Raw genomic sequence first — 51,586 nt, 5'->3', positions numbered from 1 at the left:
CGCACAGGGGCCGCCCCCCGGGCCTCACGCTCCTTCCAGCACCTTCCCCAGCACCTCCAGGGCCTCCGGATACACCCGCTCCCGAGGCGTCCCGTACCCCACGACCAGTCCCTGGGGCCGCCCTTCGCCCGGTGTGTGCCAGTGGTCGCCCAGCCGGCCCAGCGCGAGGCCCTCGGCCTCGGCGCGCTCGACGACATCCGCCTCGTCGGCGACCTCCACGAGCGCGTGCAGCCCGGCCGCGATGCCGTGCACCCCGCGCCGCCCGCCCAGCCGGTCCAGCAACTGGTCCCGGCGGCGCCGGTACCGGAGCCGGCACGCGCGCACGTGACGGTCGTAGGCGTGGCTGTCGATGAGCTCGGCGAGCGCCAGCTGTCCGATGGACTCGGTGTGGTGGTCGCTGTGCAGCTTGGCGTCGGCGACCGCGTCGACCAGGTGGGGCGGCAGCACCATCCAGCCGAGTCTGAGCGCGGGCCCGAGCGTCTTGGAGGCCGTACCGAGGTAGACGACCTGGCCCGGCGCCATCCCCTGCAACGCGCCCACCGGCTGCCGGTCGTAGCGGAACTCCCCGTCGTAGTCGTCCTCGACGATCAGCCCGCCCCGCGCGCGGGCCCAGTCCGTCAGCGCCCGGCGCCGCTCCGGGCGCAGCGTCACGCCGGTCGGGTACTGGTGCGCCGGCGTCACGACGACGGCCCGCTCCTCCCCCAACTCCTGCGCGCACGCCCCGCGTTCGTCGACCCGCACCGGCACCACGCGTCCGCCGTTGTGCCGCACCACCTCCCGGTGGAACGGCAGCCCCGGGTCCTCCATGCCGATCTCGGCGCCGTCCAGCACGCGCGTGAGGAGCGCGAGCCCCTGCACGTACCCGGAGGTGATCACGATGCGCTCCGGGGGCGCGATGACGCCCCGCGCGCGTCCCAGGTACCCCGACAGCGCCTGGCGCAGCTCGATCCGCCCGCGCGGGTCGCCGTAGTCGTACGCGAGCAGCGGCGCGGTGGCGATGGCCCGCCGCAGCGCCCGCAACCAGGCGGCGGCCGGAAAGGCCCCCACGTCCGGGCTGCCGGGCCGCAGATCGAAACGCGGGGTACGCGCGCGGGCCGCCGCGCCCGGCGCCTCCGCGTCGACCGACGGCAGCTCGGCGACCTGCGTGCCCGATCCCTGCCGCGCCGTCAGGTAGCCCTCGGCGACGAGCTGGTCGTAGGCGGCCTTGGCGGTGCCGCGCGATATCCCGAGCTCGCTCGCGAGCCGCCGGGTGGCGGGCAACCGCGTCCCCGGCGCCAGCCGCCCGTCCCGCACGGCGTCCCGCAGCGCCCGCTCCAGCCCGACCCGCCGCCCTTCGCCGTCGTCGGTCTCCAGATGCAGATCGACACCGACACCGGACCAGAAGTCGTCCACGACGACCCTCCCCCTAGGTTTCGTGAATCCAGGCACGTCAATGGCCGGGCACCCCACTGGTACCCGGCCATCCGTTCCGTATCAGCTCGTGAGCGAAGCCATCCAGGCCTCGACCTCGTCGGAGCGCCTCGGCAGACCCGCCGACAGGTTCCGGTTGCCGTCCTCGGTGACCAGGATGTCGTCCTCGATCCGCACGCCGATGCCCCGGTACTCCTCCGGCACCGTCAGGTCGTCGGCCTGGAAGTACAGCCCCGGCTCGACGGTGAGGCACATCCCGGGCTCCAGCGTGCCGTCGACGTACGTCTCCACGCGCGCGGCGGCGCAGTCGTGGACGTCCATGCCGAGCATGTGGCCCGTCCCGTGCAGCGTCCAGCGCCGCTGCAGCCCGAGATCCAGCACCCGCTCCACGGGCCCCTCGACCAGCCCCCACTCGACGAGCTTCTCAGTGAGCACGCGCTGCGCCGCGTCGTGGAAGTCCCGGTACTTGGCGCCCGGCTTGACGGCCGCGATACCGGCCTCCTGGGCCTCGTACACCGCGTCGTAGATCTTCTTCTGGATCTCGCTGAACCGCCCGTTGACGGGCAGCGTGCGCGTGACGTCGGCGGTGTAGTACGTGTGCGTCTCGACGCCCGCGTCCAGCAGCAGCAGGTCGCCCGAGCGCACCGGCCCGTCGTTGCGCACCCAGTGCAGCGTGCAGGCGTGCGGGCCGGCGGCACAGATGGAGCCGTAGCCGACGTCGTTGCCCTCGACGCGCGCGCGGAGGAAGAACGTGCCCTCGATGTAGCGCTCGGAGGTCGCCTGCGCCTTGTCGAGGACCTTCACCACGTCCTCGAAGCCGCGCACGGTGGAGTCGACGGCCTTCTGCAGCTCGCCGACCTCGAACTCGTCCTTGATCAGCCGCGCCTCGGAGAGGAAGACCCGCAGCTCCTCGTCGCGCTCGGCGGTGACCTTGTCGGTCAGGGCGGCCTCGATGCCGGCGTCGTAGCCGCGCACGACCCGCACCGGACCGGTCGCCTCGCGCAGCCTGCCGGGCAGCTCGCGCACGTCGGAGGCGGGGATGCCGTACAGCTTCTCCGCCTCGGTCAGGGAGTGCCGGCGGCCCACCCACAGCTCGCCCTGTCCGGAGAGCCAGAACTCGCCGTTCTCCCGGTCGGAGCGGGGCAGGAGGTAGATCGTGGCCTGGTGGCCGTCGGCGACGGGTTCCAGGACCAGGACGCCGTCCTCGGTCTGGTTGCCGGTGAGGTAGGCGTACTCGACCGAGGCGCGGAAGGGGTAGTCCGTGTCGTTCGAGCGGGTCTTGAGGTTGCCCGCGGGGACGACCAGGCGCTCACCCGGGAAGCGCGCGGACAGCGCGGCGCGGCGGGCGGCGGTGCGGTCGGCCTGGGGGATCGGCCGCAGGTCGTGCAGCTCGGTGTCGGCCCAGCCGGACTTCATGTTCTCGGCCAGCTCGTCGGACACGCCCGGGTACAGGCCGTTCTTGCGCTGCTTGATCGGCTCTTCCGACTCTTCCGGGGTCTCCGGGGTGAGCTCGTCGGCCACGGTCATCCTCCTCGATACGGCACTGGACCCCCACCATCGTACGGTCGTACGGAAGGGGGCCCAGGGGCGAAGGACCTGTTACCGCGGGGAGCGGCGCGCGCACGGACGTACGCGCCCCCGGCTCACTCGAAACGCGCCGCGAGCAGGACGACGTCCTCCTCGCCGTCGGCCCGGTCGAGCCCGTCCGGCAGCACCGTGCGCAGCACGTGGTCGGCGATCGCGCCCGGGTCCTCGCGCAGCGCCCTGGGCACCCCGGCCGCCGCCGCGTGCAGGCGGGCGAAGGCGCGGTCGGTGGGGTCGCCGGTGCGGTGCAGCAGGCCGTCGGTGTAGAGCAGCACCGTCTCGCCGGGCTCCACCTGGAACTCCACGCTGGGCGCCTCCCAGCAGGCGAGCATGCCGAGCGGCGCGGACACGGACGTCTCCACGAACTCCGTGCGCCGCTCGCCGATCAGCAGGGGCGGGCTGTGTCCGGCGCCCGCGAGGGTGACCTTGCGCAGGGCGGGCTCGCAGTAGGCGAACAGGGCGGTGGCCGAGCGGGCGGGCTCGGTCAGCCGCAGCAGCAGCTCCAGGTCGGACAGGACGGCGACCGGGTCCTCGCCCTCCATGACGGCGTACGCGCGCAGGGAGGCGCGCAGCCGGCCCATCGCGGCGACGGCGCTCGGTCCGCAGCCGGTGACGGCGCCGACGGCGAGGCCGAGGGCGGCGTCGGGCAGCGGCAGCGCGTCGTACCAGTCGCCGCCGCCGCGCGGGCCGGTGCGGTGGCGGGCGGCGAGCTGGACGCCGGCGACGCGCGGGAGCCGGGACGGCAGCAGCTCCTCGGCCATCGTCGCCATGGACGCGCGCGTGCGCTCCACCTCGACCAGGCGGGCCAGGTGCTCACCGGCGTAGCGGGCGTAGAGGCCCACCAGGTGGCGCTGGCGCTCGACCGGTTCGGCGGGCTCGTCGTACAGCCACACGGCGGCGCCGATGCGGCCCGCGGAGTGGGTGGCCAGGGGCAGGGCGTAGCTCGCGGCGTAGCCGAGGCGGGCGGCCACCTCGCGGTGGCGGGGGTCGAGGCCGTCCTCGGCGAGGAGGTCGGGCTGGGCGATCTCGCCGTCGGCGCCCGGCAGTCCGTCCAGGATGCGGCCGTAGGACATGGCGCTGCGCGGCACGGTCTCGATGTGGCCGAGGTCGGCGCGCGCGAGGCCGAGGCCGATCGTGGTGTCCGGTCCGAGGCCGTCGCCCGGTTCCAGTACGACGAGACCGCGCCGGGCGCCCACGAGGGCGGCTCCGGCGCGCAGCAGTTCGGTCAGGGCCTCGTCGAGTGCGTCCGTGCGGGCCAGGCGTTCGGTGAGTTCGTGGAGTGTCGTCAGGTCCGAGACCCAGCCGGCGAGGCGGTCCTGGAGCAGGGCGCCCGGGGCGTTCGGCGGCGGGACCGCAGGGGTGTCCGGGGCTGCGGGCGCGGGCGCGACAGTGTGTGCGGGCGGGGGAACCGTTGAATCGATTCCAGCCACTTTCGGAGCGTGAGGGGCGGTCATGGCGTCCGGCTTTCCGGCCGGTGCGTACTGCACAAAAGCATCGCAAACCCCCATGTCTTCTGCGCCGCTGGCAGTGTCTCCACATGTACACGCACTCGTGAGGGGATGTCCAGCATTGTCCTGCAGGGATTCCTGGTGTCCGTGAGTCACTGGTGGACTTTCCGACGAAAGGCAAAGTTGGCTTAAAACCGACTCGGGTAACGGGGTATTGCGGTCGACTGGGCTTGCTCCACGGAGCGTCACAGCGGTCGTGATGGGTACCTACTCGGAGAAGGCCAGGGGCGGTTGACAGTCAGCCGGAACCTGCTGACCGACCCGGGCGTCCTATCCACCGACGACCGTGCCCCATCCTCCCGTGGCGGAGGCGAAGAGAAATACGCGGGACGGCAAAACGCCAGACTTCGCCACCCCCACGCCACGGCCATGCTTTTGATAGATGCACCATGGGTCGGGCGGTCGAAGCCGCCGCGGACGCGGCCGATGCCCGGCTCAGAGGGGTTCCCCTTGCCTCCAGCAGGGGTGTGATGCGCCAACAGGTACGCACAGTGAAGTGATCGACACATGGTGTGATGTGGCCCACGGTGTTGCCAGCGGTGCAACGGAAAGGAACGAGCGCTCATGCGCGAGATCCTCGGAAGGCGACGCAGGCTCCTGTCCCAGCGCAGTGACGGGAGGCCTGAGTTGATCAGCGCGGCCCTGACCTTCGCGGCCGAATGGCAGTGGCCCGTACTCCCGGGCGCGGCGGCCGACCCGCAGGGGCGCTCCCGCTGCGGCTGTCCCGATCCGGAGTGCACGGTGCCCGGCGCGCACCCCTTCGACCCCGGCCTCCTCGCGGCCACCACCGACGCCCGCATGGTGCGCTGGTGGTGGAGCAACCGGCCCACCGCCCCCATCATCCTGGCCACCGGCGGCAAGGCCCCCTGCGCGGTCAGCCTGCCCGCCCTCCCGGCCGCGCACGCCCTCGCCGCACTCGACCGCAGGGGCATGCGCCTGGGTCCGGTGATCGCCTCGCCCAGCCGCTGGGCGATCCTGGTGAAGCCGTACTCCATGGAGCAGTTGGGCGAGCTGCTCTACGCCCAGGACTTCGTCCCCGGCTCCCTGCGCTTCCACGGCGAGGGCGGCTACCTCGCCCTGCCGCCGTCCGAGACCGGCGAGGGCGAGATCCGCTGGGAACGCGCCCCGCTGCCCGGCTCCGCCTCCCCCTGGGTGCCCGACGTCGAGGCCGTGGTGGACGCGGTCGTCGAGGCCCTCACTCGTACGGGTGTGAGCGCCCCCGAGTTGTAGGGGTGTCGGGCGCGCACGCGACGGCGCGCCCGCCGGCGGTCGTTATCGTCCGCCTATGAACCTCCGTCTCCTCGCCCTCGGGGGCGTCGTGGCGTGCGCCGTCGCGCTGCCGCTGGCCGTGGCGTCCGCAGGACCCGTGGGCGACGAGGGCCACGCCGTCGTACGAGCCCCCGCGCGCGAGGCCGTACGTCACTCCCCTGCTCCCCTGGCATCCGCTTCCGACCCCGACCCCGAGTCCGCCTCCGGCGGAGACGCCAAGGCGCCGGCCGGTTCGCCGCTGCTGCTCGGCCTGGGGCTGGCCACCGCCGCGCGCTGCGGTCCCGAACTCACCTCTCCCGAAGGCGTCGAGGCGCAGACCTGTGTCCTCACGCAGGGCGCGGACACCTGGGCGCGCACCTACTACCGCAACGGCACCGGGGACGCCCTGGACGCCGTCCTCAGCCTCCTGGGGCCCGCCGGCCACACCGTGCAGACGAGGTGCGCGGTGGGCGCCGAGGACGAGCCGGAGACGTGCGAGACGCCCAGGGAGCGCACATGGGGATCACTGGACGGGTACACGGCGGTCGCGGAGTTCGCGGAGCGGGGGGAGAGCGGGCGGCTGCTGCTGCGGTCGGGCAGCAACTCCGATGTCTCCACGGGCAGTTGACGGACGCCCTCGGTCCGTCAAGGAACGCGCCCCCTGAAAGCGCCCATGAAAAGACCCGGTTGCTGGCGACGGGGGATGCACCAGCAACCGGGCTACTGGAACGGTAACAAGAGATCGGCGGTTCGCAAATTCGATCTGGGGTTTCAAGTCACCGGATTCGCCTGCGGCGGCCGGGACTTGTGATCGGAGTCACCGCCTCCGCTTGATCCTCTTCGGCTGACCGGTCGGTCAGCCGAAGAGGACGCCGTCACGAACTGTCAACTGAGCGTGACCTGGCGGTTGGTGAGTCCACCCCGCGCGCGACGCTCGTCCGCGCTCAGCGGCGCGTCGGTGGCGAGGGCGCCGGCGAGGCGCTCGGCGAACTCGGCGGCCGGCTTCTCGACATCCTCCGCGGTGACCGCGCTCGGCAGGTCCCAGACCGGCACGGTGAGCCCGTGAGCGCGGAAGGAGCCGACCAGGCGGGTGCCCTCGCCGAGGTGGGAGCGGCCCGCCGCGTGCAGGCGCGCGAGGGCGTCCAGAAGCTGCTCCTCGGGGTGCGGCATGACCCAGCGCAGGTGGTTCTTCTCGGGGGTCCGGCACCAGTAGGCGGCGTCCACGCCGGTCAGCCGGACCGTCGGGATGGCCGCGGCGTTGGCCCGCTCCAGGGAGGCGGTCACCTCCGGGGTGGCGTTCTGCGGGTCCGGGACCCAGAACTCGAAGCCGCTGTGCACAACTGGCTCGAACGCGCCTTCGGGGTCGAGCAGATCCTGCAGCCGCGGCCCGTCGGCGGGGGCGCGCCGGCCCTCGACCGGGGTGCCCGGGTCGGCGGTCAGCGCGCGCTGGAGGGTGTCGGCGAGATCGCGGCTGATGTCGCCGGAGGCCGTGTCGTTCTGCAGGCCGAGCAGGACGGCGCCGTCGTCGCGGCGCAGCGCCGGCCAGGCCATCGGCAGCACCGTGGCGAGCGTGACGGAGGGGACGCCCTCGGGCAGGCCGTCCTTCAGGGCCAGCTCGACCGTGGCCGCCGGGACCAGCTCGCGCAGGGCCACCCAGTCGCACTCGCCGGGCAGGCCCTCGAAGGGACGCTGCACCAGCTCGGTCGCGGCCTGGGCGGCGGCGCGGCCGTGGCATGCCTTGTAGCGCCGGCCGCTGCCGCAGGGGCAGGGCTCGCGCGCACCGACGACCGGGAAGTCCCCCTCAGCGCCTCCGGCGCGGGCTCCAGTGCTGGTCTGGCGGCCTTTGGCCTTCGTCTGGACTCGCTTCTTGCCCATCGTGGGTGTCTCCCGGTTACGGCTCGTCTGGTACGGCGGGAGCCTAGCCGTTCACGCCATGGCCGACGGGGACCTGTGGACAACGTACGGCTTCGCGGGCGCTTCGGCGGAACGGCCGCTTCGACCCGGGCCCAGGCTCAGTCCAGGCCGTCGAAGGTGTCGGTGAAGTCCAGGCCGGACATCGCCGTGATCGACGGTGCCGCGACGCGCGTAGCGAAGTCGTCGCGCCGGCGTCCGGCGTCCGGATCATGAACGTCCTCGTGGACCACGACCCAGACCGTGACCTCGCCGCGGGCGTCGTCCCGGACACCCCAGTCGTCGGCCAGGGCGGTGATGATGTTCAGGCCCCGGCCGCCGTGCGCGGTGACCGAGGGCGTGGCCGGCGCGGGACGCGTGGGACCGCCGCCGTCCGTGACCTCGACGGTGAGCCTGCCGCCGGTGTCGACCCGCCAGGCCGCCCGGACGTCCCCGTCACCGGCGAGCGCGTCGCCGAGCGGCCGCCCGTGCTTGCACGCGTTGCTCAGCAGTTCGGAAAGAATCAGTACGGCATCGTCGATGACCGCCTCCGAGACGCCGCCCCTGCGCAGCTGCTCGCGCATGCGGTGTCTCGCCTCCCCCACGCCCGCAGGGCCATGGGGTACGGCCATGCTCGACGACGTGGGCACCTCCTGTGCCACCACCAACGCCACCCCCGAGACCTCCTTTGCCCCACGCCACGGTGTGGATGCCCCATTGGCCTGTACCGGAAACCGGCCAATCCGCGTCCGGTGACGCATTCGCGACGATCGAATACGGTCCGAACGCGCCGGAGCACTCCCTGTAGTCGGGTGGCTGGATTTCGACGGTTTGGCCGAGACTGAAGATGCTTGAGGTGACTCGTGGGGTCAAGGTCTCTTCACAGGTCTTTACCAGCTTGCGAACCAGTGACCATGTGTCACCTTCTTGCGGGTTCGTACGGACTCCGTCACCGGCCGAGCTGGCGCAGCACCGCGCGCGGGCGGTTGGTGATGATGGCGTCGACGCCCAGGCCGACGCAGAGGTCCACGTCCTCGGGCTCGTTCACGGTCCACACGTGCACCTGGTGACCCGCCGCCTTCAGCCGCTGGACGTAGGCCGGGTGGTTGCGCACGATCCGGATGCCGGGGCCCGCGATCCGGACACCCGCCGGCAGCCGTCCGTCGCGCAGGCGGGGCGAGAAGAACTGCATCAGGTAGACCGTCGGCAGCGTCGGCGAGGCGGCACGCACGCGGTGCAGCGACCGCGCCGAGAAGCTCATCACGCGCACCGGCGACTCGGCGGCCGAGGCCGGCGCGTCCAGGCCGAACCGCTTCAGGAGCAGCAGCAGCCGCTCCTCCACCTGTCCCGCCCAGCGCGTGGGGTGCTTGGTCTCGATCGCCAGTTCCACCCGCCGCCCCGCGTCCGCGACCAGCTCCAGCAGCCGCTCCAGGGTCAGGACGGAGGTGTCCTCCCGGTCCTCCGGCCGGAACTCCCAGTCGGGCTCCTCGTCCCGGGTGCGCCAGCCCTCCCGGGTCTTCCAGGAGCCGAAGTCCAGCGCGGCGAGGTCGGCCAGCTCCAGCGCCGAGACCGCGCCGCGGCCGTTGGACGTACGGTTGACGCGACGGTCGTGGACGCAGACGAGATGGCCGTCCGCGGTCAGGCGTACATCGCACTCGAGGGCGTCGGCGCCGTCCTCGATGGCCTTCCTGTACGCGGCCAGGGTGTGCTCGGGGGCCTCTTCGGAGGCTCCGCGGTGGGCGACCACTTGGGTCGTGTGCTGCCGTGCGTGGGTCACCGCGTCATGGTGCCACCGCCAGGGGGTACCCGTGCGGCCGGAGGCGTAGAGATTGCGCCCCTTTTGCGTGTCATGCCCTATATAAGGAAAGGTCCCGGACCCACAGGCGCCGTTTATGGTGCCCTGACGGTCCATGGGAAAAGCTGACGACATACAAAAGGACATGCACAGCTGCAACGCGCCGGACCGTCGACCAACGTGAACGGGCGTGACCGAGTGCGACCGAGAACAACAGCCGTGGATCGAGGAGAGAAGCTGTGAGCACCGAGAACGAGGGCACCGGAGTACCCCCCGCCCCGTCCGCACCGCCCGTGCCGGTGGACGCTCCCACTTCCGCGTCCGCGCAGGGGAGCGCGCCGACGGCCCCGCTCCCGCCCGTGCCTCCGAGCGCCCCCGGCGCCCGGGAGCAGGACGTGCTGCACTCCGGCCACGCACCCGCGTACGCCGCGGCGGAGTCCGGCGGCGCGCAGCAGGGCCACGGCGGCGCACAGCAGGGCCACGGCGGTTCGGCCCCCGACGCCTCCTGGCCGCCCCCGCCGCCCGCGACCCCCTCGTACGCCGACGGCGGCAGCGGCGGCTCGGACTCCGGCTGGGGGTCTTCGTACCAGCCGCAGCCGTCCGCGCCGAAGTCCCGCCGCGGCGGGCTCGTCGCCGCGATCCTGGTGGCCGCGCTGGTCGCCGGCGGGCTGGGCGGCGGCCTCGGCTACACCCTGGCCAAGAACAACGACGACAACACCGGCTCGACGACGGTCTCGTCCTCCACCAGCGGCGGCTCGGTCAAGCGCGACCCGGGCACGGTCGCGGCGGTGGCCGCCAAGGCCCTGCCCAGCACGGTCACCATCGAGGCCGAGTCCACCAGCGGCGAGGGCGGCACCGGCACCGGGTTCGTCTTCGACACCCAGGGCCACATCGTCACCAACAACCACGTCGTCGCCGACGCCCTGGACGGCGGCAAGCTGACGGCGACCTTCCCGGACGGCAAGAAGTACGACGCCGAGGTGGTCGGCCACGCGCAGGGCTACGACGTCGCGGTCATCAAGCTCAAGAACCCCCCGTCTGACCTGAAGCCGCTCACCCTGGGCGACTCCGACAAGGTGGCCGTGGGCGACTCCACGATCGCGATCGGCGCTCCCTTCGGCCTGTCCAACACGGTGACGACGGGCATCATCAGCGCCAAGAACCGCCCCGTGGCCTCCAGCGACGGCACGGGCTCCAACGCCTCCTACATGAGCGCCCTGCAGACGGACGCCTCGATCAACCCGGGCAACTCCGGCGGCCCGCTGCTGGACGCCCAGGGCAACGTCATCGGCATCAACTCCGCGATCCAGTCGACCAGCGGCGGCGGCCTCGGCGGCACCAGCCAGTCCGGCTCGATCGGCCTCGGCTTCGCCATCCCGATCAACCAGGCCAAGTACGTCGCCCAGCAGCTCATCAAGACCGGCAAGCCGGTCTACGCCAAGATCGGCGCCTCCGTCTCCCTGGAGGACTCCTCCAGCGGCGCGAAGATCACCGACCAGGGCAGCGGCGGCTCCTCCGCGGTCGAGTCGGGCGGCCCCGCCGACAAGGCCGGCCTCAAGCCCGGCGACGTCATCACCAAGCTCGACGACACGGTCATCGACTCCGGGCCCACCCTGATCGGCGAGATCTGGACCCACAAGCCCGGCGACAAGGTGACGATCACCTACGAGCGCGACGGCAAGACCCACACCGTGGACCTCACCCTGGGCTCCCGCGTGGGCGACAACTGACACCCACGCGCCTGCGGCGACCCGTTACCCTTGTCCCCGCGCCGCCGATCACCGGCGACGCGGGGAGGCGTGCCCGAGCGGCCGAAGGGAACGGTCTTGAAAACCGTCGTGGCAGCGATGTCACCGTGGGTTCAAATCCCACCGCCTCCGCGCGGCGAGTAGTGCGAACGGCCCCCGGCCCGGTTGTCCGGTCGGGGGCCGTTGCCGTGTCCGGGTGGGCTACGGCGCGTGGTCCCGTGCGAGCTTCTCCCAGTCCACCTCCCGCAGACCCGTCTCCGCGGCGCACTCGGACGGCACGTGCGGTGTCTGCTGGAACCAGACGACCGTGAGGGACGAGTGGTACAGGACCGGGTCGTGGGCCGGGTCGAGGGGCGTGGAGCGCAGGGAGCCGACGCAGGCGACCGGTGGCAGGACCTCGACCGGGCCGAACGCGCCGGCGTACTGGTCGGGGTACTCGCGCGCGGGCTGGACGAGGTGGACCGGGGTGGCGGGGAAGGTGCGCCCGGCGGTGCGCAGCAGGCCGTCGATCCTCCTGTCGTTGACCGGCTTGCAGGGATAGCCCTCCGGCATTCCGCCGTACGTCGACGACAGCCGCAGCTCGGTGAGATCGACGCGGCGGCCGGAGGCGAGGATCACGCGGGTCAGCGACGTGATCCGCACTCTGGGGCGGTCGTGCATGGACGTCCTTTGCTCTGTGGTGCGGCGGCCTCACGGCCGGTGCCCCGTCATCCGTGCCGCCGACGCGATCGTCGCCCGGGCCTCGCATTCGGTCAGGCCGGTGTCGAGCGCGGCGTCGAGCAGGGGAGCGACGAGGGCGGGGCCGATGCCGTTCTCGTAGGCCCGGCAGGCCGCCCAGAACAGGCGGGTGTTGCGCTGCCCCTCGTGCGCGGCGAGCACGAACTGGACCAGGCCCTGCCCGTGGTCGCCGGCCGAGGGGTGCGTCGCCGGGTGGACGGGACGCGGCGGCGGGAGCAGCAGGCGCAGCAGGGCCGCAGGACAGGCGGCGGGGGCGAGGTGGGCGGTGCCGGGGGCCGTCGTGTAGACGCCGTGGCCGGTACGGGAGCCCGGCCCGACCAGGTAGCCGCCCGCGCCGCGGATGTCGATGCCCGGGGCCAGCCGGCCGGCCGAGTTGGGGACGACGACGTCCGGCGGGCCGCTCAGCCAGAGGTGGCGGCCGCCGCTGGGGGTGAGGACGACGACCGTGTCCGGGATGGTGAAGAGGTGGCGTAAGGCCAGCTCGCGCAGGGCGGCCGAGGAGTCCGTGCCGGACTTCGTGTCGAGGTCGACGCCGATCAGGTGGTGGGGCGGCAGCCCGCAGGCGATGCCGTAGCCGGTCGCCCAGGGGGCCGCGGCGAACAGTTCGCGGATGCGGACGGGGTCGGTGGAGGCGTCGTACACACCGTGGCCCAGGCGCCCGCACTCGCCGTGGCAGCGACCGGGCTCGGGGTCGTCGCGGTGCGGGGAGCGCAGGGCCGGGAGCTTGGTCCGGGACAGGGGGATGACGGCCAGTCCGCGCTCGGCGGCTGACAGGGCGTGTGCGAGGGCCAGCGTCGTGGCCTGCCGGTCGGTGGTGGCCATGCCTCCATGTTCGTACGTACGTTCGAAAAAGGGAAGGGGGGCTGTGCGCGACGCGCCGGTCCGGCGAGATTGGCCGGAAATGTGCCGGAACGCTTCATCCCTTGTCCCCCTTGAGCGGAGTCGTCCCCAACGTGCTGACCTGCGGCTTGGAAGTGGTGAAAGGGGTTTATCGACTTGTCGTAGCACTTGAGTGGGAATCGTGCCTTCCGGGCTGGTTCGCCGGGGATTCGGTGGGCAACTCTGATCTCGCGACGTCGTCCACAAGACGCCGAGGCGGTCGGCCAACCGCCTTGGCAGCAGCCGTACTTGACGTACTTCCGGCAAGGAAGCCGGGTTCTGGAGGAAGAACATGGCAAGCATCCGTACCGCCCGCGTCATCGCCGCCGTCTCCGCCCTGCCGCTGGCAGCCGCCCTCTTCGCGGGCGTCGCGGCGGCGGACAACGGCGCGTTCGCGGACGACGGATCGAACGCGGGTGTCGCGAGCATCGTCGGCAGCGGTGTCGGGCACGACAACAACGGCAACTCGTCCACGACCCAGCAGAACGCGGTCGGTTCGGGCGCCTCGAACCAGAGCAACACCGCGCAGGTGAACGGCTCGGCGTTCACGGCCATCCAGCAGGGCAACGAGAACGTCGCCATCCACTTCGGCCATCTGTGGTGAACCGGAAGGCCGGTCGACCGGCGTCCGTGACGCCAGGGGTGTGCTTCGCGGGGTGATGACGCGTCTGCGCGGCGGTGCTTCGGTGCCGCCGCGCAGGCGTGTGCGTAGGGCCCGCGGCCGGCCGTGACCTTGACAGCGCAGGGTATCTGACGGACAGTCAGAAACCCGGTGCGCGGGAGGGGCGACGATGACGGACGAGGACGAGCTGGGCGCGCGGCTGAAGGGCTACGAGGGGCGTTCCGCCACCGTCGCCGGCAGGGGCAAGGACCCCGTCAACCTGCCGATGATCCGGCACTGGTGCGAGGCCATGGGGGACACGAACCCCGCCTACGCGGGCCCGGCGGCCATCGCCCCGCCCACCATGCTCCAGGCCTGGATCATGGGCGGCCTCTCCGGCCACGACGGCCGTTCCCCGGCGTACGACGAACTGCTCGGCCTGCTGGACGAGGCGGGCTGCACCTCGATCGTCGCCACGGACTGCGAGCAGGAGTACGTCAGACCCCTGCGCCCCGGCGACGAGATCACCTTCGACTCGGTGATCGAGTCGGTGTCGGGGCGCAAGAGGACCAGGCTGGGCACGGGGTACTTCGTCACGAGCCGGACCGACATCCGGGTCGGCCCCGAGCTGGTCGGCACCCACCGCTTCCGCGTCCTCAAGTACGCCCCCGCCCGCGGTTCGGGCCAGGAGCCCGGCACGCGCAAGCCCGCCCAGCGCCCCCGCCCCGTCGTCAACCGCGACAACGCCGGCTTCTGGGAGGGCGTCGCCGGCCACCGGTTGCTCCTCCAGCGCTGCGCCGCCTGCGCGACCCTCCGCTTCCCCTGGCTCCCCGGCTGCAACGCCTGCGGCAGCCCCGACTGGGACACCCGCGAGGCGAGCGGCGAGGGCACGGTCTACTCGTACGTCGTCCTGCACCACCCGCCGTTCCCCGCCTTCGACCCCCCGTACGCCGTCGCCCTGATCGAACTCGCGGAGGGCGTGAGGATGATCAGCAACGTCATCGGGGTGCCCTACGACAAGGTCCGCATCGGCATGCCCGTCCGCCTCGTATTCCAGGCGTACGACGACGAGTTGGTGCTGCCCGTGTTCCGTGCCCGGGAGGAGGCCGCATGAGGGCCGGCGAGAAGCTTCCGCCGCTGGAGATCCCGGTCACCCGCACCCTCATCGTCGCCGGGGCGATCGCCTCCCGCGACTACCAGGACGTCCACCACGACCCCGAGTCGGCCCGCCGCAGGGGCTCCCCGGACATCTTCATGAACATCCTGACGACCAACGGCCTGGTCGGCCGCTACATCACCGACCACTTCGGCCCCACGGCCGTCCTGCGCAAGGTGGCCATACGCCTGGGCGCGCCCAACCACCCCGGCGACACGATGGTGCTGACCGGCACGGTCGAGGAGGTCGACGGCGACACGGCGACGGTCCGGGTGGTGGGCGCCAACGGCATCGGCCACCACGTCACCGGCACGGTGACGGTCACGGTCCCGGGAGCCGCGTCATGAGCGTCCGCGGCCGGGACGTCCTCGGCGGCCGCGCGGCGATCGCCGGCATCGGCGCCACGGAGTTCTCCAAGGACTCCGGGCGCAGTGAACTGCGGCTGGCCGCCGAGGCGGTGCGGGCCGCGCTCGACGACGCCGGGCTCACGCCGGACGACGTGGACGGCATGGTCACCTTCACCATGGACACCAGCCCGGAGATCACGGTCGCCCAGGCCTGCGGCATCGGCGAGCTGTCCTTCTTCTCCCGCGTCCACTACGGCGGCGGCGCGGCCTGCGCGACCGTCCAGCAGGCGGCGCTCGCCGTCGCCGCCGGCGTGGCCGAGGTCGTCGTCTGCTACCGGGCGTTCAACGAACGGTCGGGCCGCAGGTTCGGCTCCGGCGTCCAGCACCGGGAGCCCTCCGCCGAGGGGGCGGCCCTGGGCTGGTCGCTGCCGTTCGGGCTGCTCACCCCGGCGTCCTGGGTGGCCATGGCGGCCCAGCGCTATCTGCACACCCACGGCCTCACCCCCGAGGCCTTCGGCCACGTGGCCGTCGTCGACCGCATGTACGCGGCGACGAACCCGGCGGCGTACTTCCACGGCCGCCCGATCACCCTCGCCGACCACGCGGCCTCCCGCTGGATCGTCGAGCCGCTGCGGCTGCTGGACTGCTGCCAGGAGACGGACGGCGGCCAGGCGGTCGTCGTCACCTCCCTGGAGCGCGCCCGCGACCTGCCGCACCCGCCCGCGGTGATCGCGGCGGCCGCCCAGGGCGCGGGACGCGGACAGGAGCAGATGACCAGCTTCTACCGGGACGACCTGACCGGGCTGCCGGAGATGGGCGTGGTGGCCGGACAGCTGTGGCGGACGGCGGGCCTGGGGCCGTCGGACATCGACGTGGCGATCCTGTACGACCACTTCACGCCGTTCGTGCTGATGCAGCTGGAGGAGTTCGGGTTCTGCGGGAAGGGGGAGGCGGCGGACTTCGTGGCCGGGCGGACGCTGCCGCTCAACACCCACGGCGGACAGCTCGGGGAGGCGTACCTCCACGGGATGAACGGCATCGCCGAGGGAGTGCGGCAGGTGCGCGGGACGGCCGTGAACCAGGTGCCGGGGGCGGGCCGGGTCCTGGTCACGGCCGGGACGGGGGTGCCGACGTCGGGCCTGGTCCTCACCCCGCCGGGATGACTCCCTCAGGGGTCGTCCCGCAGTACCCCGGACCCGCTCGTCCACCTTCAGGAGGTGCAGTCGGCACCGCCCCTACAACCTGAGGCGGAGTCCCCTTCGGGACCTGCGGCCGATCCGCCGCGGCCGCCCCCGCTCATAGCGTGGAGCCATGACCACACCCGTCTGCACCAGCGCTTCGACCGCCGCCGAACCGGCGACGCAGACCGCCGCGTACCCGTCGTTCGCGTCGTACGTGAGGGCACGCCAGCCGGTGCTGCTGCGCACCGCCCGCTCGCTGACCGCCAACCCGAGCGACGCCGAGGACCTGCTGCAGACCGCGCTCACCAAGACGTACGTCGCCTGGGAGCGGATCGAGGACCACCGGGCCCTCGACGGCTATGTGCGCCGGGCGCTGCTGAACACGCGCACCTCGCAGTGGCGCAAGCGCAAGGTCGACGAGTTCGTGTGCGAGGAGCTGCCCGAGCCGGAGCCGGTGCCCGGCGACGACGACCCGGCCGAGCAGCAGGCCCTGCACGACGCGATGTGGCGGGCGATCACGAGGCTGCCCGCCCGGCAGCGGGCGATGGTCGTCCTGCGGTACTACGAGGATCTCAGCGAGGTCCAGACGGCCGAGGTGCTCGGCGTGTCGGTGGGCACGGTGAAGTCGGCGGTGTCGCGGGCGCTCGGCAAGCTGCGCGAGGACCCTGAGCTGGGCCTTGTGCGGTAATGCGCCCGCCTGGGGGCAAATGGGGGCGGCTGTGCGGTGATCGATCACCGGCGCCTAGTGACATACCGCGCGGTATGTGAGCAGAATCAGCGCATCCCTTACCGCCGCGTAGGCAATGTCGCCCCGGGAGGACACCGTGCTGAGCACGATGCAGGACGTACCGCTGACCGTGACCCGCATCCTGGTGCACGGGGTGTCGGTGCACGGACGCTCGCAGATCATCACCTGGACCGGCGAGGGTGAGCCGCAGCGGCGCAGCTTCGCCGAGGCGGGCACCCGCGCGGTGCGGCTGGCGAACGCCCTGCGCGACGAGCTCGGCGTCCGGGGCGACGACCGTGTGGCCACCCTGATGTGGAACAACGCCGAGCACGTCGAGGCCTACTTCGCGATCCCCGCCATGGGCGCGGTCCTGCACACCCTCAACCTCCGCCTGCCGGCCGAGCAACTGGTGTGGATCGTCAACCACGCCGCCGACAGGGTCGTCATCGTCAACGGCTCCCTGCTCCCGCTCCTCGCGCCGCTGCTGGACAAGCTGCCGACGATCGAGCACATCGTGGTCTCCGGGCCCGGCGACCGCTCGCTCCTGGACGGCGCCCGCGCGCGGGTGCACGAGTACGAGGAGCTGATCGCGGACCGGCCCACGACCTACGACTGGCCCGAGCTCGACGAGCGGCAGGCCGCCGCCATGTGCTACACCTCCGGCACCACGGGCGACCCCAAGGGCGTCGTCTACAGCCACCGCTCCGTCTACCTGCACTCCATGCAGGTCAACATGACCCAGTCGATGGGCCTGACCGACCAGGACACCTCGCTGATCGTGGTCCCGCAGTTCCACGTCAACGCCTGGGGCCTGCCGCACGCCACCTTCATGACCGGCGTCAACATGCTGATGCCGGACCGCTTCCTCCAGCCCGCCCCGCTCGCCGAGATGATCGAGACGCAGCGCCCGACGCACGCGGCGGCCGTCCCCACCATCTGGCAGGGCCTGCTCGCCGAGCTCACCGCCAAGCCCCGTGACGTCTCCTCGCTCACCCAGGTCACCATCGGCGGCTCCGCCTGCCCGCCCTCCCTCATGGAGGCCTTCGACCGGCTCGGCATGCGGGTCTGCCACGCCTGGGGCATGACGGAGACCTCCCCGCTCGGCACGGTCGCCCGCCCGCCGGCGCACGCGATCGGCACCGAGGAGGAGTTCGCCTACCGCCTTACCCAGGGCCGTTTCCCGGCCGGCGTCGAGGCCCGCCTCACCGGCCCCGGCGGCGAACGCCTGCCCTGGGACGGCGAGTCGGCCGGCGAGCTGGAGGTCCGCGGCCCCTGGATCGCGGGCGCCTACTACAACGGCCCGGACGCCGAACCCCTGCGCCCCGCCGACAAGTTCAGCGAGGACGGCTGGCTGAAGACCGGCGACGTCGGCACCATCTCCCCCGACGGCTTCCTCACCCTCACCGACCGCGCCAAGGACGTCATCAAGTCCGGCGGCGAGTGGATCTCCTCCGTCGACCTCGAAAACGCCCTGATGTCCCACCCGGACGTCGCCGAGGCCGCCGTGGTGGCCGTCCCCGACGAGAAGTGGGGCGAGCGCCCGCTGGCCACCGTCGTGCTCAAGGAGGGCGCCACCGCCGACTTCGAGTCGCTGCGCGCCTTCCTCGCCTCCGACGCCTGCAAGATCGCCAAGTGGCAGCTCCCGGAGCGCTGGACGATCGTCGAGGCGGTGCCGAAGACGAGCGTGGGCAAGTTCGACAAGAAGGTCCTGCGCAGGCGCTACGCCGAGGGCGCGCTGGACGTCACCCGGCTCTGAACACCGGTCCGGCGGCCTCCGTCAGTTGGTGCCGATCCGCGCCAGCAGGTCCACGATCCGGCTCTGCACCTCGGGGCTGGTGGACCGCTCGGCGAGGAACAGCACCGTCTCGCCGGAGGCCAGCCGGGGCAGGTCGGCCTGGTCGACGGCGGCGGTGTAGACGACGAGCGGGGTGCGGTTGAGCTGCCCGTTCGCGCGCAGCCAGTCGAGGATTCCGGCCCGCCGCCGGTGCACCTGCAACAGGTCCATCACGACCAGGTTCGGCCGGAACTGCCCCGCGAGCGTCACCGCGTCCGCGTCGCTCGCGGCCCGCGCCACCTGCATCCCGCGCCGCTCCAGCGTCGAGGTCAGCGCCAGCGCGATCTCCGCGTGCTCCTCGATCAGCAGCACCCGCGGCGGATGCTGCTCGCTGTCGCGCGGGGCCAGCGCCTTCAGCAGCACGGCGGGGTCGGCGCCGTACGCCGCCTCACGCGTCGCCTGCCCCAGCCCGGCCGTCACCATCACCGGCACCTGGGCGGTGACGGCGGCCTCGCGCAGCGACTGCAGCGCGGTCCGCGTGATCGGCCCGGTGAGCGGGTCGACGAACAGCGCGGCCGGGAAGGCGGCGATCTGCGCGTCGACCTCCTCGCGCGAGTGCACGATGACGGGCCGGTAGCCGCGGTCGCTGAGCGCCTGCTGGGTCGTCACGTCCGGCGCGGGCCACACCAGCAGCCGCCGCGGGTTGTCCAGCGGCTCCGGCGGCAGCTCGTCGTCCATGGGCTGCGGGCGAGGCGGATCCGCCACCTCCACGGCCCCGCCCGGACCGTCCAGCGGCTCGGGCCCCTCGGCGGCGTTCTCGTCCGGTGCGCCTATGGCGTACGACCGTCCGGTGCCCTCGGTGGGCTGAGCGAGCCGGGACTGCCCGGCCAGGGACGGCTGGGGCTGCGGCTGGGGCTGTGCGGGAACCTGCTCGGCAGCCGGATGGGGCCGGGCGGTCTGTTCCGTGGGAGCCGCGGCCGTGGCGTCCGCCGCCGCGGCATCGGGGCGCGTGCCCAGCTTGCGGCGCCGTCCGGAGCCGCCGGGCTGGTGCGGGGCGGGGGTGGCCGTCGGCTGCGGCTGCTGCACCTGGGCCGCCTGCCGCGTGAACGGCACGCCCTGCCCCAGCGTCCGCACACTGATCGCCCGGCCCTGCGTCGAGTTCGGATCGACCGGCGCCTCGGCCGGCAGGGGCTGCGCCTGCGCGGCGGCCAGCGGAACCCCGGTACCGGTGGTCTCCCCGGTCGGGGCCCACGGCTGTGCGGCGGGGGCCGGCTGACCGGGCAACGGCTGCGCGGGCAGCGGCTGCGCGGGTACGGCCGCCTGTCCGGCCGCGTCCGGCGCGGTGACCGGCTGCCCCGGGGCCATCTGCACGCTGGACGCGAGGGCGCCCTGCGCGGGCACGGCCCGGGCCGGGTCCTGGGGTGCGGCCTCCTGCGCCGGCACTCCCTGCGCGGGCGTCCCGGCCACCCCGCCCGGCTGCGCCACGGCCCGCCGACGACGCCCCGTCGGCGCGCTGGTCGGATGCGGCTGCGGCGGGGTGTGGTCGTCGGCCTGATCATGCGGAACGGCATCGTGCCGACCGTCGTCACCGACACCACCGGCGGGGATCTCCTGCCCGACGGACGGCACGTGGGCCTGCGGCCGGGCGGCGATCTGCGGCTGGGCGGGGGCTTGCGGCTGCCCGGGAACGTGCGGCTGCGCGGCGGCGGCTTGCGGCGGTACGGCGGCCTGCGGCTGGCCTGGGACCGGCGGCTGGCCCGGCACGGGGGGCTGTCCTTGTCCTGGGACCTGTGGCTGTCCCGGCACAGGGGGCTGTCCCGGCACGGGTGCCTGTCCCTGTGCCGGTACTTGCGGTTGCCCGGCGGCGGGTGCCTGTGCCGGCGTGGCGAGTTGGGGTTGGCCGGGTGCCTGGACCGGCATCGCGGCGGGGAGCTGTACCTGTCCTGGTACCTGCGGTTGCCCGGTGACGGGGGCCTGTGCCGGCGTGGCGAGTTGGGGTTGGCCGGGTGCCTGGACCGGCATCGCGGCCGGGATCTGCACCTGCCCCGGAGCCGGCACCTGAGCGGGCGCCAGCCCCTGCGCGGGAACCGGCCCCTGCCCCGGGAGCTGCGGCTGGCCCGGCACCTGCGCCGCCGGTACGAGGCCGCCCTCGGCCCCCTGCGGCTGCCCGGGGATCTGCGCGGCGCCGGGCACCTGCCCCTGAGCCGCGGCCTGACCCTGCCCCGGAACCGTCCCCGGTACCTGCCCCATTCCGCCCGCACCCGGAGTGGCACCAGGGACCGCACCCGCACCCGCACCCGCAGCCGCACTCGGAGCCGCGCCGGCCGCCGCTGCCGCCTCGCCGCTCTCGCCACCGCGGTCCGCCTCCGCCGGTGGCAGGGCGAAGACGGCGCGCGGGCCGGCCTCCTGCGCGGCCTGCGCGGCGGCGGCACGCTCGTTCGCGGCGGCCAGCGCACGCCGACGGCGCCCGGTCGGCTGCGCGGTCCCGGCGTCGGAGGCGGCCGGGGCGTCGGCGGCCTGCGCGGACGCGGCCGGAAGCGCCGGCGGCAACGCGTGCTGTTCGCCGCCGTCGCGCCGGGCCCGGCGCCCGCTCGGCGCGGGAACGCCCTGCGGCGGCACGGTCCCGCCCAGCCCCGTGCCCACGGCCGCCGTACCCGCGGCATGCTCGGCGGCCGTGACGACGGCGCCCTCGGAGACGTCGGCGCCCTCGGCCGGCCGCCCGCGCCGCCGCCCCGTACCACCGGAGCCGTCACCGGAAGCGGTGGCGGCCGACGCGGACGCCGCCGCCTCCTCGGCCGCACGCCTCCTGCGCCGCCCGGTGGGCGCGCCGGCGTCCTCCTCGGCCGTACCGGACTCGCCCGGGGCGTCGCTCTCCAGGAAGGCGTCGACGGAGGACCGCCGGGCCCGCCGCCGCCCGCCACCGGACGTCTGCTCGGCCGGGACACCGCCCGCCTCCGCGGCGGGCTCCGCGGCCGTGGCCGGAACGACTCCGGCGCCGCCCCCGATCGGCACCTCCAGCACGTACGCGCTGCCGCTCATGCCCGGCACCTCGTGCGTCTGCAGCACCCCGCCGTGGGCCCGCACGATCCCGCGCACGATCGGCTCGTGGACCGGGTCCCCGCCGGCGTACGGCCCGCGCACCTCGATCCGCACGACCTCACCGCGCTGCGCCGCCGCGACGACCACCGTGTTGTCCATGTAACCGCCCGCCGACACGGGCGCGTTGCCGGTCGCGTCGACCCCCGCGACGTCCGCCACGAGATGCGCGAGCGCGGTGGCGAGCCGCTGCGGGTCGACCTCGGCCTCGATGGGCGGCGCGTGCACGGCGAACTGCACCCGGCCGGGCCCGATCAGCTCCACGGCCCCGTCGACACCGGCGGCGACCACCGCGTCGAGCATGACCTTCGTCCGGACGACCGTCTCGCTGCCGGCGTCGAGGCGCTGGTAGCCGAGGACGTTGTCGATGAGGGTGGTGATCCGCGAGTACCCGGCGGACAGGTGGTGCAGCACCTGGTTGGCCTCGGGCCACAGCTGCCCCGCGTCGTCGGCGGCCAGCGCGGCCAGTTCGCGCCGCAGTTCGTCCAGCGGCCCGCGCAGCGACCGCCCGAGCAGCGTCAGCAGTTGCTCGTGCCGCCCGGCGAGGGCCTCGTAGCGGTCCTTCTCGCGTTCCCCGAGAGCCGCGTACCGCTCCTCGCCCGCGGCGAGCTCCTCGTCGTGCCGCTCCTGCAGCTCCTCCAGCTCGGTGACGTGCTTCTGGCGCAGGGCGGTGAGCTCGGAGGCGTGCTCCTCCTCGATCCGCTCCAGCTCCTCGGCGTGCCGCTTCTCGACCTCGGCCTTCTCCTTGGCGAGCGTGTCGTAGGGCCGCCGGTCGGTGAAGGTCATCACGGCGCCGACGAGCTGGTCGCCGTCGCGCACGGGCGCGGTGGTGAGGTCGACGGAGACCTTGTCGCCGTTCTTGGCGAACAGCACCTGCCCGCGCACCCGGTGCTTGCGCCCGGAGCGCAGGGTGTCGGCGAGCGGGGACTCGTCGTAGGGGAAGGGGGAGCCGTCGGCGCGCGAGTGCAGGACGAGCGTGTGCAGCTCGCGTCCGCCGAGGTCGCTGGCGCGATAGCCCAGTATCTGGGCGGCGGCCGGGTTGACGAGGACGATCCGCCCCGAGGTGTCCGTCCCGACGACGCCCTCGGCCGCGGCGCGCAGGATCATCTCGGTCTGCCGCTGGGAGCGGGCGAGTTCGGCCTCGGTGTCGACGGTGCCGGTGAGATCCCGTACGACGAGCATCAGCAGCTCGTCGCCGCTGTAGCCGTAACCGTCGTAGGCCTGCTGGCCGTTCTCCAGGTTGGCGCTGGTGACCTCGACGGGGAACTCGGTCCCGTCCGTCCGCCTGGCCACCATCCGGGTCGGCTTGGTCCGCCCGCGCGGGTCCATGTGGTCGGGGCGGCGCATGGAGCCCGGGATCAGCTTGGAGTCGAACTCCGGCAGCAGGTCGAGCAGCCCGCGCCCGACGAGCGCGGTGCCGGGAGCCTCGAAGGCTTCGAGCGCGATGGTGTTCGCGTTGACGACGGTTCCGTTGGCGTTGACCAGGACCAACGCATCGGGAAGCGCGTCGAGTATGGCTGCGAGGCGAGCAGCGCCTCGGGATGGCCTGCTGCTCACGAGACGCTTCCTCCCTGTTACCGCACCTTGCCGACCGCTCGGGCCATCTTGCCAACCTGCCCGCGACGTGTCACGCGAGGGAGTCTAAGGGCACGGGTTGCGCTCGCGACGCCGGATGAGAGGGAGGTCGCACGACGAAGTGAAGCAGAACATGTGACCGCCTCCCATGGCCTGCGCCGGGCCTGCATAAGGGCTCCGTAAGTCCTGCCCGGGACATTTACGGCCCCGGTGCGCACGCCAGGAGAACGCTGCTACGACCGCCCGACGGGACGCAGATCCGGCAGCAGGGGAACCATCCGGTCCCAGCGGGCGATCTCGCATCCGTCCCGCCGGTCGTAGGTGGCGTTGACGGGCCGCCCGGCCCAGGTCCCGGTGACGTGCGCGGTGGCGGGGCCGCCGTACTGCATGGTGCACATGCTGCCCTCCGGCACGGGCGCGAACAGGTCCCGCCCCCACCGCGTCTGCCGGTCGAGTCCCTGACAGGCGCCGGCGACGTCGGGATGACTCCCGCCCCCCGGATGACAGAACACCTCGTACGTCCCGTCCCTCCCGCCCCCGGCGTCCCGCACCCGGACGAGGAGGTGGTCGCCGTGATCCCTGCCGACGCCGCCGGCCCGGTCCTCGTCCCGGGCGGGCGGGGGTGCGGCGACGGCGTGCGGGGCGAGGGGGACGAGAACGGACACGGCGGCGCTGACGGCGACGACGGCCATCCGGCCGGGCCGGCGTCCGGAGGGGGAGACGACGTGTGACATGCCCTGACTAACGCGGGGGCCGCCCGGACGTTGCGCCGGCCCCCGCCGCCGCGGCCGACAAGGGCTTTGCCCTGCGCCCTTGTCGCCTAGTACCGTGGAGGCCGATTGGTGACAGGGCGCTCGCCTGTGTCATCATCTGCACGCACCACTCGCGCTCGCGCGGGCGGCTGTGCTGGAGGCGTCGCCTAGTCCGGTCTATGGCGCCGCACTGCTAATGCGGTTTGGGCCTTAAAGCCCATCGAGGGTTCAAATCCCTCCGCCTCCGCCACCTGACCAGGGAGTTCGGCTCAAGAGAGCTGGGCTCCCTGAGTCGCGTTCAGGGGCGGTTTCAGCCCCCAGATGGCACCGTGATGGCACCAACCGCTGAAAGGCGATTCTGGCGGGGAATGAACGCCGCGATCCGGCGCGTAGCGTCGGCCGCCATCTCCTCCGCGACGACCGCGTACACGTCCTTCGTGAAGGACACCGACGCGTGGCCGAGCACCTCCGACACGAACTTGTCGTCCACGCCGGCCGCGAGCAGCATCGTGGCCGCACCGTGACGCAGATCATGGAAGCGGATCGGGGGCAGCGGCAGCAGGAGGGCCACCTCGACGGCCGCCTCGGTCGTCCGGTACTTGCGGGCGATCCGCTCGACTGGCCACTTCTCGGCCGCCCTCGCGCGGATGTTGCCGTGCCGCTCAATCAGGATGTTGAAGCGGCTGGAGAGGTACTCAGGCTTCAACTCCCTGCCGTCCTCGTAGCAGTAGACGCGCCCCGAGTCCTCGTACAGCTCACCCCACCGGAGACGTTCCTCCAGCTTCCGCTTGTGCCACGCCCGGTGAACGCGCACCGTCTCCGGGTCGAGGGGTACCTGACGCCAGCCAGCCTCGCTCTTGGTGTCGTCCAGCTCGTCATCCGACTGCGACTGGAGGATGTGCAGCCGGGCCCGGTCAAGGCTCAGGTGCTGCTCCTCGGCGGCGACCAACTCGCCGCGGCGCGGGCCGTAGTACGAGGTGAGGTGGAGCGCTGGATACAGCCGCTCCTCGGCGGCGTCGGCGAAGTCGAGGAAGTTGCCTGTCTGCGCGGCCGTCCACACCATCACCTTCGCCGGGACGACGTTGGTCTTCAGCCACTGCTCGACGCGCTCGTCGGTCCACAGCAGCGGCTTGATGCGGCCCTTCTTCTTCTTGCCGCCCTTCGACCGCCACACCCCGTCCGCCGGGTTGTCCGGCCGGATCTTGGACAGCTTCACCGCGTCGGTCAGTGCGCCGTGCAGGACTGCGTGCACCCGTCGGATGCGGGACTCGGAGATCGGCCGGGTGTGCAGCCGCTTGCCGTGCCGGACGGCCCGCACTTCCTTCAGCCGGCGCAGCATCTCCGTGCGGTCGCCCTGCTCCTCGGGCCGGTTGATCTTTCGCATGGCTGCGTACAGCTCACGGAAGTGCTCGTCGGTGAGGTCGACGACCTTGATGTGTCCGAGTCCCGGCTGTCCGTAGAGGTCGATGGCCTCGCGCTCGGCCTCCAGCGTCGACTTCGCCAGGCCCTCGCCAGTCTCCGCCTCGGACACGCGCCAGGCGTAACGGCGTTCGAGGTAGGCGCCGAACGTTGTGTTCCGCTCGTCGTGTGCTTTCGGGCTGGCCGCGGTGCCGAGCACCTTCGCCAGCTCCTTCTTGCACTCCGTCTCGGTGGTGTACGGACCGATGCGCGGCTGGCGGCGCTTCCCCTCCCCGGACTTCGGGGCTTCGTAGCGGGCGTACCAGCCACCGTGCCCCTTCTTGCTGAGGTGCGGGCATTTCTTGCCCAGGAGCCGTTTCGTTTCCGGGTCCCTGCACGAACAGGCTTTGTACGGCTTCACTCGTTATCCCCCTCCTTGTGATCTGGTGACTCTTCCGCCTTGGGTTCCGTCGTCTCAGGGGACAGCGGTTCCATAGGAATGGAGGCGACCTGGAACTCGGGTGCGCTGGGCGACGGCAAATCGGCCAGGAACGAGGTCGCCGGAGTGAGTGCCGGCGGCGTCAGACCCCTGTCGGTCATCTCGCGGCGGAGCATGCGCATCTCATCCTCGATCGCATGCAGCCGGTCGGCAGCGAGCCGCAGCATGTGATCGTCGACGGCGCCGGGGTCCGGCTCGGTGCGGTACCGGTGCAGGGCCTCAGACCGTGTTGCCGAGATGGTGGCCAGTCGGTCGCGCTGGGTCCACCACTCATCAGTCAGCCGATCGTGCCTCCGGAACAGCTCCACAATCTCGTTGTCCTGGCGCTTGGCCTCGTTGTCGTAGGGCGATTGCGGAATCATCTCCGTCTCACCCGTGAACCACCGCACCGCAGACCAGGTGTCGACAACCTCGTCGGGGAAGACCTCGGTGTTCTCCTGGCGCCCGATGGGGAACAGCAGCTCGACGGGCGGAATCTGTAGGGCGCGAGCAAGAACGATCACCTCCCCGACGGTGATGGTCTGCCGCGTCCCCTTCTCCAGCTTGGCGATGACCGTCCGGTCCATGGGAAGGCCGAGGGCGGCGCAGCGGTCGGCCAGGGCCTGCGCCGTGAGTTTGCGCCCCTGGACGTCCCTGGCTTGCAGCCGGTAGTGCGCGATCCCTTGGCCGACCTGCCTGGCGATCTGCGCCGCCCACTCATTCGCGGAAAGTGCCATGACGGCACATTAATCCGTCACGGCGCGACTTGACCACCCACAACGCGACACCCATACTGAGCCTCAGCGATCGACCATGACGGACGATCGGAAGGGGTTTGTCGACCGTGACAGCACAATTTCTGACCAGGGCCCAGACCGCGGAGCTCGTGGGCGTCAGCGTGCGGACCCTGGAGCGGTGGGCGCGCGCAGGCATCGGCCCCACCCCTCGCAAGCACGGGCCCAGGCTCGTGCGCTACGACCGGGATGAGGCGTTGGCCTATCTCCAGATCGGCGAGCGACGGGAGTCGGCCTGATGGCGGCATGGACCCGCGAGGCGATCGAGGCCCTCGGCCCGACAACTGACGTCCCTACGGTGGCATCGATCTTCGGCGTCAACCGGGACACCGTGTACGCGCAGATTCGGCGCGGCGAGTGGACGGCGACCCGCACCCTCACTCTCGGCCGGAAGATCAAGATTCCGACGCGGGACCTGATCAACCTGCTGTACCCGGCGGAGTCCGCGGCCGCTTCCTCGCACGACGAGGGCGAGCAGCAATGTGCATCGACCCCGCATATCTCCAGCTCAGACGCCTTGCCATCGCATACCCAATGCGGTTGCAGGGTTGGGGAATCGGCGGTCATCCGCCCTCTCCGGGGGGCATGAAACGACCCCTCGCGTATGCGCCGGTGTTAGCCGCACCGACGACCGCGAGGGGCCTCGACGCAGAAACCGTTCAACGACGAACCCCGGGTCATCGCTCGCCAGCAATCCCGGGGTCACGTCCACACAGAAGGGCACCACGCCTGTGGACAGCTTCGCATATCAGTCCCAGCGGAAGAAGCGCGGCGGCCCGCACCACGGCCACCGCCCCCGCAGCGCCCGTATGCGGCGCGGCTCGCGGAAGTCCGGCGCACAACTGCGCGCTCTCAACGTCCCGGCCCGCAACGGCGTCCGCGCCGAGCTGCGCGCGGCCCGTCTGCCGAGGGCCGTGTGACCGGCCGTCCCGCCCTCGGAACCCTGGCTGCCACCGCGGCCGGGGACTCCGACATGCACGAGCGCGAGCAGCTGCTCGCGCAGTACCGCCGCGAACGCGCACGGCGGGTGCTTGTCCTCGACAGCATCCATGCACATCTCGACGAGCAGCCCTCCCCGCGCGCCGTCCGCGCCTGCGCCCGCCACTGGATCGCAGACCTGCTCGCCCTCGCCGAGACGGTCGCAAAGAGCAAGGCCGAGGACACCATCAACACCGACACCTTCGGCGGTGGGGCATGACGACCGTCGCCTACACCGCTATCGCCAGGCTCCGTGACGATCTCCGCGACCTCGGCGAGTCGATCTGCATGGACCGCGGCGACAGCTTCCGCGTCCGCGGGCTGTGCCATGGCGGCGACTCGCCTGACACCGTGTCCGTGCGCCGCCTGGACGACAAGGTCGACATCCACTGCCACAAGTGCGGCGGAGACGACGACTTCCTGATCGCGATCGGGTGGACTGTGGCAGATCTGTATGACGAGCCTCGCGAGCGCGGCCAAAGGGGGCCCACCGCACCGCCTCGACCCCGGCCGCAACCTTCGCCGCCGAAGACTCCCAGAGTCCGAACCAAGGCGAAAAGGCCCCTTCGTGGCGAAGCTGCCAGCTACCCGTACTGCGATGAGACCGGTGCGCTCCTGTTCGAGGTCGTACGGATCGAGATCCCTGGCCAGAAGAAGACCTTCCAGCAGATCAGTGGGGACGGCTACTTCGGCACGTCCGGTATCCGCCGCGTCCTGTACCGGCTGCCCGATGTCGTCCAGGCCGCGCAGGCTGGCGGGATCGTCGCCATCACCGAGGGGGAGAAGGACACCGAGACCCTCGCATCCATGGGCGTCACGGCTACCACCATGCCCGGCGGCGTCGGCATGGGGTGGAGCGACGACTACACCCAGTCGCTGAAGGGCGCGGGTGAAGTCATTGTGATCGCCGACAACGACGATGCCGGGTTGACGCACGCCGAGACCGTCGCGGCTTCCCTTGATCGTCACGGGATCGGGTACCGCGTTCTCGTCTCCGACCGGGCGAAAGACTTCACCGACCATGTAGCGGCCGGCGGCACCCTTGAGGACCTAGTGCCGGTGGACGCCCCTGCAAGGTGCGCGGACGAGCAGGCGGAGATCCCGCCGACCCAGCTACCCCTGGAGTTCTGGAACTCTCGCGAGTCTCTGGCCGGCATCAGGCGCCTGGCTCACTCGAAGCTACTGCCCGCGGACACGGCACTCGGCGCGATCATGGCCCGCGTATCGGGTGCCATCCCTCACCGATTCACCGCAGAGAGCCCTATGGGCCGCGCCTCCCTGAACCTTCCGGTCGCAATGGTCGGCGGCCCGTCTGCCGGGAAGAGTCAGTCCGCCAGGGCCGCGCGGGAGGCATTCCCCACGCCGGACCGGTTGATGGACCGCGACGCCCTCCCGATCGGCTCCGGCGAAGGTCTCACCGAGATCTTCATGGGCACAGTCGAAGAACCCACCGGCGAAATCCACCAGAAGGGCCCCCACAAGGGCGACCCCGTCATGGTCGCGATCCGCAGGCAGATCCACCACAACGCGTTCGTCTACGTCGACGAGGGAAAGTCCATCGGCGACATTGAGGAACGCGGCGGTTCCACCCTTGGCGAGACGATCCGGCGGGCCGCCATGGGCGAGGCGTTGGGGCAGACGAACGCGACGCAGGAGCGGAAGCGATACGTGGCGCCCATGTCGTACGCCATGGGTGTCCTCGTCGGCCTCCAGCCGTCCATCGCCTCAACCCTGCTGAAGGACGCTGGCACGGGCACGCCGCAGCGCTTCCTGTGGATGTGGGCCCGAGACGTAACGATCCCGGACGAGGTGGTCAAACACCCCGGCACGATCACTCTCCCCGGCCTTGACGACTCTCACGACGACGCTGGCCCGGTCGTGTTCCGGGTGCCGGATGCGGTGGCGGCAGAGATGCGGCAGAAGCGACTGCGCGCGGTTCGTACGGGCGGCATCGACGATGACGAACTGAACGGCCACGAGCCGGTCATGAAGATGAAGTTCGCGGCCCTGCTCGCGATCCTCGACGGCCGGTTTCACATGACGATGGATGACTGGCGTCTCGCCGGGATGCTGTGGGCAACGTCGTGCGCTGTCCGGGACGATCTGGTCGGTTTGGCGGAGCGGGAAGCTGCCGCCGCTCGCAGGGCCGCGGCAGACGCGGAGATCGAGCTTGCTACCCGCAAGGACGAGGCCTTGGACGCGGCCGCGATGAAGCGGGAGGCCCGCCTGAAGAAGGTTCTCGACCATCTTGCGAGTGCTGGCGGTCGGATGAGCCGGACCGACTTGGTTCAGAGGTTCCACTCTCGGTACCGCGGCGAACTCCCGAGCGTGATCGAACGAGGCGTCGCGAAGGGCGTATTGCGCACCGCCGAAGAAGACGGTGACTGGTGGGTCTATGCAGTCGCCTAGGCCTCTGCTGGGGGGTCCAGGACACCTAGGACACCTGTCCTGGACCCCCTGTGTGGCTTCAAAACTGCACCTCTCTCTATATGTACGAACTAAGAGAAAAGGGACATCAAGTCTCTTTCGCGTGACGCGCGAGAGGGGGTCCAGGACAGGTGTCCTTTCCTGTCCTGCGCAGGTCAGCGGATGTCCTGGGTGTCCTGGCCGCGAGAAGTGTCCTCAGAGATAACCCACACCACAGCCTGAACGGGAGTCCCCCATGGCAGACCTCATTCCCGCCGGCGACTACGTCGCCGTCTTTACCGGGCTCGACCCGGATGGCCAAACCACCTACCACCAACGCCCACTGATTGCGTGGACCGTCGGCGAGGACGGCCAGCTCCTCGGCCAGTACGTCAACGGGCAGGGCAGGACCGCCGTCGCGAGCAACGTCCCCAACTTCCATCGGTACATGACGGAGGAGGAGTGGCCGGCCTTCAGCGTCCGCCACTACCGCATCGCGCAGACGGACGGGTCGGAGGCGTCATGACTACAGCGTTCATGGGTTCGGCGGAGGACGGGCCTTCCATGGGTCCGCGTTGCTCCGCTCACCGGTCGGATGGCGGCCCGTGCGGGAATCGTCCGATGCGTGGACAGTCCGTGTGCCGTAAGCACGGTGGTGCGGCGCCTCAGGCTCGTGCGGCTGCGGAGCGGCGGACGTTGGAGGTGGAGGCGCGCGCGTTGCTGGCTGAGTTGGATGTTGAACCGGCTGGTGATCCGCTGGCGGGTCTGTTGAAGCTGGCGGGTCAGGTGTTGGCGTGGCAGGAGTCGACGGCGGCTCTGGTGAACGCTCTGGATTCGCCGCGGTATCGGGGGGCGAACGGGACGGAGCAGCTGCGGGCCGAGGTCGTCCTGTACGAGAGGGCGATGGACCGGGCTGCGAACGTGCTCGGCGCTATTGCGCGGCTGAACATCGAGGAGCGGCTGGCCCGGGTCACCGAGCAGCAGGCGGAGGCGGTGATCGGCGCGATCGAGGCTGGTCTCGCGGCGGCTGGCGTCCCGAGTGACCGGATGGTCGACGCTCGCCGTGCTGTGGCCCGGCACCTGCGCCTCGTGGAGGGGGTGGGCGCGTGAGAGGGTTCCTCGGGCGGGCGGCTGACTGGTTGGAGTTCGGCCGGCTGGAGAGCGAAGGGCCGGTGTGCGCCCATCACGGTCCGGCGTGCGCCATGGGCACGGAGCCGCTGTTTGAGCTGTATCGGCTGGTGATTGAGGCGAAGCGGCGGGTGGGCGTGGACGTGCCTCCGCTGGATGAGCACCGGGCCGCGACGCTGGCGGAGCGGGCCCAGTATCAGCGGGAGTTCGATATGGCGCTCGCCGAGGCCAAGGCGCGGAACGCGGCCATTGAAGCGGAGTTGGGGCGTGAGCGGCCGTGACCGAACCGACCTCGCACGTTGAGCAGCAGGTACAGGCCCGTATCGAGGCCGCCCGCAGGAAGGCCGCGGAGGACAAGCGGCGGCGCGAGGAACTCGCTGCGGCCCGCACCAAGGGTCTTGGCTACCGGCATGCCCGGAAGTTGCGGGCGCTCGTGGAGCGGGGATTTGAGGTGGCCCCGCTCTTCGACTCAAACAGCAATGCGACGCCGGCGGCCTCCGGCTGCTGATGCCCAAGACGTTCTTTCGGGATCCCGAAAGAACCATCGTCACCAAGGAGAAACCCATGTCCATCGACTTCAACGGCGTGATCGTGTCGGCGTGCGTGCCCGGAGACCGTACGCACGAGTTCCGCCTTCCGCGTGACCGTTCGCGCGTTCCGGCCAAGACGCTGGAGGTGCTGAACGCCATGGAGGCGGCGGCGGAGAAGGAGCGTCAGGCCAAGACGCCGGCGGCCCGGCGGGACGCGGCCGAGGCGCTGCGGGGTGCGGTGCACGACGTGTACGACCGGGCGTCGTCGACGACCCGGGCGGACCGTGAGACGCACCTTGAGGGCTACGCCTACGGAGCGGCGAAGCTGGCCCGTGCGCTCGGCGAGGCCGAGGCGGCGCTGCAGCTGATGGCCGACCATGCCCAGCAGTTCGACAACCCGGTGGGCGTCGGGTTCCCGGCCGATCGGCGGCGATCGAAGGCCGTGATGCAGCTGCAGCTGATCGCCGAGACGCTGAAGGGTGTGGCGAGCCCGCTGGCCCTGGACGGCGGGGAGGGCTGATGGAGCGCAAGACCCGCACCAGGAAGGCCACGTCGGCCGAGCGGCATGCGGCCCGCGCGTTGGGGCAGCCCGATCCGGAGGAGATCGAGGTGAACACGACGCCGACGGCGGAGCTTCACGCTGCCCGGCTGACGGAGCCGAAGCAGTCGGCGAAGCCCGCGGGGATGGCGACGGCCGAGTGGTACGGCCGCAGCTCGCAGGACGGAGACGACGCGGCCTGATATTCAGCCCCCCGCAGAATTGCGCCCGGTCACCGCGATGGTGGCCGGGCGCAGTCGCGTCCGGCAGTCTTCAGCCGCCCTGGCGCAGACGGATGTACGGCGCGGCCAGGCGCAGGATGTTGTTGGCGGCGATCCTCAGCCGCTCAAGGTCCTCGGGGCTGGCGGCCCGCGGGTCGATGTTCGCCAGCGGCTCGGCCTGGTCGATGATGCGGTTGAGTAGCTGCCGCAGTTCGAGCGCCTCTGAGTCTCGCCAGTCTTCATCCTCGCGCTGTGTGCGCCTGCCCTCGCGCAGCCGGTCGATCTCGCGCTGCTGGTCGACGATCAGCTGCATGTTGCCGGCCGCGTTGAGCAGGCTGGTACGCAGGCAGCGTTCGGAGCAGTAGACGGTCTCGTCGTCGGTGGACAGGTTGGCGCCTGGCGCCTTGACGGTCCCCTGCTCGTGTACGCGCAGCCATCCGCGGCGGCATCTTTGGCCGCACCGTCGGCACTTCCGTTCAACGCTGGGCATCCGGCACCTTTCGTTGGTCCTGCCGGGCAAGGGTAGGAGGTGGCACTGACAACGGGGGTTGGGCGACGGCGGCACGGCTGACGGATGACGCCCACCACTGGCCCCGCTCTGCAGTCGGCACGCCGTCGGTGTTGAGCCCGCGGGCGATGGCCGCCCAACTGCGGCCGGCGGCCCGCTCGGCGGTGATCCGTTCCCGGACGGCGAGCGGTGGCGGTGTGCCCCGCCGGTTGACGTGGCGTACACCGCGGCGCGTCCTCAGCTGTGCCGTGTCGACCGCGGACGCCAAGAGGACAGCGGAGCGCCATGCGTCCAGCGAGAGCGCCGTACAAAGCCTCTCGGCGACTTCCTCGGAGGGCGGGCGGCGCTCCCGTTCGAGGCAGCCCACGGTGTGGGCGGATGCGCCGATGGCGTGGGCGAGAGCGTCGCGGGAGAGGCCTGCGTCGAGGCGGGCTGTGTGGAGCATGGCGCCGAGTCCGGACGGCAGGACAGCCCAGCGCGGCGAAGGGGTGGATGCCATGCCGCACACGATCGCGGCGATATCGATTCGAAGGCAAGAGTCAATCTCTGTCTTCGAATCGTAGGTCGTCTGGAGTATGGTTCCAGTTGGACGACCGAGAACACCGCAGCCGTAGTCCACGACCGTGATGGTCGCCCCGGACGGATGTCCACGGACGAGGTGCTGCGGAGCCAGGCGACGGCCAGCGGGTGATGGGACCGCGCGGCCAGCAGACCGTGATGGGAACGCCAGGGCAGGACGGGCGGGTCACTCGGGCCCGCGCGCGGTTCGTCTGTTCCCGCCAGCCCTCACGCCCGCCAGGGGTCCCCACGATGCGTTCCTTCTCCGGTCCCCGCCTGCGCGCCGAACGCGCCCGCCGTGGCCTGTCTGCCGCACAACTCGCCGCCCGTGTCGGGAAGTCCGAGTGGTCCGTGTACCGCTGGGAGCAGGGCCGCGTGCAGCCGCCCATCCCGGTCGCAGACGCCGTCGCCGACGCGCTCGGCGTCAGCCTCGATGCGCTACTCGCCGATGACCGGCCGAAGGCGGTGGCTGTCTGATGGCTGGCTCATTTCGCATCGCGGAGGGTTACGTCGAGGTCACGGCCGACGAGTCGAACTACGACCGTGCCATGGACCGCCTGAAGAGCAGGCGGAACACGGTCAGGGTCGGGCTCGACCTCGACGACCGCGACGCCACCGCGAAGCTGGACCGGTTCCTGCGCGAGCGTACCCTCGGCGTCCGCCTCAACCTCGACGAAACAGCCCTGGCCCGGCTGCGGCTGAAGGACGTTGAGGTCTCCATCGTCCCCAAGATCAGCGAAGCCGCGTACCGGATCGCGATGGCGAAGCTGGACCGGCTGACCGCGGACCGGGTCGTGAACATCCGCGCGAGCGTCGACACCCGCGTAGCAGCGAACGAGATCAGCAACCTGATCCGGCGGCGGCAGGTCCGCATCGACGCCGACGTCGATACCCGGGTGGGGGCCGCAAGCCTGGCCAACCTCACCCGACGCCGCTCGGTAACCATCCAGGCCGACGCAGACACCACGGCCGCGGCGGCCCGCCTCGCTCTCCTCACCCGCGACCGCACCATGCACATCCGCGCCAACCTGTCGGGCTTCGCCGGCAGCGGAGGCGGAGGCGGTGACGGCATCGTCGGATGGTTCACCAACCTGATCAAGCTCGGTGCGAAGTGGGCCGCCATCGCCGGCTCGGCCCTCCCCACGACCGTGTCCCTCGCCCAGTCCATCGCCGCCATGGGCCCGGCCGCCGCTGTCGCCGTACCCGCGGTACTCAGCCTCGGCGCCGCATTCGCCGCCATCAAACTCGGCACCTCCGGCATCGGTAACGCCTTCAAGGCCGCGTTCGCGCCCGCCGTGTCGTCGGGCAACGCAGCCACCTCCGCCACCCGCCGTGTCGAGGACGCGCAGCGCTCCCTCGCCAAGGCCCAGCAGAGCGTGAAGGACGCCGAGGAGAGGGCCGCCGAGGCGCGCGTACAGGCCGCCCGGCAGATCGAGGACGCGCAGCGGTCGCTGAAGAGCACGGTGCAGGACGTTGCGGACTCCAACCGGCGCGCGGCGGAGGAAGTCGAACAGGCGGAACGCGACCTCGCCGACGCCCAGCGCGATGCACGACAGGCGCAACTCGACCTCAACGACGCCCGCAAGCAGGCAGCAGAGGACCTGCAGGACCTCAACAACCGGCTCGCCGACGCACAACTCGACCAGCGGCAGGCCGTGCTGGACCTGCAGGACGCGCAGCAAAACCTCGACGCGGTGAAAGCGAAGGGGTCGGCTGCCTCGCAGGAGGAGATCGACAAGGCGCAACTCCAGTACGACAAGGCCAAGCAGAACCTTCAGGAACAGCAGACAGAGACGGAGCGTCTCCAGCAGCAGACCACCGACGCCAACAAGGCGGGCGTCGAAGGATCGAAGACCGTCATCGACGCCAAGCAGAAGATCAGCGACGCGAACGAGCAGGTCGCCGACAAAACACGCGCGCTGAAGGACGCCGAGACCGAGCAGGCCCGCACCGCTCAGGACGGCGCCCAGAGGGTTGCCGACGCCCAGCGGGCCGTCGCCGACGCGCAGGCCGCCGCAGCGAAAGCAGCCCGGGACGGGGCACGGGACATCGCCGACGCGCAGCAGGGCGTAGCCGACGCCGCCCGGGCCCTGACCGACGCGCAGACAGCGGGCGCCGCGGCCACCAGCAAGACCGCCGACGCGCTCGCCAAGCTCGCTCCCAACGCCCGTGAGTTCGTGAACGCGGTCATCGCTCAGGCAGCCGCCTGGCGGGCCTTGAAGCTCGACGTCCAAAACACGCTGTTCCAGGGCCTCGGGCAGAAGTTCACGACCATGAGCACGGCCATCCTGCCGTCGCTCAGGGCCGGCCTGACTGGCACGGCCGGAGTGCTCAACACCATGGCCAAGAACGCGGCGGACGCGGTCACCAACCTCGGCCGCACAGGTCTGCTGCGGCAGATGTTCGACGGGCTCAACGCCGGCCTGCAGCCGCTGGCCCGGATCCCCGGCCAGTTCATCACTGGCCTCACGCAGTTGTCCATCGCCGCATCGCCCGCGTTCACGCGACTGACCACCGCGGCGGCCGGGGCAGCGGACAGCATCTCGCAGAAGCTCTCCGACGCCTTCACCTCGGGGGCCTTGCAGGACGCCATCGATGGCGCGCTGGACATCGCCAAGCAGTTCGGCCACCTGATCGGCGATATCGCGGGCACGATCGGCAACATCTTCAAGGCCGCGGGCGCGGCGGGCGGTGACGCCCTCGGCATGCTCGGCTCGGTCTTCTCCGAGCTGCGCCGCATCACTGCCATGCCCGGCGTGCAGCAGGCACTGACCTCGATCTTCCAAGCGCTGTCGGAGATCGGGAAGCTGATTGCGGGTGCGGTCGGCCAGGCGATTCAGGCGGTGCTGCCGCTGCTGGCGCAATTGGCGCCGTTCGTCACCCAGCTCGCCGAGCGGCTCGGCCCGGTGGTCGGTCAGCTCTTGGACGGCCTCGGCAAGGCGCTGGGCCCGATCATCACCGCGCTGATGCCGGTCCTGGCCGACGTCGGGGACCTGCTCATCAACCTGGTCCAGGCGGTCATGCCGCTACTGAAGCCGATCGGTGACCTGCTCGGCGCGATCGTCACGGCCCTCTCGCCGTTCATCAAGCTCTTCGCCGACAACCTGAAGGTCCTGGTCACGGCGCTGGTGCAGTTCCTCACGCCAGTGATCACAGCGCTCGTGCCGGTGGTGCAGCAGTTCGCCGGCCTGTTCGCGCAGATCGCGCCGATGTTCGCGCAGTTGTATCCGGCACTGCTGCCGCTGATCCCCCCGCTGGCACAACTGGCCACGGCACTGCTCGACCTGGCCCTACAGGTGATCACCCCGCTGATGCCGCTCATCGTCGGCCTCGCGGGCATCCTCACCACCGTCCTGACCGGGGCAATCAACATCCTCGTCCCGGCGGTTACGACGGTGATCGGGTGGTTGACGACGTTCACGGATGCCGTGACGAAGGTCGTGCATTGGATCGTCGACGGGTTCCAGTGGCTGTACGACACGCTCGTGGGACATTCGATCATCCCCGACCTGGTCAAGGCGATCATCTCGTGGTTCACGCAGTTGTGGACGAAGACGAAAGAGATCTTCAACTCGCTGAAGACGTGGGTCGTCGACACCTGGAACAAGCTGTGGAATGCGGCCCGCTCGAAGTGGGACGGCTTCTGGTCCGGATTGTGGAAGGCGCTCACCGGCGCGAAGACATCGGTCGTGAACTGGGTGTCCGGGCTGAAGACGTCGTTCACCAACACGTGGTCGTCGCTATGGAGCGCCGCCACGTCGAAACTGTCGTCCGGCCTGTCGACCCTCCGCAGCAAGCTGGGCGAGTTCAAGACGTGGATGCTGAACGCGGTCAAGGCCCTGCGTGACGGCACCGGCACCCTGTTCTCCGGCATCACCAGCAAGATGGCCACCCCCGTGAAATGGGTCATCTCCCACGTCTACAACCAGGGCCTGCGGAAGATGTGGAACACCATCGCAGGCAAGATCTCCTCGAAGATCACCCTTCCGGCGATCTCCCTCGGCTTCAACAAGGGCGGCGTCGTACCCGGCTCCGGCAACAGCGACACCGTGCCCGCCATGCTCACCCCCGGCGAACGTATCCTGTCCAAGCAGCAGGTCGCCCGCCTCGGCGGCCACCGCGGCATCGATGCCATGCTCGGCCGCGACCACCCCACGAAGACCGGCGGGAACCCCTCACGGCAGGAAGAACGCCGCCGCTACCAAGGCGCGACACAGCACTTCGCGTCGGGCGGCATCGTCGGCACCGTCACCTCCGCGATCGGCAACGCCGTCGGTGGAGTCGCCGACTGGGCGAAAGACCTCGTCATCGGCGGACTGAAGACGGCCGCGCAGAAGGCCCTGTCCGCGCTGGTGCGGCCCCTCATCGACCAGATCCCTGGCGGCGGCGTGGGCGGCCTCCTCAAGGGCATGGCGAACAAGGCCGTCGACGGGATGCTCGCCTGGTTCGGCAACGAGGACAAGAAGGCCGTCGGTGGCCCGGCAGTGCAGAAGGCGCTGGCGTGGGCGAAGACGCAAGCCGGACTGCCCTACCAGTGGGCGGGCAACGGCAACCCGAGCTGGGACTGCTCCGGGTTCATGAGCGCGATCGAGTCGGTGATCCGCGGGGAGAAGCCGCACCGCCGGTGGGCAACTGGTTCATTCGTCGGGAACTCGGGCCCGTCCGGGTGGGTACGCAACCTCAACTCCCCCTTCATGATCGGCATCACCAATGCCGGGGTGGGCCACACCGCGGGCACGATCGCCGGGGTGAACGTCGAATCGCGCGGCGGTGCCGGCGTCGTCGTCGGCAAGGGTGCCCGCGGCTACAACGACCCGCTGTTCACCAGCCGGTGGGGCTTCGCGCCGGCCGCAAAGTACGACTCCGGGGGACTGCTGGCGGACGGCGCCACGATGGTGGTCAAGCAGACCAGGAAGCCCGAGCGCGTGCTGTCGCCGGAGCAGACCGCGACGTTCGATCGCCTGATGCAGCAGGGCGGCGGTAGCTCCGGCTCGGTGACCATCGAGCACTTCGAGGTCAACGTCACCGGGAACATGGACCTGACCAACCCGCAGGCCATGAAGCGCCTGGCCAACGCCCTGCCGGGCTACATGAACGAAGCCCTGCGGAAGTGGAACAGGGAGCGTGCCTGATGAGTGCCACACCCGTCCTGCGCTGGCCGATGCCCGGCCCGTTCGTCGACCACACCTCGGGCTGCGTCATCGAGTGCCCCACCTGCCGGGAGACGGAGCGCCTGGTCGTTGCGATGGACCTCGGCGACCACAGCGGCGAACCGTCGTACATCACGTGCCCGGGCGGTCACACGTGGCCCGAGGCGGGGCTGCCGCGGCGTCTTGCGGCGCTGCTGCTGGCGGAGGTCTTCGAGGCCGAGCCGGGGCTACTCGCCGACCTTGAGGCCCTGCAGCGCGTGCACGGGAGCAGCCTGTGAACGTCATCGCCGAACTGGTCATGCCGCCCCTGTACAAGGGCGGCGTACCGATCGTGTGTCCGGTCTGCGCGCAGCATGAGGACTTGACGTTGGTCATCGACACTCAGGACTTCAGCGACGCTCCGTCGGTCTTGAAGTGCGATGACATGCACCAGTGGTCGGAGCCGCGCGTGCCTCGCCGTATCGGCGCTGAACTGGCGGCCATCAAGGAACGCGACCAGCCGGAGATGATCCGCTGGCCCGACGGACACCCGACCCCTCCGGTACCGCCGCGGCGGTTCAGGCGTCGACGTCGGCGAGGGTAAGACCGGCTCCCCGCGCGGTCAGGGGTCCGCACCAGTGCGGACCCTTTGTCGGGGACAGGTCGGGACTGACGCGTACCTTCTTCGCGGCGCCGCGGAAAAGGCAGGCCAGCGGGGATGGACCGCCACCATGGCGGTGAGTCTCCCCGTCCGGTTGCGACCGTCACGGTGACGGTCGCAAGGCCGAGCGGGATGAGAACACGTGCCGCAGGGACATGACCGTCTCTGAGCGGCTCGCCATCGCAGCTCGGATTGAGGAGATGAAGCGGCCTGAGGCGGCCGCCCGGCTCGCTGAAGGCCAGATTGCAGGCGGCCACGCCCGACACGGACAGCTCTCCTCCAGGGCTGGAGGAGAGCAGAGCACCTCGTCCAAACGGGATCGGAAGCAGGAGACCGCAGCGCTGGCCAGCCCAGCGCCTTCGCCGCCTGCCGCACCAGCAGGTCACCCTCCTGCGCCGCCAACAGCATGTCGTGGACCAGAGCCTTCGGCTCCAACTCCTTGATCCGGGCATCCGCCTCCACGAGCTGCTCCGCCGTCTGCTTGAACTGCTCCGCCAACGCCAGCACACCCTGCGGCGTCGTCAGATCCGGAAGCGCCGGCGCGGGCGCACCGAACGAGCCGGTGCGGCGGATCGAAGGGATGACCTCCTCGGCGAGCCAGTCCTGGAACCGCTCGGCGGACGGGAGGTTGCTACGCATGATCAGGCGGTAGACGCCGAACTCGGAGACGATCGCGCGATTGGGGTTGCCCCGGTTTCCGTCGGGGATGGCGACGGTATTCCGCATCCGCTCGGGAAGGCTGGCGAGCGCGTCGCGCCCGTTGGCGTAGCCGAGGACTGCGGTCACGTCCGTCGTCGCGGGGGCGTCGCGGGGGCGTCCTCCCTGCTCAGAGGGGTTTTTCTGGGATCGCAGAAAAACCTCGTCCACGTCGAGTCCCTGGTTGCGTGCGCTGGCGACTGCCCGATTCAGTGCGGGTGTGAGGTTGCTCCAGCGGGCGTAGCCCATGAGTTCTTGCAGGTCGCGGGCAGACCAGCCGGAGACGACTGCGGCCCGCCACCAGGAGGGCGGGCCGAGGGGCGGCCGGAGCACGGGCCGCTGTGAGGGTTGCCAGAAGTGTACGGCGCCGGGACCCGGCGTGGTGTTGCTCGTCGCGGTCGGCGCGCTTCCCAACGGTCGACCGCGACGAGCGTCCTTGGGCCCGCCCGTCCACTGTTGCATGGGGTGCTGTGGACGGGCGGGCGTTTCATGCAGTGGCCCACCCCTGCGGGGGAGCAAGGGCGGGCCACCCGTCCCGCGTCCGGCCAGGGTCTGGGACTGCCGGCCGCGGGGGTCTACGGGAGCGCGATGCGGTCGTTGCCCGCGAGCGAGACGATGGCGCGTTGCAGGATCAGCAGATGCCTCTCGTCGAGGTCTTCCACGGCGGTCAGCGGGGTGTGGCCGATGCCGACCATGGACAGCACCAGGCCGAGGAAGGCACGCTGCTGGTCGTCCAGGGCCAGGGTGTATTGGCGCCCCATCAGTCCCTCGAAGCGGGCCACCATGCGGCCGTCGCGTTTCGTGACGAGGGCGGCGCGGATTCCCGGGTGGGTGAGGAGGGTGCCCTCGTCGGCGAGGGCCTGCGCGGCGGCGCGTCCGCGGTTGCTGGTGGCGGACTGCACGAGGAGTTCGCCGAGGTCTGGCTCGTCGACGTCGGCCGGTGCTCTGGGTGGGGTGGTCGTCATGGGGTCTCCGTACGGTGTCGGCGCCCGCCGGGGCCGAACGCGGCGGCGAGCACAGCAGGATCAGTGAGGTGGCCCGACCCGTCGGGGCGGCTCAGCCAGAACCGGCCGTCGATCTGCCAGCCCGTCGGCGGGCAGCGCAGTACCCAGTCCGCGGGCCGGACGGTGAGCTGGCGGACGTCGGCGAGTTCCTCGGCGGCGGCGGGCGGTACGAGCCACCACGCCTTGTCGTCTGGTGCGTCGGCGACGACCGGGCCGCGCTTGCGAGCTGGGATGCGGTCGAGGGCGTACACCGTGGTGACGAGGCGGGCCTCGACCGCAAGCCAGTCCCGGCCGGTGACGATCGGGGCAAGGAGCTCGGAGTCCCACGCCGCGTGGGCGAGGTCCGGGTGCGCGGAGCAGTCGGCGAGCCACGCGTCCCCGGCCTCGAAGAGCGCGGCGAACCGCATCGGCGGGTGCAGGCTCACGAGGCCGTCTCCTGTCGAAGCGCATGCGCGAGCCGCAGCGCGACGTCCGGGCGGACGCGGCCGAGTTCCACCAGGCGCAGTCGCGGGGTGGACTGCGGATCGACGCCGAGGGACGGCAGGACGATGCCGACTCGGTCGAGAGCCGCCCGGAGGGACTCCGCCGCCGTGAACGGGTCGACGTTGGATGCGTCGTGCATCTCGGGTGCCGAGGTCATGAACGGGACCGTACGGAGGGCGTGTTGACACCTGCGAGGCCGTGGTCTCGAATGTTCTCGTTGGCTGCTGGAATGTTCTCGGATGGTCGCAAACAGGGGTGAGCAGGTGGTAGATCGGCCTGGTCGCTGCGGTGATGCTGATGGGGACCAGTCCCACACCGAGGGAGGCACCGTGGCACGACGGCTCATCTTCAACGGCACGGACAGCAAGAACGGCGGCTGCCCAGCGCTCCACACCGACGTCGACTCCGGCGAGGTCATCGTCCAGGGGCGGCCGCTCACCGACCCCGACGACCTCGCCCGCCTCAAGCACTTCGGCCCCGGCGACACGGCCGTGGTCGTGCCGGCCGAACTCCTCGTCAACCACGGCCCCAAGGAGCTGCACCGCGTGCCGAAGATCATCGACTTGGACGAGTTCGGCCGGCTCTTCCACACCTTCGAGCACACCGCCTGGAGGCTGGAGACCCGCCGCGGCTACGCCTCCGACCGCGAGGACCCCACCTACGCGGAGTTCGTCGAGACTGGCAGCATCACCCTCGACTACGACGACGACTGGTCACGGAACATCCGCGCGCAGACCCTCGCCGGGAAGACGATCGGCCGCGTCCGCATCGTCGACGAGCCGCCGACCGAAGGACAGCTGTTCCTCCTCGCCGACTCGCCCCGCAACACCGCGGCTGGCGAGGACATCCGCTGCCTGCCCCGCAGTGAAGCGGACGCGCGGCTGCTGCCTGCGGAAGACTTCTGGATCTTCGACAGTCGGATGGTCGCCCGCCTCAACTTCGACGACCAGGACGTGTTCCACGACGTCGAGATCATCACCGACCCGGCCGAAGTGCTGCGGTACTGCCAGCTCCGCGACGTCGCCATGCACGACGCCATCCCCTGCGGCGAGTTCGCCGCTGGCCTGCGCACGTCCTGACAAGCCGCCGGTGAGCACGGACTACCAGCAGGCCCGGGAAGCCCTCGGAGCGCGCTTGCGTGACCTTCGGCTGACCGGGCCCGCCGGACGGCTCACCGGCCCCCAGCTCGCCGCACGCCTCGGCTGGCCCCACTCAAAGATCTACAAGCTGGAGAACGGCCGCCAGACCGCCACCTCCGACGACCTACGGGCATGGGCCGCAGCCGTCGGCCAGCCCGACGTCTTCGCCGAACTGAACGCCCGCCTCAAGGGCTTCGAGTCCCACATCCGATCCTGGCGCCGCCAGCTCGCCGCCGGCCACCGCCCGGTACAGGACGTGTGGAACCTGGAAGTCGACCGCTCCCGCACCATCTACGCGTGGGAAGAGTCCGTCATCCCCGGCATGCTCCAGACCGCCGACTACGCCCGCGCCGTGTTCGTGCGGTACGCCGACCTGTACGGCTCCGTGCGGGACACCGAAGAGGCCGTCCGTACCCGCATCCTGCGCCAGCAGTGGCTGCACCAGGGCGGCCGCATCTTCCACGCCCTGGTGTGGGAGGCGGCTCTCCATGCTCTGATCTGCGCGCCCTCGGTCCTGGCCGCGCAGCTTGACCGCCTCGCGGGCCTGGTCGGGATGGACACAGTGGAGTTGGGCATCATCCCGCTCGGCGCTTCGCTGAAGATCCCGACGGCGAACGGGTTCTGGGTCCTGGACGACCGGCTCGTCATCGCCGAGGACTGGCATGCGGAGATCTGGCTCGACGACGCCGACAGCGTAGCCACCTACCAGCGGGTGTGGAACACGCTCAGGGAATCGGCGGTGTACGGCGCCGACGCACAGAACGTGATCAGCCGGGTGCAGCGGACGGTGCGCCCGCGGCCCTGACGGGCATCGCGGCCGGGCATGCAAGAGGCCCCCGTCCTCGACGTCCGAGGCGGGGGCCTTTGTCGTTGCTGTCCTACTCGAACACGATGCGCGAGACACCGTCGATCTCAACGGTTTCACCAGTCCGGCGGTAGCGCTCGGTCTTCCCAGTGCCTGCGTTCGGTGCCGCCGGAGCGGCTCAGCTTGCCGCGTTGGACGAGCTTGCGGACGGCGGGCAGGCCGATGCCGAGGGCTTTGGCGGTCTGGTGGGCGGTGAGGGGGCCGGGCCGGATCATCTGCGACTCCATGGCCCCATCATGTGTCAGGGAGGGAGGCACGAGGGGCGTGGCGGAAGCGCCTGTTTCCCGTTTCCCTCAGCAGGTTCCTCCCTGCCCTCCCTCGCCTCCCTGAGCGCACTATCCGCAGGTCAACACAGGGAGGCAGGGCAGGGAGGCAGTCAGGGAGAACTCCCTCAGTTCTCGTCGCCTCCCTGATCGTCGGAGTCGTCGTTGGCGGCTTCGAGACGCGCCAGGATGGCGTCCTCGACACGGTCCCGGGCGACCACCATGACACCGTCGCTCTTGTACGACTCGGCACCCCAGGGCTCCAACTGGGCCTTCAGGTCGGCGAACGTCCAGTCGGCGTAGACGGCGTCGTTGCGCGTGCGCAGCCGGTGCAGCACCTCCTGCGTGCGTACCCGGGCCTCTTGGCCCAGGACGGCGCAGATGTCGGTGAGGTAGTCGACGGGCCGCTCGACGTTGAGCTTCTGCACGGTGGTGACGCCGTGCCTGCGCTCCTTGGCCCGGTCTGTGAGGGTCACGGCGTCCGTGCCGGAGATGAAGTAGGTGCGCACGGTCACGGACACCTGGCCGGGCTCCATCTTCACGCCGCCGGCGACGACCAGGGTTCCGCGGTCGATGTCGCGGCGCAGCTTGTGCGGGGCGGCGCCGGCCTCGACCGGGGCCTCGCCGAGCGCCATCTTCGCCTGCGACTCCGTGCCCAGGACGAGCGAGCCGCGGATGTGGTTGCCCTCGCGGGACCGCTTGGGCAGGTTTTCGTCCGTCGGGTCCTGCGTGCCCTCCCAGATGGTGACGTTCACGGCACGGCCCTGGTCGTGGATCTTCTTGACGGCCTGGAAGTAGCGGCTGGTCGCCTTGCTGCCGCCATACGGGCGACCGTCAGGGCTCTTCGCCCCGCAGCCGTAGGCGACCTGGGCCTCGTCGACGATGAGCACGATCGGCCTAAAGCGCGGGTCGGAGCGCGCCATGTCGCGGGTGACGCCGTCGGTGGCGCCGGACTCTTCCAGCAGGGCGATGCGCTTTTGCATCTCCTCGACGCCCCACTCGACCATGTCGGTGGCCTGCGCGACGTGCTCGTCGGTGGGGCCCTGGATGAGGACCTGGGCCAGGCCGAGGAAGCCACGCCAGTCGCCGACGCCCTTGAGGTCGGCGATGTAGAAGTCGACGGTCTCGTCGAACATCAGCCACAGCGCCAGCGCGCGCAAGGCGGCGGTCTTGCCCTGGTTGGACAGGCCGGTGAGCAGGATGTGCCGTTGGAAGACGCTGACGTCGACCAGGTCGCCGCGCAGGTTCTGTCCCCACGGTGCAGAGCCCGTGTAGTAGTCGGCCTGCACGTCGTCGGTGAGCATCAGCGGCGAGACGCCGATGGGTTCGTCGAGGGCGCCGCTGTCGGCGATCCACAGGCGCACGGTGCGCGGCGCGGGCGGGATGGTGATGAATACCTCGTGCTCGTGCCGGTTGAGGTTCTCGGCGAGCTTGCGGCGCCGGTTTTGGATCTCTTCCGTGGACACCCCGGACGGCAGGGTGACGTCGACCTCGACACCGCACCCGGCGATACGGATGGGGGAAAGCATGGCGGCGCCGACGTCGCCCATGCCCTCGATCGCCTTGCGCAGGGCGGCGATGCCCAGGTCACGGAAGGCGGTGACCACGATGGAGGGGGTGATGGGGCCGCCCATGTCGCGGTCCTTGACGGGGAGCGCCCACTGGGGTGCGGTGTGCTGGTGTCGGCCGACGGCCCAGACGGCGGCGAGGCCGATCCACGGGGCGGCGAACAGCATGGGATCCCAGACGATGCCGCCGATGAACGCGCACCACCGGACCAGGTCGATGACGGTCGCGATGGGGGTGAGGACGTCGTGGACGTCGTGGTTGGCCCAGGCGAGGAGGATGCCGAGCATGAGCAGGACGCCCGTGCCGGTGGCGGTGGCGTAGCCGATGGCCTTGGGGGCGTAGATCATGGTGCGGATCATGTCCATGCGGCGGCGGTGCCGGGCGGCCCGGTAGGTCTGCGCGCGGGCTTCCCACTCCTTGACCTCGTCCATGAGGCCGGCGGCTTCGGCGGCGCGGATCATGCGCTCGTATCGGGACGCGGTGCGGCTGTCCCAGACGCGGCGTCCTACGACGCGGCTTCCGCCGGCGATGTAGGACGCGTGGCGGACGGCGACGCGGCTTGTCGTGCGGACGCGCTCGTCGGCGAGGGCGGCGCGGGCGAGGCGGAGGTAGCGGGCGCGGCGGCGGGCGGGACGACTGGAGGACGCGTCGTCGGTGGGCGCGTCCGTGGTGTCCTTGGCGGGTTCGGTGGCGTCGGGTGACGCCTTGACGAGGTCGACTGTCATGCTGGCTCTTCCTGCTCCTTGCTGGGTTGCGGGAGGCCCGGGGCGGCCGGTCGCTTGGCCGTGGACGGCCGCCCCGGGGCGTGGTCACTTCTTGGTCTTGCGGCGCAGCGCGTCCTTCTCGATGCGCTTCACGCGGCGCTGCAGGTCGCTGAGGTCGACCGTGGGCCCGGCGACGCCCCTCTTGAGCATCCGGGCGTGCAGGGCGACCAGGCGGGCCTTCTCGCCGCCAGTGAAGTCGGACCAGCTGAGGTCGTCGGCCATCGGTCAGGCCTCCTGCGTGTCGTCGTCGGCCTCGGCCGGTTCGGGCAGGGCCTGGGCGAGAGTGGCGTAGGCGCGGGCAGTGTCGGCCCACAAGGCGCCGGCCGCGGCGAGCCGCTCAGTCCGGGCGTAGTGGTTGGGGTCGCCGCTCTGCGCGGCGCTCTCCGTGTATGCGGCGAGGTTCTTGGCGCGGGCGGCAGCCATGCGGGCCTCGCCGATGGCCTGGTTGCGGGTCATGTCCACGGGGTTCCTCCTGGTCAGTGGCGGTTGCTGTCGCAGACGGGGACCCTGCGGCCACCGAAGAAGCCGACGGTGATGAAGCGGGTGGCGGGCCGCCCGCAGCGGAAGCAGGCGTGGCCGTTCGACTGCGGCTTGGGGCGCTTGCGGATCTCGAAGGACATGGGGGTACTCCCTGGTCAGATGGGGCGGATCTCGTGTGAGTGGCACAGGACGGTGCCGATCCAGAAGGCATCGACCTTCACCGTGTAGCGGCCGGCGGTGAGCTTGCCGGGCGTGGCCTCGTCGATGACGGTGCCGGTCTTCCCGGCCGCGCGCGGGTCGTCCTCGCACGCGACGATGCGGACCTTGCCGGTGGTGGCCATGGCGCTCCCTCAGTCGCGGCGGGGGTAGCCGTGTCCGGCGGGCGGGTACGGGTCGGCGGCGACGTCGGAGCCGAGGCCGTTCATCACGACGCGGGAGAAGTCGGACTCCTCGTCATCGAAGGCGGTGTCACCTGCGTCCATGAGGCGGCGGGTGCGCTGGTCGTCGTCGTCCGGGGTCTCGGTGCGGCGGAAGAGGCCCATGTCAGCGGCCCTTCTGGTAGTCGCGCCACATCGAGCGCAGGACGAGGGCGAGGATCGCGACGGAGATCCCGCCGATGGCGATCGCGATCGAGGCGAAGGCGATGCCGACGCCACCGACGCACACGGCGCAGCCGATGGCCAGCCACTCGCCGGTGCTGCGGCCAGGCCGGCGCTCGTGCTGGTGCTGGCAGGCAGGCGCGGCGGGCTGCTGACCCTGCATGGCCTGCTGGGCGGCGAGGACGGCGGCGACGATGCGGACGACGTCGGTGTCCGCGGACGCCTCCCTCACCGCGGCTTCCGCCTTGTCGAGCGGGGTGGGCTCGGTCATCGCGCCCACCCCCGGACCTTGCGGGTGATAACCGGGCGGAGGGCGAAGCCGAGGATGAAGGCGACGACGAGCGAGTTCGCGGCGGCGGCGAGCAGCAGCTCGGGGCAGAGGACCAGGAGCAGCCCGAGCAGCACGCCGGCGAGGATCCATTTCATGACCGGGCCTCCTGGGGGAGCTCGTCGGGGTGGAAGAGGTTGTGGCCGCGGGGCGTCTTGTCGTGGACCTTGAGCGTCCCGTTGGCGACCCAGGAGCGGACGGTGGAGGGATCGACGCCGTACCGGTCGGCGACGTCCTTGGACGTGAGCAGGACGGGCGGGGGCGTGGGAGCGTCCTCGGTGTCCTGGCCCGTCCCGGGGCCGAGTGCGAGCGTCTCACCGGTGTCCTGCTGCTCGTTCCGGTCGAGGGTGTACTCGATGTCCTGCTGGACGTCCGGCGGAGTCTCGGGGACGGGCGGGACGGTGGCGGGCGGGGTGGCGTCCCGTGGCGTCTGCCTGGCGAGCGCGTGCGTCCGCCACAGGCTGATCGGGACGAGCAGGGAGACGACGGTGACGAGGTCGAGGCTGACCTTGATGACGCCCGCTTCAAGGGCGTGGGCGGCGACCTGCGCGGCGCCCATGAGGGCGAGGGACAGGGCGATGTCGAAGGCCCGGAACCAGCGCAGTGCGGCGATCACGTAGCAGTCGAGGGCGAGCGGCAGCATGACTGCGATCGGCGGCTGGGCGCCGAGGCGGCGGGCGAGCTCGTACTCGGCGGTCGCGGTGAAGGCGATGCCGGCGGCGAGCGAGCCGCGGCGGACCCAGGTGCCGACCTGGTTGAGGTTGCTCACGCCGTGCCTCCGGCGAGGATCTCGGCGAGCTGCCGGCCGAGGGCGCGTAGCTGGTCGGCTGTCTCGACGAGGGCGTCAGCGAGTTGGTCGACCTCGTTGGGGGCGTAGGAGCCGGTGAGGTTGCCCTCTTCGATGTACAGGACGGGGCCGGGGGAGTGCTGGGAGAACGGCGATGAGGCGAGCATCGCCTTGAGCGTCTCGATCCCGTTGACCTGGATGGTGTGCTCGGGCCCGTAGTGGGTGATGTCGACCTTGTACTGGGCGAGGGCGTCGGTCGGGTGGCCGGTGCACCAGTCGGGTTCGTCGATCTCCAGGGGCCTGGTGACGAACACGTTGACGACGGCGGTGCGGGGTTCGCTGCTCACGGGCGCTCACCCCGCTCGGTAGCGAGGAACGCGGCGACCACGGGGAACTGGGCGTCGACGGAGCGGCGGACGGCCTTGGCTTCGGCGTCGGCCTCCTCGGCGCGCAGCTTCCCGCGAAGCCAGTCGGCGTTCCATCCGATCCGATCCGCCTCGTCGAGGCCGTCACGCAGGACGATCTTCGCGAGGCCGGCGCGCACTTTGAGCCGCTCGCCGTAGTCGTCGACGCCGTAGTCGAGGGTGAGGGCGTCAAGAACAGCGGCCAGGAGGTCACGAAGGTCGCGGGCCTCGCTGCCGGGGACGGGCGTCATGCCGTCACCCCCTGCTCGATGACGGGCCGCCGCCGCTCCAACTCGGCGATCATGTGCGCGGCGAACTCGTCGGCCAGCTCGGGGCTGTACCGGTCGGGCAGGGCTGCTTGCATGGCCTCATGCGAGGCGCCCGGGATGGCGGCGATGAGCTCGTCGAGGCGGTAGGTGTTCATGCCTGCCCCCCGCGGATGCGGCGCAGCGCCTCGTCGGCCTGGCTACGGATCGGGATAGGCCTGTCGTCGGGGAGGGCCTGCGCCAGACGGCGGACGTCGGCGGCGAACGCGACCAGCTGGTCCGCCATCGCCAGCGCCGCCGTACGCCCGTACGTCTCGACCTCGCTGTCGAGGTCGACCGCCAGGAGCGGACGCTCTTCGCCCTTGCCGTTGGAGGGCCACCACGACAGGTACACCTCCAGCGGCGCCCACGCCGGGTGCTGGCCGGTGAGGGTCAGCGCCGTGCGCTGCCCGTCGTGGCTGATGTCCTCGGCGAACGCGACACGCTTCGTGTGGTCGACGGTGCACCACGCGGGGCATTCGACGTAGATGGTCTGCTCGCTGCCGGCCTTACCGACCGTGGCGGGAACGATGCGGTGACCCGACCTCGCCCCGGGCAGCGGGTAACTGGTGTTCTTGGTGATGGCGTTCACGCGGCACCCCCGGCGAACGCGGCGATCAGGGCGACTGCGGCGCGGTACTCCGGCTTACGGGGCCGGTAGGCGGCGGTGAGTCGGGCGACCTGCCGGAGGGTGTACCGGCCGACGGTGTGCGTGCGGTGCGTGCGGCCGCCGGCGATGGTGCGGCGGGTGCGGGCCGTCTGGGCCGGGGTGACGCCGAGGCGCTTGGCCACGGTGCGCAGGCCGTTCGCACAGCCGGTGGCGGTGGTCTTCTCGACGCCGGCCGCGATGGCGACAGTGGCGAGGGAGCGGGGGCGGCGGTGGCAGCTGGCGGCGAGACGAGTCGCGGCCGAGCGGTCCCGGACGATGGCGCGAAGAGCACGGCGGTGCGTGCGGCGCTCGGTACGGATGGCAGCATGTGCCATAGCGGGCTCCTTGGTGAGATCAAGGTGTTCCGTCAGGCCCTCGGCCGGTGTTGACGCACCGCCGGGGGCCGCTTGCGTTGTCGTCCGGTTTCCCTTCCGACAACTCCACTCTAGGGAACATCGTGTTCCCTGTCAAAGGGTTCTGGCCTAGTAATCTCCACGGATCATGAGTAACGTCATGTTCCATGATGGCGAATGGAACACTGAGTGTCATGGACAAGCGATCTCTGGAGCACATCGCGCGCCGGTTCAGGGAAGCCGAGACGCGGGCGGACATCCTCCGCAAAGAGCTGGCCGCAGCCATCCGGCAGGCGGACGCCGACGAGCTCCCCCAGAAAGACATCTGCGAGGTGACCGGCTACACCCGTCAGCAGGTGCGGCGCATCGTCCTGGCCGGCCCCGACGAGGGCGACGAAGCCGCAGGCCCGGACCCCTCGAAGTAGCGCGCGGTGCCGCGCTGTTGATGGCACGGCGTTGGCACCAAGAGGCCCGGACGCCGTCCGACGGGGGTCAACCACGTCGGATGGCATTCCGGGCCCTACCTGCGGCGGAGCGCCTAGGCAGGTCGGGGTCCGTCATAACCAGACGAACCCCAACACACTGCTAATGCGGTTTGGGCCTTAAAGCCCATCGAGGGTTCAAATCCCTCCGCCTCCGCGCAACGATCACCGAAGCCCCGGTCCACCCGACCGGGGCTTCGTCGTTCGTCGCCGCCGTTGAAGGCGTTTTCCCAGCTCACAAGGGGTGGACCAAACGGATTTCACATGGCGGCGGCAGTCATGTAATGTTCTTCCTGTCGCCGCGAACGGCCCGAAAGGACCAGGACCGGCAGAAAACAGAACAAGCACTCGTAGCTTAACGGATAGAGCATCTGACTACGGATCAGAAGGTTGCAGGTTCGAATCCTGCCGAGTGCGCACAGATCAGAGGCCCCGGAGTGATCCGGGGCCTTTGTCGTTTGGCGTGGCGTCAGGTTCGTGTGAGGCGCGTCATGGGGACGGCGTCGCCACCGGTTTCGGCCAGGCGGTGGAACGCCTCGGTGGTGCGCGGGTGGGCGAGTTCGTCCAGGAGGTGGCGCCACTCGGGGTCGGCGGGGTCCGGGTGGGCCAGGTCCCAGGCGGTGAGCAGCGGGGTGAGGTCACCCTCGCCGGACGCCTGCGGGGAAAGCGGTGACTTCATGGCCGGGTTCCTTTCGGAGGGGGCCGGAGCCTGAGTGGTCCGTCGGGTTCCACGATGCCGTGGCCCGTATGCCGCGGCCATGAAGCCGCCTCCCGGAGCCGGGGTGTGGCGGACCCCACCTCCGGCGGGTTGCTCACCCCCGGTGCCTCAACCGCAGTGCTCCTCCAGGTAGGCCGCGGCCAGCGCGCTCGCGCGCCGGAACCAGTCCGTCAGGACCGCGATCTCGGCGGGGGAGTAGTCGGCGAACAGCTCCGTCAGGCGGGCGTAGTACGGCTCGTAGACCTCGCGGACCCGTGCCTCCGCCTCCGGCCGCGCGGCCACGCGGACGCGGCGGCGGTCGGCCGGGTCGGGGCGGCGGGTGACGTAGCCGGCGCGTTCGAGGCGATTGAGGATGCCGGTCA

General features: G+C 71.2%; 62 protein-coding genes and 3 tRNA genes (1 of these 65 running past the window's edge). 30 read left to right on the top strand and 35 right to left on the bottom strand.

Annotation, left to right across the window (positions count from 1 at the left end):
• Nucleotides 1–24: 24 nt before the first annotated feature.
• The 3 genes from pdxR to ACYF6T_RS21495 form a co-directional block, all read right to left on the bottom strand.
• Nucleotides 25–1,392, bottom strand: a complete 1,368-nt coding sequence (pdxR, locus tag ACYF6T_RS21505) for a MocR-like pyridoxine biosynthesis transcription factor PdxR (protein WP_461698409.1) — start codon at nucleotides 1,390–1,392, stop codon at nucleotides 25–27.
• An 81-nt stretch (nucleotides 1,393–1,473) separates the two neighbouring features.
• A complete protein-coding gene (locus ACYF6T_RS21500; RefSeq protein WP_461698408.1) occupies nucleotides 1,474–2,937 on the bottom strand; it encodes an aminopeptidase P family protein in 1,464 nt (487 codons plus the stop codon).
• Between the two features lie 116 nt (nucleotides 2,938–3,053).
• Nucleotides 3,054–4,448 carry a PP2C family protein-serine/threonine phosphatase gene (locus tag ACYF6T_RS21495; RefSeq protein ID WP_461698407.1) on the bottom strand — a complete coding sequence of 465 codons (1,395 nt, stop codon included), beginning with the start codon at nucleotides 4,446–4,448 and terminating at the stop codon, nucleotides 3,054–3,056.
• Between the two features lie 618 nt (nucleotides 4,449–5,066).
• Between ACYF6T_RS21495 and ACYF6T_RS21490 the strand changes: the two genes are divergently transcribed.
• Nucleotides 5,067–5,732, top strand: a complete 666-nt coding sequence (locus tag ACYF6T_RS21490) for a bifunctional DNA primase/polymerase (RefSeq protein ID WP_461698406.1) — start codon at nucleotides 5,067–5,069, stop codon at nucleotides 5,730–5,732.
• 55 nt (nucleotides 5,733–5,787) lie between these two features.
• Nucleotides 5,788–6,378, top strand: coding sequence for a hypothetical protein (locus ACYF6T_RS21485; protein WP_461698405.1), 591 nt, complete (start codon nucleotides 5,788–5,790; stop codon nucleotides 6,376–6,378).
• A 257-nt stretch (nucleotides 6,379–6,635) separates the two neighbouring features.
• Here ACYF6T_RS21485 and ACYF6T_RS21480 read toward each other — a convergent pair whose 3' ends face one another.
• The 3 genes from ACYF6T_RS21480 to ACYF6T_RS21470 all read right to left on the bottom strand — a co-directional run bounded on the left by ACYF6T_RS21480 (nucleotide 6,636) and on the right by ACYF6T_RS21470 (nucleotide 9,417).
• A complete protein-coding gene (locus tag ACYF6T_RS21480; RefSeq protein WP_461698404.1) occupies nucleotides 6,636–7,625 on the bottom strand; it encodes a DUF5926 family protein in 990 nt (329 codons plus the stop codon).
• A gap of 137 nt (nucleotides 7,626–7,762) precedes the next feature.
• Nucleotides 7,763–8,401, bottom strand: a complete 639-nt coding sequence (locus ACYF6T_RS21475) for an ATP-binding protein (protein ID WP_461698403.1) — start codon at nucleotides 8,399–8,401, stop codon at nucleotides 7,763–7,765.
• Nucleotides 8,402–8,589: 188 nt separating this feature from the next.
• Complete coding sequence (locus tag ACYF6T_RS21470) at nucleotides 8,590–9,417, bottom strand: glycerophosphodiester phosphodiesterase (protein ID WP_461698402.1); 828 nt, start codon at nucleotides 9,415–9,417, stop codon at nucleotides 8,590–8,592.
• Between the two features lie 257 nt (nucleotides 9,418–9,674).
• On the opposite strand from ACYF6T_RS21470, the gene ACYF6T_RS21465 reads away from it, so the two are divergent.
• Together ACYF6T_RS21465 and ACYF6T_RS21460 are read left to right on the top strand one after the other, a co-directional pair.
• Nucleotides 9,675–11,165 (top strand): S1C family serine protease, encoded by a 1,491-nt coding sequence (locus tag ACYF6T_RS21465; protein ID WP_461698401.1) that lies wholly within the window; start codon nucleotides 9,675–9,677, stop codon nucleotides 11,163–11,165.
• Between the two features lie 63 nt (nucleotides 11,166–11,228).
• A tRNA-Ser gene (locus ACYF6T_RS21460) sits at nucleotides 11,229–11,315 on the top strand.
• A 69-nt stretch (nucleotides 11,316–11,384) separates the two neighbouring features.
• Here the strand turns inward: ACYF6T_RS21460 and ACYF6T_RS21455 are convergent.
• Nucleotides 11,385–11,843, bottom strand: coding sequence for a hypothetical protein (locus ACYF6T_RS21455; RefSeq protein WP_461698400.1), 459 nt, complete (start codon nucleotides 11,841–11,843; stop codon nucleotides 11,385–11,387).
• A 30-nt stretch (nucleotides 11,844–11,873) separates the two neighbouring features.
• The gene (locus tag ACYF6T_RS21450) at nucleotides 11,874–12,743 is read right to left on the bottom strand and encodes a bifunctional DNA primase/polymerase (protein ID WP_461698399.1); all 870 of its coding nucleotides are present in this window, start codon (nucleotides 12,741–12,743) and stop codon (nucleotides 11,874–11,876) included.
• Nucleotides 12,744–13,092: 349 nt separating this feature from the next.
• Here ACYF6T_RS21450 and ACYF6T_RS21445 point away from each other — a divergent pair, with 349 nt between their 5' ends.
• From ACYF6T_RS21445 to ACYF6T_RS21420, 6 genes are all read left to right on the top strand, one after another.
• Nucleotides 13,093–13,404, top strand: coding sequence for a hypothetical protein (locus tag ACYF6T_RS21445; protein WP_461698398.1), 312 nt, complete (start codon nucleotides 13,093–13,095; stop codon nucleotides 13,402–13,404).
• 187 nt (nucleotides 13,405–13,591) lie between these two features.
• A complete protein-coding gene (locus ACYF6T_RS21440; RefSeq protein WP_461698397.1) occupies nucleotides 13,592–14,515 on the top strand; it encodes a bifunctional MaoC family dehydratase N-terminal/OB-fold nucleic acid binding domain-containing protein in 924 nt (307 codons plus the stop codon).
• Complete coding sequence (locus ACYF6T_RS21435) at nucleotides 14,512–14,904, top strand: MaoC/PaaZ C-terminal domain-containing protein (RefSeq protein WP_461698396.1); 393 nt, start codon at nucleotides 14,512–14,514, stop codon at nucleotides 14,902–14,904. Before ACYF6T_RS21440 ends, ACYF6T_RS21435 begins: the two co-directional genes overlap by 4 nt.
• Nucleotides 14,901–16,067: a lipid-transfer protein gene (locus ACYF6T_RS21430; RefSeq protein WP_461698395.1), complete on the top strand. Its 1,167-nt coding sequence runs from the start codon at nucleotides 14,901–14,903 to the stop codon at nucleotides 16,065–16,067. Before ACYF6T_RS21435 ends, ACYF6T_RS21430 begins: the two co-directional genes overlap by 4 nt.
• 148 nt (nucleotides 16,068–16,215) lie before the next feature.
• On the top strand, nucleotides 16,216–16,773 hold the full coding sequence (locus tag ACYF6T_RS21425) for a SigE family RNA polymerase sigma factor (protein ID WP_461698394.1): 558 nt from the start codon (nucleotides 16,216–16,218) through the stop codon (nucleotides 16,771–16,773).
• Nucleotides 16,774–16,909: 136 nt separating this feature from the next.
• Nucleotides 16,910–18,568 carry a long-chain fatty acid--CoA ligase gene (locus ACYF6T_RS21420; RefSeq protein ID WP_461698393.1) on the top strand — a complete coding sequence of 553 codons (1,659 nt, stop codon included), beginning with the start codon at nucleotides 16,910–16,912 and terminating at the stop codon, nucleotides 18,566–18,568.
• Between the two features lie 21 nt (nucleotides 18,569–18,589).
• On the opposite strand, the gene ACYF6T_RS21415 is transcribed toward ACYF6T_RS21420, so the two are convergent.
• Together ACYF6T_RS21415 and ACYF6T_RS21410 are read right to left on the bottom strand one after the other, a co-directional pair.
• Nucleotides 18,590–23,239 (bottom strand): PAS domain-containing protein, encoded by a 4,650-nt coding sequence (locus ACYF6T_RS21415; RefSeq protein WP_461698392.1) that lies wholly within the window; start codon nucleotides 23,237–23,239, stop codon nucleotides 18,590–18,592.
• Nucleotides 23,240–23,490: 251 nt separating this feature from the next.
• Nucleotides 23,491–23,991, bottom strand: a complete 501-nt coding sequence (locus ACYF6T_RS21410; protein ID WP_461698391.1) for an SSI family serine proteinase inhibitor — start codon at nucleotides 23,989–23,991, stop codon at nucleotides 23,491–23,493.
• A gap of 174 nt (nucleotides 23,992–24,165) precedes the next feature.
• Between ACYF6T_RS21410 and ACYF6T_RS21405 the strand changes: the two genes are divergently transcribed.
• A tRNA-Ser gene (locus ACYF6T_RS21405) sits at nucleotides 24,166–24,259 on the top strand.
• 60 nt (nucleotides 24,260–24,319) lie between these two features.
• On the opposite strand, the gene ACYF6T_RS21400 is transcribed toward ACYF6T_RS21405, so the two are convergent.
• Entirely contained in the window at nucleotides 24,320–25,828 is a 1,509-nt protein-coding gene (locus ACYF6T_RS21400) for a tyrosine-type recombinase/integrase (protein ID WP_461698390.1), read from the bottom strand.
• Nucleotides 25,825–26,622, bottom strand: a complete 798-nt coding sequence (locus ACYF6T_RS21395) for a helix-turn-helix domain-containing protein (protein ID WP_461698389.1) — start codon at nucleotides 26,620–26,622, stop codon at nucleotides 25,825–25,827. Before ACYF6T_RS21395 ends, ACYF6T_RS21400 begins: the two co-directional genes overlap by 4 nt.
• 107 nt (nucleotides 26,623–26,729) lie before the next feature.
• On the opposite strand from ACYF6T_RS21395, the gene ACYF6T_RS21390 reads away from it, so the two are divergent.
• From ACYF6T_RS21390 to ACYF6T_RS21340, 11 genes are all read left to right on the top strand, one after another.
• Nucleotides 26,730–26,918, top strand: coding sequence for a helix-turn-helix transcriptional regulator (locus tag ACYF6T_RS21390; RefSeq protein WP_361517347.1), 189 nt, complete (start codon nucleotides 26,730–26,732; stop codon nucleotides 26,916–26,918).
• The gene (locus ACYF6T_RS21385) at nucleotides 26,918–27,268 is read left to right on the top strand and encodes a helix-turn-helix domain-containing protein (protein ID WP_461698388.1); all 351 of its coding nucleotides are present in this window, start codon (nucleotides 26,918–26,920) and stop codon (nucleotides 27,266–27,268) included. Before ACYF6T_RS21390 ends, ACYF6T_RS21385 begins: the two co-directional genes overlap by 1 nt.
• 142 nt (nucleotides 27,269–27,410) lie before the next feature.
• The gene (locus ACYF6T_RS21380; protein WP_461698387.1) at nucleotides 27,411–27,599 is read left to right on the top strand and encodes a hypothetical protein; all 189 of its coding nucleotides are present in this window, start codon (nucleotides 27,411–27,413) and stop codon (nucleotides 27,597–27,599) included.
• A 53-nt stretch (nucleotides 27,600–27,652) separates the two neighbouring features.
• Nucleotides 27,653–27,877 carry a hypothetical protein gene (locus ACYF6T_RS21375; RefSeq protein ID WP_461698386.1) on the top strand — a complete coding sequence of 75 codons (225 nt, stop codon included), beginning with the start codon at nucleotides 27,653–27,655 and terminating at the stop codon, nucleotides 27,875–27,877.
• Complete coding sequence (locus ACYF6T_RS21370; RefSeq protein WP_461698385.1) at nucleotides 27,874–30,066, top strand: hypothetical protein; 2,193 nt, start codon at nucleotides 27,874–27,876, stop codon at nucleotides 30,064–30,066. The genes ACYF6T_RS21375 and ACYF6T_RS21370 overlap by 4 nt, the downstream gene beginning before the upstream one ends.
• Before the next feature lie 253 nt (nucleotides 30,067–30,319).
• Nucleotides 30,320–30,589, top strand: coding sequence for a DUF6253 family protein (locus ACYF6T_RS21365; RefSeq protein WP_461698384.1), 270 nt, complete (start codon nucleotides 30,320–30,322; stop codon nucleotides 30,587–30,589).
• Nucleotides 30,590–30,759: 170 nt separating this feature from the next.
• Nucleotides 30,760–31,173: a hypothetical protein gene (locus ACYF6T_RS21360; RefSeq protein WP_461698383.1), complete on the top strand. Its 414-nt coding sequence runs from the start codon at nucleotides 30,760–30,762 to the stop codon at nucleotides 31,171–31,173.
• Nucleotides 31,170–31,472 (top strand): hypothetical protein, encoded by a 303-nt coding sequence (locus ACYF6T_RS21355; protein WP_461698382.1) that lies wholly within the window; start codon nucleotides 31,170–31,172, stop codon nucleotides 31,470–31,472. Before ACYF6T_RS21360 ends, ACYF6T_RS21355 begins: the two co-directional genes overlap by 4 nt.
• Nucleotides 31,469–31,699 (top strand): hypothetical protein, encoded by a 231-nt coding sequence (locus ACYF6T_RS21350; RefSeq protein WP_461698381.1) that lies wholly within the window; start codon nucleotides 31,469–31,471, stop codon nucleotides 31,697–31,699. The genes ACYF6T_RS21355 and ACYF6T_RS21350 overlap by 4 nt, the downstream gene beginning before the upstream one ends.
• Before the next feature lie 56 nt (nucleotides 31,700–31,755).
• Nucleotides 31,756–32,241, top strand: coding sequence for a hypothetical protein (locus ACYF6T_RS21345; protein WP_461698380.1), 486 nt, complete (start codon nucleotides 31,756–31,758; stop codon nucleotides 32,239–32,241).
• A complete protein-coding gene (locus tag ACYF6T_RS21340; protein ID WP_461698379.1) occupies nucleotides 32,241–32,462 on the top strand; it encodes a hypothetical protein in 222 nt (73 codons plus the stop codon). Before ACYF6T_RS21345 ends, ACYF6T_RS21340 begins: the two co-directional genes overlap by 1 nt.
• A 70-nt stretch (nucleotides 32,463–32,532) precedes the next feature.
• On the opposite strand, the gene ACYF6T_RS21335 is transcribed toward ACYF6T_RS21340, so the two are convergent.
• Together ACYF6T_RS21335 and ACYF6T_RS21330 are read right to left on the bottom strand one after the other, a co-directional pair.
• The gene (locus ACYF6T_RS21335; protein WP_461698378.1) at nucleotides 32,533–32,970 is read right to left on the bottom strand and encodes a hypothetical protein; all 438 of its coding nucleotides are present in this window, start codon (nucleotides 32,968–32,970) and stop codon (nucleotides 32,533–32,535) included.
• Nucleotides 32,957–33,433 carry a helix-turn-helix domain-containing protein gene (locus ACYF6T_RS21330; protein ID WP_461698461.1) on the bottom strand — a complete coding sequence of 159 codons (477 nt, stop codon included), beginning with the start codon at nucleotides 33,431–33,433 and terminating at the stop codon, nucleotides 32,957–32,959. The genes ACYF6T_RS21335 and ACYF6T_RS21330 overlap by 14 nt, the downstream gene beginning before the upstream one ends.
• A 365-nt stretch (nucleotides 33,434–33,798) precedes the next feature.
• On the opposite strand from ACYF6T_RS21330, the gene ACYF6T_RS21325 reads away from it, so the two are divergent.
• From ACYF6T_RS21325 to ACYF6T_RS21310, 4 genes are all read left to right on the top strand, one after another.
• Nucleotides 33,799–34,023, top strand: coding sequence for a helix-turn-helix transcriptional regulator (locus tag ACYF6T_RS21325; RefSeq protein ID WP_461698377.1), 225 nt, complete (start codon nucleotides 33,799–33,801; stop codon nucleotides 34,021–34,023).
• A 71-nt stretch (nucleotides 34,024–34,094) separates the two neighbouring features.
• Nucleotides 34,095–38,678, top strand: coding sequence for a hypothetical protein (locus tag ACYF6T_RS21320; RefSeq protein WP_461698376.1), 4,584 nt, complete (start codon nucleotides 34,095–34,097; stop codon nucleotides 38,676–38,678).
• Complete coding sequence (locus ACYF6T_RS21315; protein WP_461698375.1) at nucleotides 38,678–38,974, top strand: hypothetical protein; 297 nt, start codon at nucleotides 38,678–38,680, stop codon at nucleotides 38,972–38,974. Before ACYF6T_RS21320 ends, ACYF6T_RS21315 begins: the two co-directional genes overlap by 1 nt.
• On the top strand, nucleotides 38,971–39,279 hold the full coding sequence (locus tag ACYF6T_RS21310) for a hypothetical protein (protein WP_461698374.1): 309 nt from the start codon (nucleotides 38,971–38,973) through the stop codon (nucleotides 39,277–39,279). The genes ACYF6T_RS21315 and ACYF6T_RS21310 overlap by 4 nt, the downstream gene beginning before the upstream one ends.
• 18 nt (nucleotides 39,280–39,297) lie before the next feature.
• On the opposite strand, the gene ACYF6T_RS21305 is transcribed toward ACYF6T_RS21310, so the two are convergent.
• From ACYF6T_RS21305 to ACYF6T_RS21290, 4 genes are all read right to left on the bottom strand, one after another.
• On the bottom strand, nucleotides 39,298–40,281 hold the full coding sequence (locus ACYF6T_RS21305) for a BRO-N domain-containing protein (protein ID WP_461698373.1): 984 nt from the start codon (nucleotides 40,279–40,281) through the stop codon (nucleotides 39,298–39,300).
• 326 nt (nucleotides 40,282–40,607) lie between these two features.
• Nucleotides 40,608–40,997: a hypothetical protein gene (locus ACYF6T_RS21300; RefSeq protein WP_461698372.1), complete on the bottom strand. Its 390-nt coding sequence runs from the start codon at nucleotides 40,995–40,997 to the stop codon at nucleotides 40,608–40,610.
• On the bottom strand, nucleotides 40,994–41,443 hold the full coding sequence (locus tag ACYF6T_RS21295) for a hypothetical protein (RefSeq protein WP_461698460.1): 450 nt from the start codon (nucleotides 41,441–41,443) through the stop codon (nucleotides 40,994–40,996). The genes ACYF6T_RS21300 and ACYF6T_RS21295 overlap by 4 nt, the downstream gene beginning before the upstream one ends.
• A gap of 14 nt (nucleotides 41,444–41,457) precedes the next feature.
• Nucleotides 41,458–41,676 (bottom strand): hypothetical protein, encoded by a 219-nt coding sequence (locus ACYF6T_RS21290; protein ID WP_461698371.1) that lies wholly within the window; start codon nucleotides 41,674–41,676, stop codon nucleotides 41,458–41,460.
• 172 nt (nucleotides 41,677–41,848) lie between these two features.
• Between ACYF6T_RS21290 and ACYF6T_RS21285 the strand changes: the two genes are divergently transcribed.
• Nucleotides 41,849–42,598: a DUF6879 family protein gene (locus tag ACYF6T_RS21285; RefSeq protein WP_461698370.1), complete on the top strand. Its 750-nt coding sequence runs from the start codon at nucleotides 41,849–41,851 to the stop codon at nucleotides 42,596–42,598.
• A 10-nt stretch (nucleotides 42,599–42,608) separates the two neighbouring features.
• Complete coding sequence (locus tag ACYF6T_RS21280; protein ID WP_461698369.1) at nucleotides 42,609–43,463, top strand: helix-turn-helix domain-containing protein; 855 nt, start codon at nucleotides 42,609–42,611, stop codon at nucleotides 43,461–43,463.
• A 116-nt stretch (nucleotides 43,464–43,579) separates the two neighbouring features.
• On the opposite strand, the gene ACYF6T_RS21275 is transcribed toward ACYF6T_RS21280, so the two are convergent.
• The 15 genes from ACYF6T_RS21275 to ACYF6T_RS21205 form a co-directional block, all read right to left on the bottom strand.
• Nucleotides 43,580–43,750, bottom strand: coding sequence for a hypothetical protein (locus ACYF6T_RS21275; RefSeq protein WP_461698368.1), 171 nt, complete (start codon nucleotides 43,748–43,750; stop codon nucleotides 43,580–43,582).
• A gap of 164 nt (nucleotides 43,751–43,914) precedes the next feature.
• Nucleotides 43,915–46,080 (bottom strand): FtsK/SpoIIIE domain-containing protein, encoded by a 2,166-nt coding sequence (locus tag ACYF6T_RS21270; protein WP_461698367.1) that lies wholly within the window; start codon nucleotides 46,078–46,080, stop codon nucleotides 43,915–43,917.
• Between the two features lie 84 nt (nucleotides 46,081–46,164).
• Complete coding sequence (locus ACYF6T_RS21265; RefSeq protein WP_461698366.1) at nucleotides 46,165–46,341, bottom strand: DUF6257 family protein; 177 nt, start codon at nucleotides 46,339–46,341, stop codon at nucleotides 46,165–46,167.
• Nucleotides 46,342–46,344: 3 nt separating this feature from the next.
• Nucleotides 46,345–46,575: a hypothetical protein gene (locus ACYF6T_RS21260; RefSeq protein WP_461698365.1), complete on the bottom strand. Its 231-nt coding sequence runs from the start codon at nucleotides 46,573–46,575 to the stop codon at nucleotides 46,345–46,347.
• A gap of 20 nt (nucleotides 46,576–46,595) precedes the next feature.
• Nucleotides 46,596–46,739 (bottom strand): hypothetical protein, encoded by a 144-nt coding sequence (locus ACYF6T_RS21255; protein ID WP_461698364.1) that lies wholly within the window; start codon nucleotides 46,737–46,739, stop codon nucleotides 46,596–46,598.
• Between the two features lie 15 nt (nucleotides 46,740–46,754).
• A complete protein-coding gene (locus ACYF6T_RS21250; RefSeq protein ID WP_461698363.1) occupies nucleotides 46,755–46,940 on the bottom strand; it encodes a hypothetical protein in 186 nt (61 codons plus the stop codon).
• Nucleotides 46,941–46,949: 9 nt separating this feature from the next.
• The gene (locus tag ACYF6T_RS21245) at nucleotides 46,950–47,141 is read right to left on the bottom strand and encodes a hypothetical protein (protein ID WP_461698362.1); all 192 of its coding nucleotides are present in this window, start codon (nucleotides 47,139–47,141) and stop codon (nucleotides 46,950–46,952) included.
• Nucleotide 47,142: 1 nt separating this feature from the next.
• The gene (locus ACYF6T_RS21240; protein WP_461698361.1) at nucleotides 47,143–47,469 is read right to left on the bottom strand and encodes a hypothetical protein; all 327 of its coding nucleotides are present in this window, start codon (nucleotides 47,467–47,469) and stop codon (nucleotides 47,143–47,145) included.
• Nucleotides 47,466–47,624 (bottom strand): hypothetical protein, encoded by a 159-nt coding sequence (locus tag ACYF6T_RS21235; protein ID WP_461698360.1) that lies wholly within the window; start codon nucleotides 47,622–47,624, stop codon nucleotides 47,466–47,468. Before ACYF6T_RS21235 ends, ACYF6T_RS21240 begins: the two co-directional genes overlap by 4 nt.
• The gene (locus tag ACYF6T_RS21230; protein WP_461698359.1) at nucleotides 47,621–48,295 is read right to left on the bottom strand and encodes a helix-turn-helix domain-containing protein; all 675 of its coding nucleotides are present in this window, start codon (nucleotides 48,293–48,295) and stop codon (nucleotides 47,621–47,623) included. Before ACYF6T_RS21230 ends, ACYF6T_RS21235 begins: the two co-directional genes overlap by 4 nt.
• Complete coding sequence (locus ACYF6T_RS21225; RefSeq protein WP_461698358.1) at nucleotides 48,292–48,660, bottom strand: DUF6907 domain-containing protein; 369 nt, start codon at nucleotides 48,658–48,660, stop codon at nucleotides 48,292–48,294. The genes ACYF6T_RS21230 and ACYF6T_RS21225 overlap by 4 nt, the downstream gene beginning before the upstream one ends.
• Entirely contained in the window at nucleotides 48,657–48,968 is a 312-nt protein-coding gene (locus ACYF6T_RS21220; protein WP_461698357.1) for a hypothetical protein, read from the bottom strand. The genes ACYF6T_RS21225 and ACYF6T_RS21220 overlap by 4 nt, the downstream gene beginning before the upstream one ends.
• Complete coding sequence (locus tag ACYF6T_RS21215) at nucleotides 48,965–49,141, bottom strand: hypothetical protein (RefSeq protein ID WP_461698356.1); 177 nt, start codon at nucleotides 49,139–49,141, stop codon at nucleotides 48,965–48,967. The genes ACYF6T_RS21220 and ACYF6T_RS21215 overlap by 4 nt, the downstream gene beginning before the upstream one ends.
• On the bottom strand, nucleotides 49,138–49,614 hold the full coding sequence (locus tag ACYF6T_RS21210; protein ID WP_461698355.1) for a DUF6907 domain-containing protein: 477 nt from the start codon (nucleotides 49,612–49,614) through the stop codon (nucleotides 49,138–49,140). Before ACYF6T_RS21210 ends, ACYF6T_RS21215 begins: the two co-directional genes overlap by 4 nt.
• Nucleotides 49,611–50,006: a hypothetical protein gene (locus tag ACYF6T_RS21205; RefSeq protein ID WP_461698354.1), complete on the bottom strand. Its 396-nt coding sequence runs from the start codon at nucleotides 50,004–50,006 to the stop codon at nucleotides 49,611–49,613. Before ACYF6T_RS21205 ends, ACYF6T_RS21210 begins: the two co-directional genes overlap by 4 nt.
• A 212-nt stretch (nucleotides 50,007–50,218) precedes the next feature.
• Between ACYF6T_RS21205 and ACYF6T_RS21200 the strand changes: the two genes are divergently transcribed.
• Together ACYF6T_RS21200 and ACYF6T_RS21195 are read left to right on the top strand one after the other, a co-directional pair.
• Nucleotides 50,219–50,449: a hypothetical protein gene (locus ACYF6T_RS21200; protein ID WP_461698353.1), complete on the top strand. Its 231-nt coding sequence runs from the start codon at nucleotides 50,219–50,221 to the stop codon at nucleotides 50,447–50,449.
• A gap of 401 nt (nucleotides 50,450–50,850) precedes the next feature.
• Nucleotides 50,851–50,923, top strand: a tRNA-Arg gene (locus ACYF6T_RS21195).
• 52 nt (nucleotides 50,924–50,975) lie between these two features.
• On the opposite strand, the gene ACYF6T_RS21190 is transcribed toward ACYF6T_RS21195, so the two are convergent.
• Nucleotides 50,976–51,185, bottom strand: a complete 210-nt coding sequence (locus ACYF6T_RS21190; RefSeq protein WP_461698352.1) for a hypothetical protein — start codon at nucleotides 51,183–51,185, stop codon at nucleotides 50,976–50,978.
• 147 nt (nucleotides 51,186–51,332) lie between these two features.
• Nucleotides 51,333–51,586: the 3' portion of a MarR family winged helix-turn-helix transcriptional regulator gene (locus tag ACYF6T_RS21185; RefSeq protein WP_461698351.1), read on the bottom strand. 217 nt of this gene lie beyond the right edge of the window; 254 of the gene's 471 nt are visible here — the last part of the coding sequence; the start codon falls outside the window, past its right edge — the gene reads right to left on this strand; it ends in the stop codon at nucleotides 51,333–51,335.

The organism is Streptomyces sp. 7R007 (assembly GCF_054850255.1).
Note: the sequence above shows the minus strand (reverse complement) of the source record. Positions and strands in the feature narration are given on the sequence as shown.

What these genes read in the sequence shown, in the direction of transcription:
- ACYF6T_RS21500 (WP_461698408.1), bottom strand. Translation starts at nt 2,937, where the DNA reads ATGACCGTGGCCGACGAGCTCACCCCGGAGACCCCGGAAGAGTCGGAA.
- ACYF6T_RS21495 (WP_461698407.1), bottom strand. Translation starts at nt 4,448, where the DNA reads ATGACCGCCCCTCACGCTCCGAAAGTGGCTGGAATCGATTCAACGGTT.
- ACYF6T_RS21490 (WP_461698406.1), top strand. Translation starts at nt 5,067, where the DNA reads ATGCGCGAGATCCTCGGAAGGCGACGCAGGCTCCTGTCCCAGCGCAGT.
- ACYF6T_RS21485 (WP_461698405.1), top strand. Translation starts at nt 5,788, where the DNA reads ATGAACCTCCGTCTCCTCGCCCTCGGGGGCGTCGTGGCGTGCGCCGTC.
- ACYF6T_RS21480 (WP_461698404.1), bottom strand. Translation starts at nt 7,625, where the DNA reads ATGGGCAAGAAGCGAGTCCAGACGAAGGCCAAAGGCCGCCAGACCAGC.
- ACYF6T_RS21475 (WP_461698403.1), bottom strand. Translation starts at nt 8,401, where the DNA reads ATGCGTCACCGGACGCGGATTGGCCGGTTTCCGGTACAGGCCAATGGG.
- ACYF6T_RS21455 (WP_461698400.1), bottom strand. Translation starts at nt 11,843, where the DNA reads ATGCACGACCGCCCCAGAGTGCGGATCACGTCGCTGACCCGCGTGATC.
- ACYF6T_RS21450 (WP_461698399.1), bottom strand. Translation starts at nt 12,743, where the DNA reads ATGGCCACCACCGACCGGCAGGCCACGACGCTGGCCCTCGCACACGCC.
- ACYF6T_RS21445 (WP_461698398.1), top strand. Translation starts at nt 13,093, where the DNA reads ATGGCAAGCATCCGTACCGCCCGCGTCATCGCCGCCGTCTCCGCCCTG.
- ACYF6T_RS21440 (WP_461698397.1), top strand. Translation starts at nt 13,592, where the DNA reads ATGACGGACGAGGACGAGCTGGGCGCGCGGCTGAAGGGCTACGAGGGG.
- ACYF6T_RS21435 (WP_461698396.1), top strand. Translation starts at nt 14,512, where the DNA reads ATGAGGGCCGGCGAGAAGCTTCCGCCGCTGGAGATCCCGGTCACCCGC.
- ACYF6T_RS21430 (WP_461698395.1), top strand. Translation starts at nt 14,901, where the DNA reads ATGAGCGTCCGCGGCCGGGACGTCCTCGGCGGCCGCGCGGCGATCGCC.
- ACYF6T_RS21425 (WP_461698394.1), top strand. Translation starts at nt 16,216, where the DNA reads ATGACCACACCCGTCTGCACCAGCGCTTCGACCGCCGCCGAACCGGCG.
- ACYF6T_RS21410 (WP_461698391.1), bottom strand. Translation starts at nt 23,991, where the DNA reads ATGTCACACGTCGTCTCCCCCTCCGGACGCCGGCCCGGCCGGATGGCC.
- ACYF6T_RS21395 (WP_461698389.1), bottom strand. Translation starts at nt 26,622, where the DNA reads ATGGCACTTTCCGCGAATGAGTGGGCGGCGCAGATCGCCAGGCAGGTC.
- ACYF6T_RS21385 (WP_461698388.1), top strand. Translation starts at nt 26,918, where the DNA reads ATGGCGGCATGGACCCGCGAGGCGATCGAGGCCCTCGGCCCGACAACT.
- ACYF6T_RS21375 (WP_461698386.1), top strand. Translation starts at nt 27,653, where the DNA reads ATGCACGAGCGCGAGCAGCTGCTCGCGCAGTACCGCCGCGAACGCGCA.
- ACYF6T_RS21370 (WP_461698385.1), top strand. Translation starts at nt 27,874, where the DNA reads ATGACGACCGTCGCCTACACCGCTATCGCCAGGCTCCGTGACGATCTC.
- ACYF6T_RS21365 (WP_461698384.1), top strand. Translation starts at nt 30,320, where the DNA reads ATGGCAGACCTCATTCCCGCCGGCGACTACGTCGCCGTCTTTACCGGG.
- ACYF6T_RS21345 (WP_461698380.1), top strand. Translation starts at nt 31,756, where the DNA reads ATGTCCATCGACTTCAACGGCGTGATCGTGTCGGCGTGCGTGCCCGGA.
- ACYF6T_RS21340 (WP_461698379.1), top strand. Translation starts at nt 32,241, where the DNA reads ATGGAGCGCAAGACCCGCACCAGGAAGGCCACGTCGGCCGAGCGGCAT.
- ACYF6T_RS21335 (WP_461698378.1), bottom strand. Translation starts at nt 32,970, where the DNA reads ATGCCCAGCGTTGAACGGAAGTGCCGACGGTGCGGCCAAAGATGCCGC.
- ACYF6T_RS21330 (WP_461698461.1), bottom strand. Translation starts at nt 33,433, where the DNA reads ATGCTCCACACAGCCCGCCTCGACGCAGGCCTCTCCCGCGACGCTCTC.
- ACYF6T_RS21325 (WP_461698377.1), top strand. Translation starts at nt 33,799, where the DNA reads ATGCGTTCCTTCTCCGGTCCCCGCCTGCGCGCCGAACGCGCCCGCCGT.
- ACYF6T_RS21320 (WP_461698376.1), top strand. Translation starts at nt 34,095, where the DNA reads ATGGACCGCCTGAAGAGCAGGCGGAACACGGTCAGGGTCGGGCTCGAC.
- ACYF6T_RS21315 (WP_461698375.1), top strand. Translation starts at nt 38,678, where the DNA reads ATGAGTGCCACACCCGTCCTGCGCTGGCCGATGCCCGGCCCGTTCGTC.
- ACYF6T_RS21305 (WP_461698373.1), bottom strand. Translation starts at nt 40,281, where the DNA reads ATGGGCTACGCCCGCTGGAGCAACCTCACACCCGCACTGAATCGGGCA.
- ACYF6T_RS21300 (WP_461698372.1), bottom strand. Translation starts at nt 40,997, where the DNA reads ATGACGACCACCCCACCCAGAGCACCGGCCGACGTCGACGAGCCAGAC.
- ACYF6T_RS21295 (WP_461698460.1), bottom strand. Translation starts at nt 41,443, where the DNA reads ATGCGGTTCGCCGCGCTCTTCGAGGCCGGGGACGCGTGGCTCGCCGAC.
- ACYF6T_RS21290 (WP_461698371.1), bottom strand. Translation starts at nt 41,676, where the DNA reads ATGACCTCGGCACCCGAGATGCACGACGCATCCAACGTCGACCCGTTC.
- ACYF6T_RS21275 (WP_461698368.1), bottom strand. Translation starts at nt 43,750, where the DNA reads ATGGAGTCGCAGATGATCCGGCCCGGCCCCCTCACCGCCCACCAGACC.
- ACYF6T_RS21270 (WP_461698367.1), bottom strand. Translation starts at nt 46,080, where the DNA reads ATGACAGTCGACCTCGTCAAGGCGTCACCCGACGCCACCGAACCCGCC.
- ACYF6T_RS21265 (WP_461698366.1), bottom strand. Translation starts at nt 46,341, where the DNA reads ATGGCCGACGACCTCAGCTGGTCCGACTTCACTGGCGGCGAGAAGGCC.
- ACYF6T_RS21260 (WP_461698365.1), bottom strand. Translation starts at nt 46,575, where the DNA reads ATGACCCGCAACCAGGCCATCGGCGAGGCCCGCATGGCTGCCGCCCGC.
- ACYF6T_RS21255 (WP_461698364.1), bottom strand. Translation starts at nt 46,739, where the DNA reads ATGTCCTTCGAGATCCGCAAGCGCCCCAAGCCGCAGTCGAACGGCCAC.
- ACYF6T_RS21250 (WP_461698363.1), bottom strand. Translation starts at nt 46,940, where the DNA reads ATGGCCACCACCGGCAAGGTCCGCATCGTCGCGTGCGAGGACGACCCG.
- ACYF6T_RS21245 (WP_461698362.1), bottom strand. Translation starts at nt 47,141, where the DNA reads ATGGGCCTCTTCCGCCGCACCGAGACCCCGGACGACGACGACCAGCGC.
- ACYF6T_RS21240 (WP_461698361.1), bottom strand. Translation starts at nt 47,469, where the DNA reads ATGACCGAGCCCACCCCGCTCGACAAGGCGGAAGCCGCGGTGAGGGAG.
- ACYF6T_RS21235 (WP_461698360.1), bottom strand. Translation starts at nt 47,624, where the DNA reads ATGAAATGGATCCTCGCCGGCGTGCTGCTCGGGCTGCTCCTGGTCCTC.
- ACYF6T_RS21220 (WP_461698357.1), bottom strand. Translation starts at nt 48,968, where the DNA reads ATGACGCCCGTCCCCGGCAGCGAGGCCCGCGACCTTCGTGACCTCCTG.
- ACYF6T_RS21215 (WP_461698356.1), bottom strand. Translation starts at nt 49,141, where the DNA reads ATGAACACCTACCGCCTCGACGAGCTCATCGCCGCCATCCCGGGCGCC.
- ACYF6T_RS21205 (WP_461698354.1), bottom strand. Translation starts at nt 50,006, where the DNA reads ATGGCACATGCTGCCATCCGTACCGAGCGCCGCACGCACCGCCGTGCT.
- ACYF6T_RS21200 (WP_461698353.1), top strand. Translation starts at nt 50,219, where the DNA reads ATGGACAAGCGATCTCTGGAGCACATCGCGCGCCGGTTCAGGGAAGCC.
- ACYF6T_RS21190 (WP_461698352.1), bottom strand. Translation starts at nt 51,185, where the DNA reads ATGAAGTCACCGCTTTCCCCGCAGGCGTCCGGCGAGGGTGACCTCACC.